Here is a 57,671-nt window from a genome sequence, read left to right as displayed (position 1 = left end):
CTGCAACTCACGGGGTCCTTGAAGGTGAACACGATCGGGTCATCGTGCATCTGGCCGCGGAACGCGAGCATCCAGATGCGGCTGACCCAATAGAGTGTGAGCGCGAACACGGCCCACATCAGTTGCGGATGGCGATACAGCAGCTTGAGTTCAGGCGAGTTCAGATAGAGCGCGAGCACGAGCACGGCGAGATACGCAGCCGCCGTGCCGAACGAGCGCAGGATCGACATGTCCTGGGTGATGTAGCCACGGCCTGCCGCTTCTGTCTTGCCTTGCTTGACGATCGCTTCCAGTTCGACATAGCGCTTGAGCATGGCGAGGCTGAGGAAGATCGGCACGCAGAACAGAATCAGCCAGTAAGACAGGGGAATATGGCTGCTCTCGCCGCCCGCGATGACGCGCACCGTGTAGAGGCAGGCGAGCGTGAATACGTCGATGAGCGTAAGGCGCTTGAGCACGAACGAATAAGCGACGGTCGCGACCATGTAGCCGCCTAGCACCACGCCGAACTGCCAGGGCAGCAAGGTGGCCAGTGCGCCCGCGCCGGCCAGCAGCAAGACCGTCAGCACAACGCCGAGCGAGAGCGGCAGATTGCCCGAGGCGAACGGGCGGCTGCGCTTGCGTGCGTGGCGGCGGTCGGCGTCCAGATCGAGCATGTCGTTGAGCAGATACACGGACGACGCGCACAGACTGAATGACGCAAACGCGAGACATGCCTGCAGCACGGCTTGAGGATCGGTGAAGCGGTGTGCGGTGAGCAGTGGTACGAAGATCAGCACGTTCTTGACCCACTGATGCACGCGCATTTCCTTGAGCACGAGCGGAATCAGGCTGCGCTTGTTCTCGAAGAAAACGATCTCGCCGTTGACTTTGCTTGCGGCCTTCGCGATGTGCGTGTTGCCGACCACGATCGCCTGACGCGCGCGGCGCCAGACCGGAACGTCGGCAAGCGCGTCCCCGCAGTAATCGAAGCCATGCTCGCCGAACTGTTCGACGAGGGCATCCGCCTTATGCTTGCCGCGCAGATTCATCTGCGCATTGCTTGCGAGCACGCCGCTGAAAAAGCCCAGATGATCGGCGACCTGGCTCGCGAAACGCTGGTTCGACGCCGTGCAAAGATAGAGCGAGCGGCCCGCTAAACGTGCGTTGCGCAGATATTCGACGAGCGCGGGATTGTAGGGCAGCACGCCCACGTCGATCGTCACGCGCCGCGCGATCTGCTCCTTGAGATAGGCCTTGCCGCGCAGCAGCCAGATCACACACATCAGGATAGCTAATGGATTCTGTTTGAGCAGAACCAGCAGACTTTCCAGCAGAAAATCCGTTTTCGTGAGCGTGCCGTCCAGATCGACGCACAGGGGAATGGCCGCATTCGACATGTCATGCCTCGTAGCCTTGAGCTTGCCGGGCAAGAACCGGTTAAGGACCGGGCGCGGCAGACGCGTTGGAGATTGCCGGGCGCACGCGTCGCGCGCGCCATGAGTGGCTTCGACGATCGTAGGTGAGGGCGCTGCGCCGCTCTGTACGGCAGCGCACGCGCTCTCACGCGAACACGAAACGCTTGTCGAGCTGATACTTCGCGAAGTAGCCGAGCGCGAGACCCAGCGCGCCGCCGGTGAGGCGCGCGGCTTCGGTATGAAAGAGCGCCTGTGCGCCGAACTCCATCGCCCAGAAGATGGCCGTGGTGGCGAGTCCCATCGCGACGTAGCGTGCAAAGGTCTGAATACCGTGCGCGACGCTGCGATGTTCGTAGCGGAAGATCCACGCCTTGTCGAGCACGTACTTCACGACCAGCCCGACGCCGGTGCCGATGCACACGGACAGCAGGATTCCGAACGAACCCTGATAAGTCCACCATGACAGTTTTTGCGCGCCCAGATTGGCCGCCATCGAAAGCAGCGCGAACAAGGTGTACCAGGTCACGAGCGAGGCGCGCCCGAGGCTCGCGGTTTGGGTCGTGCTCATAGCGAAACCCGCTTGAACACGAAGCGCGGCAAGGAGCAGATCACGAGCATGATGGCGCTCCAGAACCACGGGGTATAGAGCGTGTCCTTGCGCCGCGCAACGGCGTGCACGATGTCGCGCGCGACCCGCTCCGGCGAGGCCACGAGCGGACCGGGCAGCGCGAGACCGGCGGTCATCGGCGTATCGACGAAGCCGGGCTTGATCGTCAGCACATTGACGCCGGATTTGAACAGGCGCGCGCGCAGGCCTTCGCAGAACGCCGTGACGGCTGCCTTGGCCGCGCCGTAGACATAGTTCGAGGCGCGTCCGCGGTCGCCGGCCACCGACGAAATCACCGCGATCGTGCCACGGCCTTGTGCCTGAAGCGTGTTGGCCAGCAGCGTGAGCAGGGCGATGGTGGAGATGGCGTTGGTATTCATCTCGCGCAGCGTGGCGTCGACGTCGCGCTCGCACAGCGCCTGATCGGAAAGCGTGCCGTGGGCGATCAGCACGACGTCGATCGGGCCGAATGCGTCGCTGCACGCCGCGAGCAGGCCGGCATGTTGCTGGTGGTCGTTCACGTCGAGCACGTAGGTCAGCACGTCTGGCGCGCCGCGCACACGCAAGTCTTGCGCAACGGCGTCGAGCCGGACCGACTGACGGCCTGCCAGGAAAAGGCGCGCGCCTTCGGCGGCCCATTGCCGCGCGCACGCGGTGGCGATGGCGGACGAGCCGCCCACGATAAGGATGTTTTTCATGTCTGTGTGGTCCGTTTCCAGAAGCGCGACATCAGCGCCGGATCGCGCAGCCGTTCGAGCTCCTGCCAGGCGGGATAGGCGGCGCGAAAATCCTTGCCGCTCATGTGGGCGTCCTTGGCGGGATACTGGCGGCCGCCCGCTTCGGCGACGATCGCGTCGATGTGGGCAAAAAGGCGCGTGTTGCGCGCTTCGTTCTGTGGAAAGTCCAGCGCGAGCGAGACGCCTCGCATCGGAAAGGAGAGGAGTCCCGGCGATTCCAGCCCGCCGCAGCGTTTGAGCACCGCGAGGAACGAGCCGTTGCCGCCCGTGGAGATGGCCTTGAGGATGGCGTGCAGCGCGTCGCGCGCCTGCGCATCGGGAATCACACATTGGTGCTGCTGGAAGCCGCGCCGACCATAGATGCGATTCCAGTTGCGCAGGTTGTCGAGCGGATAGAAAAAGCTCGCCGCGTCCATGCGCGCGTGTTCGATGCCGGGCTTTTGACGGCGGAAGTAAAGCTCGTTGAAGGCGGCCACCGTGAAACGGTTCACCGGCGTGACCGGCAGCACGAAGGGTACGCCGCGCGCGCGTCTGGCGGGCGATGAGAAGTCGCCATCGAGCGCGTGATTGCCGCTCGTATAGATGCCGCGCCCAAGCGCCGCGCCGCGTGCGAGGCAATCCACCCACGCGACACCGTATTCGTTGCTCGCGTCGTGGCCGTGCGAAAGCGCGAGAAACTCGTCGAGATTGCCGTAGCGCAGGCGGGTGACGGCGATATGGCTGGAGCGCACAGGCATCAACTGAAGTTCCACCCACTCGATGATGCCGGTGAGTCCGAGGCCGCCCACCGTCGCGCGAAAGAGCGCGGTTTCCTCGTCGGGCGTGCATTCGAGCGGCGCGCGGTCGGAGCGCAGCAGCGACAGGCGCAGGACGTGGCGGCCGAAAGTGCCGCGCACGTGATGATTCTTGCCGTGCACGTCGTTCGCCACGGCGCCGCCCAGCGTCGCGTACTGCGTGCCGGGCGTCACGGGCAGCATCCAGCCGCGCGGCAGGGCGAGCGCGAGGATTTCGCCGAGCGTCACGCCCGCTTCCGCGCGCAGCACGCCGCGCGTCCAGTCGGCACTGATGAAGCGGGCAAGGCCGCGCGTCGTCAGCACGTGGTCCGTGGCGGCGAGGCAACTGTCGCCGTAACTACGGCCGTTGCCGAACGCGAGCGTCGAGCCCAGGCGCGCGTGCGCATCGGCGAGTTGCGTGCGCATAGCGTCGCGCCACGCGAGCGGCTCGGCGATTTGAGGGGCGTAGGGATAGCGCCCCCAGGATCGAAGCGTGGATGAACTCATCAATGGCTCGAACGGCATGGCGGTTGCACGATTACCGCCGATCTTGCCGGCGCGCGGGTGCGCGCACCGTGGGCGAGGCCACAAATGCGCGTCGAATGCGGTCGGACGCGGGCAATCTTCAGCGAGTGCCTGAAGTGCGTACGACAACCCACAGACCCCCGCACTGCACGAACCTAGACTGCGTCCTCGACGCGTTGGCCTTTTGCGTCCTTTGCGTATTTGCCGCTTTCGCCGCTTTCGCCTTCCCGCGCGCGTTGCGCGTGTGCGGTTTGCGCGCTACGCCTGCTCGCCAATCACGGATCTGGACTCTATGGACAACGCCATTGCTACGCGCTCGAACGGGATAGTGATCCTGCTGCCGATGGTGGCCGTGCTTCTGTTCGTCATGAACGCGACGCCTTACGTGCCGCTTCAGGACTACAACGAGTGGGTGTATCAAGGCTTCATCACGTCCCAACTGCTGCACGGGCATTTGTCCGATCGTTTCCTCGTCGCGCTGTTTCCTGTACCTAATAGCGCCGTGCAGGTTCTGCTCGCGCTGTTGTGCGCCGTCATGCCGGCGGCGATCGCCGCGCAGGTGCTTGCGAGTCTCTACGTCGTCGCGGCGGCGACACTCGCCTGGCTGCTTTCGATGAAGATCGCTCCAGCGCAGAATGGCGGCCTGTGCTTTCTTCTGCTGATCTGTGTGTATTTCAATTCGCCGTTCTGGAACGGCTATATGAACTACCAGCTCGGCATTCTGCTGTTTTCCGTCTGGCTTCTGCTCGATCCGGCGGCCCGCCGCAAACCGCTATGGGTGTTCGCGTTCACCATCGCGGCATTCTTCACACACGCGATGATCTGGGCCTCGCTGATGCTGCTCGTGGCCATCGATGCGTTGCGCCAGCGCCAGATTCCTCTTGTCTTGAGGCCGTTGGCCGCCTGGCCCGCATTGGCGTCGCTTGGCCTGTTCGGCTGGTACGCTGCCTGCAAGCACACGCCGATGATGCCCGACCCCCACGCGAACGCGGGGCTGTTGCACGCCGTCGGTTACAAGCTCTATACGCTGGCCAAGCTCGGTCCGTATCACAACTTCGCCTATGCCGGCGACGCGCGCGATGCCTTCCACATGGCGCTGTACTACCTGGGCTGCGCGGTGAATTTTGCGTTTGCCGCGGCGCTCGTCTATCTACTGTGGGGCGCATTCGCGCGCCCGCTGCTCTTGCGCGGCGGCTGGCGCACGGCCTCCCCCGAACAGCTTGGCGCGCTCGCGCTGATCGTCGTGAGTCTGTCGATGCCGGCGGTCATCGCCGATCTCGTGAATCCCGGCGAGCGTGTGATGTATCCCGCGCTCCTGCTCGCCCTTTCGAGCCTGCGCGGCGAGCGCGCCGCGCAGGCCGCACGCATGGCGCGCTGGCTGGCGCTTGCCATTGTCGTGCTGGTTGCCAGTGCGCTGGGACTCGCCGCCAACGGTGCGCGTCTGCTGCCCGATCCGTCGGCAGCCGATATGTGGTCGTCGCGCACGCCGCCGTTTTTCCTGAGCCGTCCCGGCGCCTACCACGACGTGCAGTCCATCCTCAACGGTGAGGCGTCCGTGCGCAAGGTCGCATTCGAAACAGGCTACCTGTTCAACCGGCAGCCAGCGACGCACGCCCCGACTCAAGTCCGTACCGAAGATCAGACGCAGTCTGCGGCGGACTAACCCTGCGCACGCCAACGATGATTGCGAATGCTTGGTGGGATTGCGCACGGAGTCGGCGTCCTGCACCTCGTACCTTATCGATGTGGATTCGAATATCGCGTTGCAGCCGTCGAAGCCGACATTGGGCTAAAGGTCGTGAGGCGATACCGGATGGCGATGTCGCCGCGGATAACAAAGCCCACACCAATATGGTTATCGAAGCAAATATCAAAGCGGGCCGCGCACCAACGGACCACGAAAATCATGAGGGGTGACGGGCCGACACAGTCGCTCGCAACTGGATCACGATGATTTTCGCGGCGCGCGCGACGGCCTTGCGCACAGTAGGGGGCTGACCAGCAACCATTGAACACGTGACGCTGCGGGGTAGGGATATGTCTGTGCTGTTCCATCGTGCGATCGATATCGCCCTAATCGTGCTAGGCGCCTTTGGCGCGCTGCACCTGAATCTGAGTCTGCCGGACGTAGGCGCCGCGCACCGTCTCGACCCCACGCTCGTCGCATTCGTCGCCGCGCTGGCGTTGTCGGTGTTCCCGGCTTGTGACACGTATCCCGCGCGCGGCAGCCGTTCGGTCATGAGCATCGCCAGCCGCACGGCGTTTGCGTGGATCGCCGTGCAGCTTTGCGCACTCGCGCTGCTTTACGCGATCCACCGCGACCACATGCTGTCCCTGCCGTGGTTCATCTGCTGGACGCTCACCTCGGGCATCTCGCTGCTGGCATCGCACACGCTGCTGTTTGGCCAGTTCGGCACGGCGCGTCACGCCGGCGCCTGGACGCACCGCGAGCTGGGCCTGCCGGTGGGCGCCGACATGGACGCGTGCCCGGACGTGTTTCCGCATGTCTTTCGCGACATGGTCAAGCGCGGCTTCGATGTCGTGGTCGGCTCGCTGCTCATCGTGCTCTTGCTGCCGCTCTTCGCGGTGCTCACGCTGATCGTCAAGCGGGACGGCGGCCCCGCGTTTTACGGCCACACCCGCGTGGGGCGCAATGGTCAGAAGTTTCGCTGTCTCAAGTTTCGCTCGATGGTGGTGAATTCCGATGAAGTGCTCAAAGATCTGCTCGCTCGCGATCCGGCGGCGCGTGCCGAATGGGAGCGCGAATTCAAGCTCAAACACGATGTCCGCGTGACGCCGATCGGTCATTTCCTGCGCCGCTCCAGCCTCGACGAGCTGCCGCAGCTCTGGAACGTGGTGCGCGGAGAAATGAGTCTTGTCGGCCCGCGTCCCATCATCGACAAGGAACTCGAACGTTATGGCTCGAACAGTAAGTACTACTTGATGGCAACGCCGGGCATCACTGGCCTGTGGCAAGTGAGCGGGCGTTGCGAAACCGACTACGCGACCCGCGTGCTGCTGGACGTCAACTACGTGACGAACTGGTCGCTGCATCGGGATATCGGCATTTTGTTCAAGACGTTCTTCGTGGTGATCCGCGGAAACGGCGCTTACTGAAAAGCGCGAAGGTACGAAACAGGCAGGGAGGAGGACGGGCTGCCCGGGCGTTGGCGAGTGCCGACGCCCGTGTTCGTCGCGGCAACGGGATGGGCAGTAACGATGGGCAGTAACAGTAGGGGCAGGATGTGCCGCGCAAGAGACGCGACGCAACGGCCGCATGCAAATTGGGGGTGTACAGATGCGACTCAACGATATGGACCGTGGAACGGTCGACGGGACGTGCCGCGCACTTCGTCATGCGTGGCGGCGTGGCGCGCGCGCGCGCAGGGCTATGCGCGGCTGGGCGGTTTCGGCGGCGCTAGGCGTGGCGCTCGGCGCGCTGGGTGGCTGCGCGTTCTCGCCCGGCATGACCTTTAACGGCATGCCGTCGTCAGGTGGGGCTGACCCGACGGGCAACGCGCGCACGGCGGGCACGCAGGCCGCGACGGACGTGAGCGGCGCGCCGTCGGGCACGCTGATCGAGATCACGCGCGAACTCGTGGACAAGGAGCGCGCGCAGCGGCCAACGGGTGTGCCGGCCGACGTTCGCCAGTTGTTCGCGAAGCCCACGCCGTATGAGGTTGGACCCGGCGACATTCTGGGCATCGTCGTGTGGGATCACCCCGAACTCAACATGCCGACCGGCGGTGGCGGCGGCCTGGACGCGTCCGGTTCGAATTCGGTGGCCGCCGGTTACACGGTGGATTCGAACGGTTTCATCCAGTACGCGTACATCGGGCCGATCAAGGTGGCGGGGCTCACGGAAATGGGCGTGCGCGATGCGCTGAGCGAAAAGCTCGCGAAGTACGTGCGTCAGCCGCAAGTCACGGTGCGCATCCAGGCCTATCGCAGCAAGCGCGTCTATGTCGACGGCGCCGTGCACACGCCGGGCGTGCAGGTGCTCAACGATATGCCGATGACGCTGCCCGAGGCGATCAACCGCGCAGGCGGCTTCAACGACACCTCGGATCGCTCGAAGGTGGCGGTCACGCGCGGCGACGAGACCGTGTACGTCGACATTCCGGACATGATCCGCCGCGCCGTCAACCCCGACCGCATCATCCTGCGCGACGGCGATCTCGTGCGCGTCTACGCGCAGACCGACAGCAAGGTCTTCGTGCTCGGCGAGGTATCGCGTCCAGGCGGTCTGCCATTCAACAACGGGCGCATGACGCTGAATCAGGCGCTGGGCGACGCGGGCGGCGTCAGCCAGGTGTCGGGCGACGCCTCGCAGGTGTACGTCGTGCGCGGGCGCGATCAGCCCAAGCCGGTCGTCTATCACCTCGATGCGACCTCCGCGCAGGCGATGGCCACGGCCGACGCCTTCGATCTGCAGCCCAACGATGTCGTTTTCGTCGACGCTTCGCCGCTCGTGAAGTGGAGCCGCGTCATCGGTCTGATCTTGCCTGCCACTCAGGCCGCAGCGACGACCCGCGCAATCGGCTACTGACAACCTGCATGTCCGCGCGCGCCACGAACGCGCACGCAGATGGAGAAAGCGAATGAACCAGCGTGATTATCTGCTTGAGGGCGCGGCCTACGAGACCGGGCTGCCGCCACCGCCGGAGGGCGGCCATTTCCGCTCGCTGCTCGATATCCTGTATCAGAGCCGCAAGTTGATCCTTATCCTCACCGCGCTCTTTACGATCATGGGCATCGCTTACGCAATGCTCGCGCAGTCGGTATATCAGGCCGACATGCTGATCCAGGTGGAGGACAAGGACGGCAGCTCGAAGAATGCGCTCGCCAGCATCTCATCGATGTTCGCGGTGAAGACGGAGGTGTCGTCGGAAATCGAGGTGCTCAGTTCGCGCATGGTCGTTTCGCGTGCCGTTCAGGCGATGCAGCTCTACGTTGACGCCACGCCGCACTATTTCCCGGTCGTCGGGCGCTGGATCTCGACGCATCTGGCCGTGTCGGGCTGGTCGGGCTGGGGCGGCTACGACTGGGGCAGCGAGGCCATCGGCGTGCAGCGCTTCGACGTGCCCGAGCGGCTGTATTTCGTGCCCTTTATCTTGACGCTCAAGGACGAGGGTCGCTATACGCTCACGCACAACGGCGTGGCGCTCGAAGGCCGTATCGGCGTGCCGCTGCATGCCAGCGTGCCGGGCGGCGCGATCGATCTGCTGGTCGGTTCGGTGGAGGGCCGTCCGGGCGCGACGTTCAAGCTCGTGCGCATGTCGGAGCTATCGGCGGTCAAGGCGCTGCAAAGCCGCCTGACGATCTCGGAAAAGGGCAAGGACTCCGGCGTGATTGGCGTCGTACTCGAAGGCAATGATCCGGTCATCACGAGCGCGACCCTGAACGCCGTCGGTAACGAATACGTGCGCCAGAACGTGCAGCGCACCCAGGAAGAAGCCGAGAAGTCGATTGCCTTCCTCGATCAGCAACTGCCCGAAATGAAGGCCCAGCTCGAAAAGGCCGAGAACGAGTTCAACACGTTCCGCTCGGAGCATGGCGCGGTGGATCTGGGCGCTGAGGCGACGGCGCTGCTGCAAAGCTCGTCGCAGGCGCAGATGCGCATCGCCGATCTGCGTCAGCAACGCGCGCAGTTGATGGCGCGCTTCACGCCGGACAACCCCGCCGTGATCGCCATCGACGGTCAACTGGACGAGGCGCGCAAGGCGCTGGCGCTGTACGGCGCGCAGACACGCGAGTTGCCGCCGCTCGAACAGAGCGTGTTGCGCCTGCAGCGCGAAGTGCAGGTCGATACGACGATCTACACGAATCTGCTCAACACGCGCGAGCAGGTTCGCCTCGCCAAGGCGGGCAAGGTGTCGAACGTGCGTCTGATCGATGGCGCTGTCGTGCCCGAAGGCCCGATCCGTCCCAAGCGTGCGTTCGTGGTGATTGCTGCGTTCCTGACGGGGCTTTTCGTGAGCATCTCGTTCGTGCTGCTCAAGCGCCGTCTGAATGCGGGCATTGCCCAGATCGACGAGATCGAGATGGGGGCGGGCCTGACGGTGTATGCCGCGGTGCCGCGCAGCCGCCTGCAGCACACGCTCACGCGCCGCCTGCCCACCGGCGGGGTGGGCGCGGGCGGGGTGCTCGCGCATACGTCGGCGTTCGATGCGGCCGTCGAAAGCCTGCGCAGCTTCTGCAGCGCGCTCGAATTCGCGCTGCAGGATGCGCAGAACCGCGTGGTCCTGCTTGCCGGTCCGACGCCCGTGGTGGGCAAGTCGTTCGTCTCGGTCAATCTCGCGGCGTTGCTCGGCGCGTCGGGCAAGCGGGTGTTGCTCGTCGATGCCGACTTGCGGCGCGGCTCGCTCAACACGCACGTGTCCGTGCCGTCGAGCCCCGGCATCACGGACATCGTGGAGGGCGCAGCCTACGAGAGTGTCGTGCATCGGCAGGTGTTGCCGGGCGTCGATTTCGTGGCCAACGGCGGCTACGTGACCAATGCGAGCGAGTTGCTGCGCGACGCGAGCTTTGCGCACTTCACGCAATGGGCCAACGATCACTACGACGTCGTGCTGATCGACGCACCGCCGATTCTGCCGGTCGCCGATTCGGGAATCGTGGCCAATCTCGCGGGCATGGTGTTCCTGGTCGCCCGTCATGGCGTCACGAGCGTGACGGATCTGCGCGAGTCGGTGCGCCGCTTCGAGCAGATCGGCGTGCCGATCCGCGGCGTGATTTTCAACGACATGACGGCGCGTCCGGGCAAGTACGGCAGCGAATACGCGGCCTACGGCTACGCCAGCTTCAGCGACACGCGCAGCGGTGCGGACGGCAGCGCGGCGAACTGGAGCTGACCGAATGAAGGCGCTTACCGTCGTGATTGGCAACTACAACTATGCGCGCTTCCTGCCCGAGGCGATCGAGTCGGCGCTTGCACAGACCCAGGCCGACTTGCTCGTGATCGACGACGGCTCGGTCGACGAATCGCGCGAGATCATCGAGCGCTACCACGATCGCTTCGGTGAGCGCGTCAGGCCGGTGTACAAGGCCAACGGCGGCCAGTGTTCCGTGTACAACCTCGGCCTCGCGCTCGTGCAGACCGAGTTCGTGCTGTTTCTCGATTCCGACGACGTGCTGTATCCAGGGGCGATCGACGAAGTGCTGCGCGCGTTTGCGAGCGGCGACTTCGTCAAGGTCCAGTTCAAACTGCGCGTCATCGATGAGGACGGTACCGACACCGGCGCGCTCGTGCCGGGCGCCACGCCGCCAAGCGACTGCGCGACGATCCTGCGGCGCGGCTGGCTCTATCCTTCGCCGCCGGCCTCGGGCAATGCCTACCGGGTGAGCGCGCTGCGTTCGGTCTTTCCCATTCCGCTGTCGGCCGAGCAACGCAAGGCGGCCGACTTCTTCGCGATCTATGGCGTGGCGCTAACGGGCCGCATCTGCGCACTCGACCAGCCGCTTGGCGGATATCGCGTGCATCGCAGCGTCGAGCGCAAGACGGCCGCGGGCGCGGTGAGCCTCGGCATCGGCAATTGCGAGAATGTGCGCGACGTCGAACAGTCGTTCCCGTGGCGCTGGGAGACACTGCGTCACATGACCAGCACGCGCCTTGGCGAGGAGTTGCCTGCGCGCTTCATCGATTATTCGTACGAGAAGAACCGTCTTTGCGCCCATCTTTACGAGGCGTCGACGGCGAAGCGCTGGCACTGGCTGCTGTTCAGGTCGAGAGATTATTTTCGCTCGCTGCTCGGCAATCCGTTCTGGGACGCTCGCAAGAAGATCGGCGTCATGGGCCTGACGCTGATGTGCCTCGTCCCGTCGGTGCGGCTTAACCGCTTCGCGCTTCGCTATATCGCCAATCCGTTGTTCCGCCGCCCGACTGTGGCGCGTTGATCGGGATAACGAAATTAATATCTTCGGGGCGGCACACGTCAATGAAATCCAGTCAGTCCGGTTCGCTCGTCATCAACGGACGCTTCATGGGCCGTCGCGCCACGGGCGTCGACCGCTTCGCGTTCGAGACGGTGCGCGCGCTCGACGCGCTCATCGACGCGGGCGAGCCTGCCGTGGCCGGGCTGCGTGCCGAGATCGTCGTGCCGGCGGCGCTGCATGCGCTGCCCAATCCGTTCAGGCATATCGCGCTGCGTGCGAGCGGCGCGGGTGCGGGCGTGCGCTGGGAGCAACTGGGGCTGCCGCGCGCGGCGGCGGGCAGTCTGCTGCTGAATCTGTGCAATTGCGCACCGCTCTTTTACGGCCGGCAGGTTACGGTGCTGCACGATGCGGCGCCCGCGCGCGTGCCGGAAAGTTATAGCCGCGAGTTCGTCGCGTGGTATCGGCTCATGGCGCCGCGCATCGGCCGCATCGCGCGGCGCGTGATCACGGTGTCGGAGTTTTCGCGGCGCGAACTCTGCGACGCCTATCGCATTCCGTTGAGCAAGATCGGCGTGGTGCCGGAAAGCGGCGAGCACATGCTGCGCGTGAGCGCAGAGGGCGCCGCCACACCGAAAAAAACCGCCAGATCCGGCGTCCACGAGATCCTGCACGGCGGCCGTCCCTTCGTGCTGGCGGTGGGCAGCCTGAACCGCCACAAGAACTTCCGGCTCGTGGCGGACGCGGCGCGGCTCATCCCCGACGCGCGCTTCGACATCGTGGTGGTGGGAGGCGGCGACGCACGCGTGTACGGCGCGGCGGACGGCGCGCTGCCCGACTTCGTGAAATATCTCGGCTATGTCAGCGACGAGGATCTGGTCGCGCTTTATCGCGATGCGGCGTGCTTTGTCTATCCTTCGCGCTACGAAGGATTCGGGCTGCCGCCAGTCGAGGCGCTCGCGCTGGACTGCCCCGTGATCGCCTCGTGCCTGCCCGCCGTGGTGGAGGCATGCGGCGACGCGGTGCTGTACACGTCGCCGGACGATCCCGCCCAACTCGCGGCGCTGCTCGAACGCGTCACGGCGGACAGCGCGTTGCGCGAAGCGCTGCGCGCGCGCGGGCGCGAACGCACCGCTGCGCTGACGTGGCGCACGACGGCAGTCAGGCTCATCGAGGAGATATCGCCATGGCTCATGTAACGCAGGTTGTGCCGGCCGCGCAGGGAGGCTTCCCGATGGGCGATATGCGGCGCTTCGGGCGCGTGGCCGTCATTCACGACTGGCTGGTCGCCTACGCGGGCTCCGAGAAGGTGCTCGAACAGATTCTCCAGATGTGGCCGAATGCCGATCTCTTCAGCGTGGTGGACTTCTTTCCCGAGCCATTGCGCGGCGCGCTCGGCGGCAAGCGCGCGAGCACCTCGTTCATCCAGCATCTGCCGCGCGCGAAGTCGTCGTTTCGCGCCTATCTGCCGCTCATGCCGCTCGCCGTCGAGCAGTTCGATCTGTCGGGTTACGACCTCGTGATTTCGTCGAGCCACGCGGTGGCCAAGGGCGTGCTGACCGGGCCCAATCAGGTGCATGTGAGCTACGTGCATTCGCCGATCCGCTATGCGTGGGACCTGCAGCACCAGTATCTCGCGGAGGCCGGCATTCAGCGCGGTCTGCGTAGCTGGCTCGCGCGCACGATGCTTCATTACATGCGCATCTGGGACCAGCGCACGGCGCATGGCGTGGACGCTTTCGTGTCGAACTCCGAGTTCGTCGCGCGGCGCATCCGCAAGGCTTACGGATGCGATGCGTCGGTGGTCTATCCGCCTGTCGATGTCGAGCGCTTCGGACTTGGCGCCGAGCATGACGACTACTACCTCGTGGCGTCGCGCATGGTGCCCTACAAGCGCATTCCGCTGCTCGTCGAGGCGTTCGCGTCGATGCCGGAGCGGCGCCTCGTCGTGATCGGCGACGGGCCGGACTTTGCGCGCGCCAAGGCGCTCGCGACGCCCAATATCACGTTGCTGGGCTATCAGCCGGACGGCGTGCTGGTCGAGCACATGCAGCGCGCGCGTGCTTTTGTGTTCGCCGCCGAAGAGGATTTCGGCATTTCGGTGGTCGAGGCGCAGGCCTGCGGCACGCCGGTGATCGCGTTCGGACGCGGCGGCGCGCGCGAGAGCGTGGTCGATTCGCAGGACCCGGAGCGCGCCACGGGACTCTTCTTCATGGAGCAGAGCGTGACGTCCATCGTTGCCGCGCTGGAGCGCTTCGAAGAACATGCGCCGTTTCGGCCCGAAGTCTGCCGGCGCAATGCGATGCGCTTTTCGGGCGAGCGCTTCAGACGCGAATTCATGGGCGTCGTCGAAAGTACGGTCGATTCGATACGCGGCGCGGACGAACTGCCGCTCATCAATTCCCGCCGGCGCCTTGCCTGAAGAGCGGCGCGCCCGCAAAAAAACGGATCAATTCGGGGGATTCATGAAGAAATACGTAGTCGTGGCGACGAAAGGGCGACCGTTGGAGACGCGCGTGCTGCTCGATATGCTGGCGGCCCAGGACGCGCGGCCCGACGTCGTGCATATCGTCGGCGCATCGGTTGGTGATCTGCCGGACGTCGCGGGCCATCCGCTGCTTGCGCTCGCGCGCGTGGAGATGCGGCTCGCGAGGGCGCCGGGGCTCACGATACAGCGCAACGCGGCCATCGAGGCGATCCTCAAGGACGCGCCCGACGAGGCTGGCGGCGAGCGCTGGTTCGCCTGCTTCTTCGATGACGACTTCCGCCCGCATCCGGGTTGGCTGCGCCACTGCCAGGCGCTGTTCGAAGGCCAGAGCGACGTGATCGGCATGACGGGCCAGGTGCTGGCCGATGGCGTGAAAAGCGGCGGCGTGAGCGAGGCCGACGCGCTGCGTTACCTGTCCGGCGAAAAGCCGCGCGAGTTGCACTGGGCATCCGGCTCCGACCGGCGCGACGCGGGCTGTGCGTACGGCTGCAACATGGCGTTCGTCGATCGCGTGTTCCGCGCGCACCGCTTCGACGAGGCCCTGCCGCTCTATGGCTGGCAGGAAGACTATGACTTCACCGCGCGCGCGCGCGAACTAGGCGCGGTCGTCTACGAGCCGTCTTGCCTGGGCGTGCACCTGGGCGTGCGCAGTGGCCGGACCTCGGGCGTGAAGTTCGGCTACTCGCAGGTGGCGAATCCGCTGTATCTCGCGCGCAAGCACACGATGCAGCGCTATCACGCCTGCCGCTACATTGCGCGGCATCTGCTGTCGAACCTTTATCACAGCCTGCGCGGCCATCCGCTCTTCGATTACCGGGGCCGGCTCAAAGGCAATCTTCTTGCCCTCGCGGACATCGTGAGGGGCGTCAATCACCCGCTGCGCATTCTCGATCTTTGAGCGTGCAGCGACCGGTCGACGGAGGCTAAATTGGGACTGACGGGCTTTGGTGTCATCGTATTCGTGTGCGGCCTGCTGGCGCTCAATGCGTCGTATCGCTGGTCGGTGTACGGGCTGGCTTCGCTTGCGATGTTCGCCTGCGCGTCGGCGCTGGTCTTGCCCGGCAACATCAGCATCCTGCCCGCCAACCTGTTTCTGGCCTTTTTCGCGATACGCGCGTTCAACCTCGGCGGGGGGGCGCAGTTCGGCCGCGTCGTCGAATTCGGCAAACCGGGTTTCTGGCTGCTCTGCACGGTGCTCTGGGCCGTGTTCGGCGCGATCGTTCTGCCACGCGCGCTGGCCGGTTCAACGCTCGTCTTCACGATCGACCGCAATGCCGTCGATCCGAACCAGGCCGGCATGTTGCAGCCGCTCGGGCCGGTATCGGGGAACCTGACGCAGTCGGTGTATTGCGTCGGCGATCTGATCGCTTACTGCTGCATGGGTGTGTTCATGAATTGCCGCGGCGCGTACCGCGTGCTCGCGAACGGCATCCTGCTGGTGGCGGGCCTGAACGTGGCAGCGGGCGTGATCGATATTGCCTCGCATGCGGCGGGCGTGGACGTGCTCTCCGTCGTCAAGACGGCGCAGTTCGCGGATCTGTCCGGCTGGACGCTGGGTGGGCTCGTGCGCATCAGCGGAACCTTCAGCGAGACGGCGGCGTTCGCCTATTTCACGATCGAGATGTTTGCGTTTTGCCTCGTGCTCTGGCTATTCGGCTATCGTCCGAAGACCTCCGGGACACTGGCAGCCGGCAGCGCGCTGCTGCTGCTGCTGTCGACCTCGGGCAGCGCCTATGTGGGGCTTGGCGGCTACCTGGCCGTGCTGGTCCTGAGCCGTCCCGGCCAGATCACACGCATCGCCGAGGCGCGCAAGCTGCGCGTGTTGATCCTCATGGTCAGCCTGGGCGTGCTGGCGGCGCTCTACATCGGGCTGTTCATGCCGTCGGTGGTGAAAGCGCTCAGCGATTTCGTCGAGATCACCGTGCTCAGCAAGGCCGATAGTGCGTCGGGCGTCGAGCGCGCGGGGCTCAACGCTCAAGCCATGACGAACTTCTTCGAGACCTACGGGATCGGCGTCGGCATCGGCAGCCAGCGAGTGTCCAGCTTCGCCGTGGTGGTGCTGGGGGGGCTTGGCGTCGTGGGTACGGTCTGCTACGCGCTCTTCATTGGCAAGACCGCATTCGCGCCGATCCAGCGGCACTATCCGCTCGAAGAGCGGGCGATCGCGTATGCGGCGCGCCACGGCGTCTTCGCCGCGCTGATTGTCGCTTCGGTGAGCGGCTCGACGTTCTATCTGGGCCCGTGCTTCTACATGCTTGCGGCTGCGGCGGGCGGTCTCTCGGTGCCGCTGCGCCGGCGCGCCGTCGCGCCGCCGCCGCGTGTGCTGGCGGTTCGGGACGTGCCGCCGGAAGTCGTCACGCGCGACGCACAGGCGACTCGCCTGCCGTTGCGGGCCGCGTCCGCGCGCCATCGTTCGCTCGTATCAGGGCGCGGCGCGTGAGGCCACGCGGGCGGGCGTGACGATCTTCGCGATCTCGCTGTGCCCAGCGATGCCGGCGAACCAGTCTATCCAGACGATCGCGGTCGAATCATCCCGCTTCGACGATTCGAGCGCGTTTGACGCTCAGCGTGCGGCCGGTTCGGGCATGCCATCGGCGGCGGCCTGTTGAGCACGTACGCGCGTGCGTGCGAGACGCGCGCGCGTCCAGTCGAGCGCGGGCTTTTCGATGCCGTGCCACGACAGCCACGCGAGCGCCACGACGAAGGGCGTGGCGATCAGCAATGCGACCAGATGCCCGAGTGCCGGCCAGAAATGCGCGACGGTCTGCTGAACCGGGAAACCGTAGATATAGATCCCAAACGAATAGTCGTTGCGCGGAGCGAAGCGATGCAACAGCGGTGTTGTGCCGATCCACAGCACGCCATACGCAAAGGCGGGATAAAAGAGCGCATGGGCGAGCGGCGTGCCGCGCATGCACAGATAAACGGCGCAGAGTGCCGTGGCGGTCCAGCCGTTGATATCGACGTGTTCGCGCAGCGCGTAAAGCAGCATGCCGCTCAGGAACACCAGTTCGGGATGGAAAGCATAGCCTCCCTGCGCGAGCGGGGCGAGGTGCCGCCAGGCCAGGTGAAAGTGCGGCGCGAAATAGGGGCGCACGAGCAGGGGAGCGAGGCCGATCAGCAGCGCGACGACCATTCCGCGCGGGCTTTTGAGCAGGCCGAGCATACCCGCGACGAGCACGACGACGTAGTAGCGGACTTCGACGGGCAGTGTCCATAGCGGCGCGAACATCGCGTCGGGCACCGGATTGTCGCTGAATACGCCCGGCAGCAGGATGCGGCGGCCGAGCGTGACCGTCGAAAAGCTGTCGAGATTCGCCCAGGTCGCGCTCGACGCGAAATATTGCCGCCACGGCAGATTCGTGAGCAACGGCCCCATGACGAAGATCGCGAACAGCGATGCCACCGCCACCGCGGGCCAGATGCGCGCCGCGCGCAGGATCAGATAACGCGCGGGCGAGCGTTGCCGCTCATAGCTCGCGGTCACGAGCAGACCGCTCAGTAGAAAGAACGCGAACACGCCCAGGCTTCCGGAATAGTCGAAGCCGAGCCACGCGGTGACGAAATCGATATGGCCATCCGGCTTCTGGACGATGATCGAATGGGCGTAGACCACCGCCGACGCCGCGACGAGGCGCACCAGATCGAAATTATTGCGTTTGCGGCTAAGGGAGTGCGACAGCAGGGACATGGGGCGGCTCCTCGGAGGTGACGCGGCGCGAAGGCTCAGGCGCGAACGACGCCTGCGTAGAAGGCGACTCCTGCATTGTGGCGGCGTCGCACGGGGGCGCCTGTGCGCGCCACCACAGTGCCGGGCAACGCGCGCCGCCCGGTGCGCGCTCGCATGCTGTGCCGGGGCGAACGTGCGGCGAGCGTGAGGTAGGCAACAGTGAGCCCATTGGGCGCCGCTAACATGGCTGCATTGGATCGCACCGCGCGCGATGGCCGCGCCGCGGGTGCGCGCGGCAGCCGGGAAACGGCAGCGCACGATCGACCCGCGATCGACCCACGACCGGCAAAACGAGTGGCGAACCCATGAGCATTTCGACAGACAAGGCGTCGGTGGCGTACCGATCGGATATCGACGGCCTGCGCGCGGTCGCGGTTGCATCCGTCGTGATCTTTCACGCGTTTCCTGACTGGCTGGCGGGCGGCTTCGTCGGCGTCGATATTTTCTTTGCGATTTCGGGCTATCTGATTTCCCGGCACATCATCGAGTCGCTCGCGAAGCAGCGCTTCAGTCTGGTGGACTTCTACACGCGGCGCGTCAAACGCATTTATCCCGCGTTGATCATCGTTCTGATCGCAAGCCTGCTCGCCGGGCTTGCCTTGATGGCGTCGGGCGAGCTGACCCGGCTGTCGGGCGATGCGCTGGCGAGCGTCCTGTTCCTCGCGAACATCCACTTCTACACGACAGCCGATTATTTCTCCCAGGGCGCGGCGGCGAGTCCGCTGCTGCATCTCTGGTCGCTGGGCGTCGAGGAGCAGTACTACATCGTCTGGCCCGTCGCCCTGTTCGTACTGTGGCGTTATACGAGCCGTCGCGTGGCCGTGGCGGCGATCGCGCTCGCGATGCTTCTGTCATTCGCGGCCAGCGTGCTGTTGAGCGCTTCGCATGCGAACGCGGCGTTCTATCTGCCCGTGACACGGGTTTGGGAACTGCTGTTCGGCTCGATGCTCGCGTGGTTCGAGGTCGCGGGCTTTGCGGGATTCGCGTCGGCGCGGCCGCTGATCGCGCTGCGCGGCCGCACTATGCTGCGCGTTCGCGATGCCGTGGCGTCGCTCGGGCTCGCGCTGATTGTTGCGAGTGCGCTGCTCTACGACCCGAAGATCGTCTTTCCCGGCTGGCGTGCGGCGCTGCCGGCGGGCGGCGCGACGCTGGTCATCGCCGCGGGGCGCGAGGCGTGGCTGTCGCGCCGTGTCCTTTCACTGCGGCCCTTCGTCTATTGCGGTCTGATCAGCTATCCGCTTTATCTCTGGCACTGGCCGATTCTCGCGTTCCTGCGCCTGCTGAGCAGTGGAGCGCCGTCCACGCTGCAACTCGTGCTGGCGATCGCGGCGGCGGTGGCGCTGTCCGCGCTCACGTTCAACTGTATCGAGGCCCCGGCGCGCTACAGCACGCCCGCGCGCAAATATCCGTTGCGTGTCGCGGGCGCCCTGTTCTGCGCGATGATGAGCATTGGCCTGTCGAGCTACGCGATTTCGCGCGACGACGGCTTGCCCGGCCGGTTCCCCGACGCCACGTTCGGCGCGGATCAGCAGCACTGGGCCTACAGTGGCGACTGCAAGAAGGTGTTTCCCGCTTCCGACTTCTGCATGATGCCTGGCGGAGACGGTCGTGCGCAGATCGCACTGCTGGGCGACAGTCACGCCAACCACTATTACGAAGGCTTGCGCACCGCGCTCGGGAGTGGCCATGCCGGACTGCTTGCGGTCGGCAGCGGCAACTGCCCGCCGTTTTTCGGCATCGATATCCACCTGGGGGGCTATGTCAAGCATTGCGCCGCCCTGTTCGACAACGTGCTCGACTACGTGATCAGGTCTCCGGATATCCATACGGTGATTCTGTCGAGCTATGCCATATCGTCGATCAAGGGCGGCTTCGATTACGACGAAGGCAGTTATATCAAGCTCGTGGCCCGGGACGACCCACGCACCGGCGAAGACAACCTGGCGGTTTATCTCGCAGGCCTGCGGCGCACGCTAGAGAGACTCACGGCGGCGGGCAAGAACGTCGTTTTCGTGCTCGATACGCCCGAACTCGACTTCGATCCGAACACTTGTGTGCGCCGCCCCGTACAGTTTTCGGTGCGCTCGCCGTGCGCGATCTCGCGTGTGAAAGTGGAGCAGCGGCTGACGGCGATCCAGCAGCGTATCGAAGCGACGCTGGCCGAATATCCGCAGGTGCGCGTATTCAATCCTGTGCCGCTACTGTGCGACGCACACAACTGCTACGCGCGTCACGGCGGAAAGTTCCTTTATGCCGATCGCGATCACCTCTCGTCGGATGGCTCGATGTTCATGGGCAAGTTGCTGCTCAAGGACGTGATGCCGGGCAGCGGCGTTTGACGGTCCTGAGCGAGCGGCGCGCGAACGAGGATTCGCCGCTTACGCTCTTTTCTTCCGGTTCACCCGGCGTTCCCTTGCCAACAGACAATGACGCTGGACGCCCGCCAGGCCGGGCGTCCAGGGTCATTGTTTGTGTACGTGCCGGAAGTTGTGGCCCGAAGTCGCGGCCCGAAGTTGTGGCCTGAAGCCGCAAAGTCCGGCTCCAGGTCGTGAACTGCCGCCTCAGGTGATGGGCAGCACGGTCGTTACGCGGTTTCGATCAGGCGGCGGCGGTTCAGGCGCGCATCGATCAGTTGTCGCCCGAGCTTCATGGTTGGCAGCTCGAACTTTCGGTACGAGATGACGGACAGCGCCATCGCTGCAGGCGGGAAGACGAGGAGGAACAGCACCGCCTGCAGCACGGCGCCGACCGGCAGGTGATAGACCAGCATCGAGCAGATGCGCATGACGAACAGGTGCGTCAGATAGAGGCTGTAGGACGCGTCGCCGATCAACGTGAAGCCCTTCGGCCACGCGATCTGGCTGCGGCCCATCACGAATCCGCAGAAGATGGCCGCAGCCGAGAGTCCCCAGACGATGCCGCGCAGATCGAAGTGGCCGGCGGCGGGAAGATCCAGAAGCAGCCAGCCGCCCATGCCCGCACTCACGAACACGCATTGCGCGAGCGCGCCGATACGCCATCCCGATAGTCTGAGCTGGGCGAGCAGGGCGCCGTAGAGGAATTCCAGAATGATCGAATGGGTCCAGCTTTTCACGATGATGTCGTCGGGCTGGAACCAGGCGCCGAACACCACGAGCGAGACGAACACCACCAGCAGCGCTGTGAATACGCGCCGAACGCCCAACAGCAGGATCAGCGCAATGATTGCGTAGAAGAACATCTCGTAGTTGAGCGTCCAGCCTAGCCCGAGCACCGGTTCCGGCGCGCCCGTCGCTGGATTGATCGATGGCGTGAACAGCAGCGATCGCAGCACATAGGGCGCCGAAAACGCGTGCTTGTGCTTGAGGGCCGGCGCGAGCACGCCGATCGCCACCGACAGGAGCGTCGTAAGCCAGTAAAGCGGCACGACACGCACGGCCCGCTCGCCGATGAAACGGGCAGCGCTCGCGCCGCCCGGAGGCTGGCCGGAAATGATGTGCATCATCACGAAGCCGCTGACGACAAAAAAGATATCGACGCCGAACAATCCCTTGTTGTTGATCGTATGCCAGACCGATGGCCAGAGTGCGGGGCTGTTCGTGCCGATTTCGGCCGCACCGTGGCAGAAGACCACGAGTAGCGCGGCGACGGCCCGAAGAATCTGAATGGAGTCGAGTTTTTTCATGGCGTGGAATTCGCGTCGGATGAACAGAACGAGGTTGTCCCCAGTCTGGAAATGTTGCCATTGCGTGGAAAAGAGACGAGCGGAATTTCGTCTGCAGTGAGGGGCAGGCCGCATAGGGCCGCCCGGCCGGTTGCAGTGCGTCCTGCGTTCCCGTGGCGTTTTGATCGCGCTTGGGTTGGAGAGCGCACAGAGGTGAGCGGCGTGCGCCCCTAGAGTGCGTGCATAGTCTTGCGCCGCGCTGGCGGCGCAGGTCCTGGTCCAAAGCAGATCGGGACGTGGCCTGGGTGTTGCCGCCGCATCACATCGGGCAAATCCGGATCGGCGTGCGAGGGGGGAACGTGACCAAACGAAGCGAATTGTTGCTAGTCATCCTTTGGATGACGGTGGCCGCCTGCGTGGTTTACGTGGCAACGGGCAAACCCAGCCTGGGTATCGACGATGCGCAGATTTTCTTTACCTATGCGCAGAACGTCGCCAGCGGAAAAGGCCTGCTTTACTCGCCCGGCGTGCCGCCGGCCGAAGGCTACACATCGACGCTCTGGACGGCGCTGTGCGCTCTGATGTTCTGGATTCACGCGAACGAAATCGGCGTGCTCGTCGTTTCCATGCTGCTCGTCGTGATCACGCAGATGCTCGCGTTGCGTCTCATCGACACGCTGCTGTCCGGGGCGCGCGCATGGCAGGCCAGGCTGATCTACGCGGTGTTGATCACGGTGTCGCCGGCCTATCTGTCGTGGACGACGATCACGCTGATGGACACGGGTATCTGGAGCACGCTGATCGTCTCGATGGTCTACGTGCTGCTTCTGCCGCCCGCCTCGCGTTCAGGCTGGGCGCTCGCGGGCGCGGTTTTCTGCCTCGCGCAACTCGCGCGGCCCGAGGCCACGGTGGTCGGTCCCGCGCTGCTCGCGCTGCTCTGGCTCAAGCTGCGCAGCCAGCGGCATTCAAGCGCGCCGGTGTGGTGGATACTCGGCGCGATGATCGCGACGACACTCGCGCTGACTGCCTTCAGGCTGGCGTACTTCGGCTATCCGCTGCCGAGCACCTATTACGCGAAAGTGTCCAGTTCGACCTGGTACAACCTGCAAATCGGCTTCGGCTATCTCGCGCGTTATGTGCTTGGCGGCAACGTCGCTTTCGTCGCGGCGCTCGTGTGCGTGCCGTTCGGGTGGCGATTGCTGACGCGGCTCATACGCGCCTTGCCTCGCGGGAAGGCGCTTGTCATATCCGACGGTCTGGACGACGCCTGCCAGTTGCTTGCGGCGGTAGGCCTGTTGCTGCTCGCGCTGCCGGTCAGCGTCGGCGGCGATCATTTCAGCCTGTCGCGCTTCTATCAACCGGCCTGGCCGGTGTTGTGCCTGCTGCTCGCTCTCGGCGCCGTGCGGCTGGTTGCGTCGGCGCGCCTGGCCGGCACGCGGATCGGCGCGGTCAACGCCGGGCACGTCTGGGCCACGCCCGCAGCCGTGGCTTGCCTGGCGGTCCTGCTGTCCTGCACGTCGCTCAAGGATTCCTGGCTTGGCATCGCGCGGCACGGCTCGCCGCTCGCGCCAGAATTCCGGGCTGGCCTGAACGGCGAGAAAATCGGCGAGGCGATCGATGCGGTGTTCGCGCGCGCGCGCGTCGCGCCGCCGACGATCGGCGTCGTGGCGGCCGGCGGCGTCGCGCGCACGTATCGCGGCCCGATCATCGACCTGATGGGCCTGAACAACGCCTTCATCGCGCATTTTCCGGGTGACCGCATGGGCGTGAAAGACCATGCGGCTTTCGAGAAAGCGGCGTTCTACCAGTTGCCGGTCGATATGGTGATCAGCTCTCCTGCTTATTCGTGGGACGACGTGGTGCTCAAGCGAATTTTCTACGATCCGCGCTTCACGTCCGCGTGGCGCTTTGGCGTCGTCTATCTCAAGGCCGATCCTGCGGTGCGCTACGAAAGCTTCTACAGCACGAAGTTTCTCAAGTCGCTCGATGCGGACGATCGCCTCGCCTATCGGGACAGCATGGTATTCAACCCGGCGAGCGGCATGTGGGAAAAAGCACCCTCCGCACCCGTAGTGGCTGCGAGGCCGCCCAGGACCAGCGTGCGCGTCGAACACGCGAGCGGACATGCATCCGGTTCGGCGGCATGAGCTACATGAGCTGCATGAGTCGTGCACGGGACGCGCTGGCGAAGGGCATGACAGGGGAGTGAACATGGCCACCATTCGAGCCGCTTTTCGATATCTGCACGACTTGCCTGCGCGCGTTGGGCGGCCCCTGTCGCGAAGCTATATTCCGGAGCTGGACGGGCTGCGATTTCTGGCGCTGTTCTTCGTGCTCGTGTGGCACGCGTCGATTCGCGCAATGCGCGACTATGCCAACGTGACCGGACCGCAAGGCGGCGATGGCTACTACTGGTTCTTTCCACATGGCGAAGTCGGCGTGATTCTGTTCTTCTTCATCAGCGGTTTTGTCGTCTCGCAGCCTTTCCTGAGCCGGCCCAGTCATGAATGGAAAGTCAAATCGTTCTACGCCCGCCGCTTCATCCGGATCTATCCGCCATACCTGATCGCGCTGAGTCTGTGCTTCGTCGCGCTGAAAATCGTCGGCTACGTGCCCGCCGACGCCAAGTCCTTCAACGCACCCGGCATGTCGCTGACGTCGAGCTATCTCGCGAGCGCGTTCTATCTGCACAGCGCGGTGTTCAACAGCGCCTCACGGCTCGATCCGCCGATGTGGTCGCTCGAACTGGAAGTGGCGTTCTATGCGCTCGCGCCGCTGTTGTTGCTCGTCTACACGCGGATTACGTCGAAAGCGGCACGACTGGGGTGCCTTGGTGCGGTGGTGGCCTGTCTTTTGCTGGCCACCGTGTTCGCTTCATCGCAATTCAGCGTCGACGGCCGCTATCGCTGGGGGCTGCTCTGTCATGGCTATCTTTTCCTGCTCGGCATCGGCGCGGCCGATATTGCGGGCGATCGCCTCTCGCGCGAGCGCAGGACCCACGCGCTTTTCGATCTGCTGTTCGTGGCGGGGCTGGCGAGCATCGTCGGCGTGGGCCTTTACCTGTCACGTATCGACGCGCGGCTGTCCGGCGCCGGCGCGACTTCGGCGCTGTTGTTCTCCACGGCCGCAGCGCTTGTGATGGTGTTCGCCGGCGCCTTTTACGGCACGCTGAGTTCGCGCTTTCTGCGTCTGCCGTGGATCCGTCTGATCGGCACCATGTGCTATTCGGTCTATCTCACACACATCGTAACCATGCAGGCCTGCGGCGAAGTGCTGGACCGGCTGCTTCGATTGCACGATGCAACGCTGGTCTGGGCGACTTATTTCGTCATCCTGATTCCTGCCGCGTTGACGGCGGGGCTGGTGTTTTATCTCTGCATCGAGCGCCCGTTCGCGACGCTCGCCGCCTATGGCGGGCGGCGGGCGCGGCCCGCGGCCGTGCCGGTATCCACGCCCGCAGCGGCGGTACCGCGTGCCTCGAATCTCCAGGGGAATTGAGCGCGGGGCACACGAACCGGGCGCGCCGATCGCGCCGCATCCCTCGACGGGACCGGCGCGATCGGCGCAGTGAAGCCACGAGCGGGCTCAGCCGCGCGCGCGGTAAAGCTCTGGAACCAGCGCGAGCAGAATGCGCTTGAACGTCAGCACGCGCATCGAGACCGAAGACGCCACGCGCCACGCCGCCACGATGTTCTTCGCGCGTAGTTCCAGGCCGGCTCCGATCTGCGCGCTCGTGTTATGCAGATCGCCCAGCAGGTTGCCGATGAGTTGCGAGCGGACCATCGTGCGCTGCGGCGCTTCGAGCGCGGCGAACGAGAGCGCGCACATTTGCGGCAGCAACTGGTAGAGGCTGTCGTAGTGGCGCATCGTGCGCCTCGACGTCATGGTCGAATTCGGCCGGTAGCGGCGGCGGAACAGCGGGCGGTTGAGCACCGAGACCATGATCTTCTTCTCGAGCAGCAGGGCCGCGACGAAGTGATTGTCTTCGAACACGATGCCGTCGATGAAGTGCAAGTCGCCAATGGCCGAGCGGCGCGAGACGAGACAGCAAGGCGAGACGATGTAGCGGTCCTGCCGCACGGATTCGATGACGAAGGCATCGGACGGCAGCGGCGACGCCACGTCCGGGCGCGGCGAATTCACTTTCGAGCCCTCAGGCGGCGGCCCGTCTTCCGTCAATGCGGTGGCGCCGAACAGCACGACGTCGACGCCGTGCTCGACGAACTCCGCATGGCACAGGCGCAGCGTATCGGGATCGATCACGTCGTCGCCGTCCATGTAGTAGAGGTAAGTGCCGCTCGCCAGCGCGGTGCCGGCGTTGCGCGCGACCGACTGGCCACGATTCTCTTGCCGCAGATAGCGAAAACGCGAGTCGCGCGCGCAGAACGATTGCGCGATCCAGGCGCTGCCGTCGGTCGAGCCATCGTCGACGACGATGACTTCGAAATCGCCGAACGACTGTTCCTCGACGCTTCTTAGTGCGGCATCGAGCCAGGCATCCACGTTGTAGACAGGCACAACAATCGAAAAAGTAGGCATCGCGCGTTCCTTGCGTGACGGACGCGACAAGGTCCGTCGTCGCGAACGACTATGCGCTTCGGGCGCGGCGCGGTCTGCGCCTGAGCGCACAGATCGCGACAGTCGTCAGGCAGCCGCGCTGCGCACGCTATTCTCAGTCGGCGCGTGCCGTCGATGTGCGTTCGGTCAGCAGGCTGGTATGGAACGTGAGCGGCCAGCGCGCCTCGCCTGCGTCGGCCGCGCGTGCCTGCAGCACGAACGCCGACGGGCGGCTCCAGAACAGATTCTCGACAAAGCCGCCCGGCGGCAGCCCCACCGAGACGTGCTGTTCCCAGACGGGCGGCGGCGTTAGCATCAGCCCGATCAAGCAGAACACGAGCACCACCGCGCCCACGGACAGCATGTCGATCAGTTTCGCGGCCGGGGTGCGGACGATGCACAGCAGTAGCGCCAGGCCGAGCGTGCGCTCGCCGGGGTTGAGGACGTCGGCCACAATCGGCGGCAGCGCGAGGAATGTGAGCAGCAGCGCCCCGACGGTCGCGACCGTCGTGTAGTCCGCGCGCCGCCACGCCTCCCGAAGCGCCCAGTAGATGACGCCGATCAGGCCGAGCGCACACAGCACGTTGAGCGCCGATCCGCCCAGATGGAAAAGACGCGCGATGCCCTCATGCGGCGCATCGGAGAACACGAAGTTATGGTACGGCCCGAACTTCGCCACGGTATAGAGCTTGTAGGTGAGCGTCCAGAGGAGGCTGGGATGCTCGACGGACGAGAAACCCTGCGGCGGTGCTTTGGCCGCGAGATACCAGCCGAACAGACCGACCGAAACGAGAGCGGGCAGGCGCGGCAGCGGTTTGCGGTCCTTGAACGCTTCGATTCCCATCATCAGGAGAATCGCTGCCCAGACGATGGCGTGGGTGAAGAACGCCAGCAGGGAAAAGGCGAGGACGACAATCGGCCGCGACCGGGTCCGTGGTTCGCAAAGCAGCCACGCCGAAAAGACAAGCAAGCCGAATTGGAAGTTGAGATAGCCGCTCCAGAACGATGCGTTGAAATAGATGCCGAAAAGCAGGACGAGAAAGCATGGCGCCGGACGCGCGGCCTGGAACCGGCGCGCGAGCGCCCACGCGGCGGCGAACGCCAACGCGGCGTACAGATTGGCGATCACGCGTGTGGACGTCGACGGCGCAAGCACGAGATCGAGTGCGCACAACGCCACCTGAATCAGCGCATTGGGAACGGGATAGGACACGAATGCAAACTGCGCGCTCAGGTGATGCTGGAGCAGTTGTGCGCCGATGAAACCTTCGTACCCCCATTCGTTGAAATCCTGTAATGGCAGCCAGGGCGTGATGTTGATCGCCAGTACGATGGCGAGCGCTACGGCGATCGCGAGCGCGGCGCGGGGGGAGACACTGGTTCGGGACGGGGGCGAGACGGCATCGGCACGCTTGAGCATGGTGTCTTTCCTTCTGAATGGCCCGGCGGGAATGCGGCGTGTCATTCGTGGCGGCGAGTGCCCGCTTGCGCGAAAGCATGCGGTTTTATGCGAAGGCGGCCCGATGCCAGGAACTGCGCAGGATCGGCCAATTGATGCGAGGCGTCTGCGCGCCGCGCCACATAGGTCGCATAGCTGCGGTGCGCCCGGTTGGGAATGGCGACGCTTTTTAACGGGCAGCGTTCGAGGATTCTTTTTGGTGATGTGAAAGCTGGATGAAAGATATTCGTGGCACGAGTTTCGGGAATTCCCTGGGTCGGCAATTTGACGCGCTGTTACAAGTTGCCCGTCCCAAACGGCTGTCGCCGCTTGCTTGTCGATGGCGCTGCAATGACAGCGGATTTCGTAGCTAATTCCTTGTTTTATAGGAAGGTTTTCCGATTGTGAATCACGGCCGCAAGCCCTTTTGGCGGGCTTGGCCGGCGGTTTTTACCCTGATCGGCACCCCAAAAAAACCCTTCCGGCCCGTTCTTGAATTTGTCACTACCCGTCCATATAATTAGCACTCACCGCATGAGAGTGCTAACAACGCTCGGTGCATACATACCTCTGGCTGGCGATTGTCGGCAGCCAGTTTTTCTTGAGTCTCTTCAAGTCCAAATCAAGAGAGGATCTATCCATGAACCTTCGTCCTTTGCATGATCGCGTGATCGTCAAGCGCCTGGATCAAGAAACCAAGACCGCTTCGGGCATCGTGATCCCGGACGCAGCGGCAGAAAAGCCGGATCAAGGTGAAGTCCTGGCCACGGGCCCGGGCAAGCGCGACGACAAGGGCGCCCTGATCGCACTCGACGTCAAGGTCGGCGATCGCGTCCTGTTCGGCAAGTACGCTGGCCAGACCGTCAAGGTCGATGGCAACGAACTGCTCGTGATGCGCGAAGAAGACATCATGGCCGTGGTGCAGAAGTAAGTTCGGCCCACCGCTCATTCATCAAGAATCCCAAGGAGTTAGAAGATGGCAGCTAAAGACGTCGTGTTCGGCGATTCCGCCCGTTCCAAGATGGTTGAAGGCGTGAACATTCTCGCCAACGCAGTGAAGGTCACGCTGGGTCCGAAGGGCCGCAATGTGGTCCTCGAGCGCTCGTTCGGCGGCCCGACGGTCACCAAGGACGGTGTCTCGGTCGCGAAGGAAATCGAGCTGAAGGACAAGCTCCAGAACATGGGCGCACAAATGGTCAAGGAAGTCGCTTCCAAGACCAGCGACAACGCCGGCGACGGCACGACGACGGCAACCGTCCTCGCGCAGTCGATCGTTCGCGAAGGCATGAAGTACGTCGCATCGGGCATGAACCCGATGGACCTGAAGCGCGGCATCGACAAGGCAGTGGCCGCCGCAATCGAAGAACTGCGCAAGATCAGCAAGCCCTGCACGACCAACAAGGAAATCGCGCAAGTCGGCTCGATCTCGGCGAACAGCGATTCGTCGATCGGCGACCGTATCGCTGAAGCGATGGACAAGGTCGGCAAGGAAGGCGTCATCACCGTCGAAGACGGCAAGTCGCTGCAAGACGAACTCGAAGTCGTCGAAGGTATGCAGTTCGACCGCGGCTACCTGTCGCCGTACTTCATCAACAACCCGGACAAGCAAGTCGCCGTTCTGGACAACCCGTTTGTCCTGCTGTTCGACAAGAAGATCTCGAACATCCGCGATCTGCTGCCGGTTCTGGAACAAGTCGCGAAGGCTGGCCGTCCGCTGCTGATCATCGCTGAAGACGTCGAAGGCGAAGCTCTGGCAACGCTGGTCGTCAACAACATCCGCGGCATCCTGAAGACCGTTGCTGTCAAGGCTCCGGGCTTCGGCGACCGTCGCAAGGCGATGCTGGAAGACATCGCGATCCTGACCGGCGGTCAGGTCATCGCTGAAGAAACCGGCCTGACGCTCGAAAAGGCAACGCTGAACGAACTCGGTCAAGCGAAGCGCATCGAAGTGGGCAAGGAAAACACGACGATCATCGACGGTGCAGGCGAAGCCGCAAGCATCGAAGCGCGCGTCAAGCAAATCCGCACGCAGATCGAAGAAGCGACGTCGGACTACGACCGTGAAAAGCTGCAAGAGCGCGTTGCCAAGCTGGCAGGCGGCGTTGCAGTGATCAAGGTCGGCGCTGCGACCGAAGTCGAAATGAAGGAAAAGAAGGCACGCGTGGAAGACGCGCTGCACGCAACCCGCGCTGCCGTTGAAGAAGGCATCGTCCCGGGCGGCGGCGTCGCGCTGATCCGTGCTCGCGTGGCTGTCACGGGCCTGAAGGGCATCAACGCCGACCAGGACGCAGGTATCAAGATCGTCCTGCGCGCGATGGAAGAGCCGCTGCGCCAGATCGTCACGAACGGCGGCGAAGAAGCATCGGTCGTGGTGGCAGCAGTTGCAGCAGGTCAGGGCAACTACGGCTACAACGCAGCGACGGGCGAGTACGTCGACATGGTCGAAGCCGGCGTGGTCGACCCGACGAAGGTCACGCGCACGGCACTGCAGAACGCAGCTTCGGTTGCTGGCCTGCTGCTGACGACGGACGCAGCGGTTGCTGAAGTCGCCAAGGAAGATGCACCGATGCCCGGCGGCATGCCCGGCGGCATGGGCGGCATGGGCATGGACATGTAATTGCGATCCGGAGTTGGCGCTTCAGCGCCTACTCCGGTCCCAGGGAGAGCCAAGGCTCAAGCCTGATTACATCGAAGTGCGGGAGAGCTCACCGAAAGGTGTGCTCTCCGCCCAAAAGAAAAAACCCGCAGCGATGCGGGTTTTTTTATGCACACGAGGAATACGCGTGGTTCACGGTTTTACGTCTATTTCCCGTAACGCCGGCGAATCACATAGAGCGGCCTGCGTTTCGATTCATGATAGATCCGGCCGATGTACTCGCCGATCACGCCGATCCCGATCATCTGCACGCCGCTGAAAAACAGCAGCGACACGAAGATCGATGCGTAACCCGGCACGTCGATGCCGCGCACGAGGGTGCGGATCACGAGATACGCGGCGTAGAGAAAAGCCGTCACGGCCACGAGCAGGCCGAAATACGTCCACATCCGCAAGGGCACGGTGCTGAAGCTTGTGATCCCCTCCAGCGCGAAATTCCACAGCTTCCAGCCGGAAAATTTGGTCTCGCCCGCGACGCGCGAATTGCGCACGTAGGTGACTTCGGCGGTGCGAAATCCGACCCACGCGAACAGGCCTTTCATGAAGCGGCGCGACTCCGGCAGCGCGTTGAGCGTATCCACGACTTCGCGCGTCATCAGGCGAAAGTCGCCGACGTTTTCCGGGATCTTCACATCGGCGAGCTTGTTGTGCAGGCGATAGAAGCTCACCGCCGACTGGCGCTTCAGGTAGGTGTCCGAGCTGCGGTCCGAACGTTTCGCGAGCACGACGTCGAAACCCTCGCGCCATTTGCTCACGAGTTGGGCAATGACTTCGGGTGGGTCCTGCAGATCGGCATCGAACGGCACGACGATGTCGCCGCGCGATTCGGTCAGTCCGGCGGACAGGGCGGCTTCCTTGCCGAAGTTGCGCGAGAGATCGATGACGCGCACGCGCGCGTCGGCGTCTGCCGCTTCGACGAGCAGCGCCAGCGTGCGGTCCTTGCTGCCGTCGTTGACGCAGACGATTTCAAAGTCGAGCTCGTCGACTTTATCTATCGCTTCGAGAGCCGGGACGACCTCTGCGAAGAAGGCCGGGATGGCGTCTTCTTCGTTATAGAAAGGTACGACCAGTGACAGGAGAGTGCGGGACATGGATCTGCCGTGGGTAGGGTGCGCCCGTGTCGGTCATGACGCTGTCTCGCGATTGACCGCGAGTTCTTTTGCGTCTGGGGCTGCGCCGGCGGCGTTATCTTTGTTGGAGGGCGGCAGTATACCCCCGGCAATTATCTGTAAATCCCATTTCGCGGCTCCGCGGCGCAAAACTCAGTGCTGCAGCGCGCGGGCTTGACACCCGCGCGCGATAGCCAATAAAGCGATCAGTGCCGCGCCTCGCCCGACGGCGGGGTCTTGCCAGGACTGTCGGCATCGTCAGCCGCATCCTCGTCATCATTGCTGCGTGCCCAGAAGAAGCGGTCGGGCACCCAGGCGCCCATGCCGGGGCGGAACGCGTTCTGCATGGCCTGATAGAGATATTCCTGCGCTTCGCGCACGGCTTCGGGCGGTTCCTGGCCGTTGGCGAGCAGCGCGGCGATGGCCGTGCCGAGCGTATCGGTGACGCCCATCATCGGCTGGTTCGTGCGGTCCCAGAGGTCCTGGCGGATCTGGCCTTCCTCGCTATAGAGCGTGTTGACCACGCGATGCGAGCCCGTTTCCATCGACAGGATGTACTCGCAGCCGCTCGACAGCAGTTGCGAGATCGCGGCGTCGATGGTCGGTGGCTCGGAGTCGCCGTCGGGTTGCGCGAGCGCGATCAGCACGGAGACATCGGCCACGAGCAGCGTCGTTTGCGGCACCAGCAGATCGGTGACGGTCTCGCGCAGTTCGTCGGCGGCGAGCACGTGTTCGTCGTCGAGCGTGAAGTCCGGCGCGAGTACGAGCGGGACTTCGTCGTAGTCGGCGACCACTTCGGCGATCGCGCTCACGACTTCCGCGCGGGCGCCGGCGCCGACCTTGAAGGCCGCCACCGGCATGTCTTCAAGCAGCATGCGCGCCTGGCTCGCGACGGTCTCGGGGTCGAGGCCGGTGACTTCGTCGCAGCCAGCCGAGTCGCGCACGGTGTAACCCGTGAGAACGCTGACGCCGTGACAGCCCATGCTCGCGAGCGTGAGCAGGTCGGCTTGCAGGCCGCTGCCGCCGGTCGGATCGGAAAGGCCGAAGGAAAGGACGATGGGAGGGGTGTCGCCGGGCATGGACGTTGACGGGAGGGAGTGAAGGGTTGGCTCGTTGCGGCTGCTTGTGTGTTGCCTTGCTGCGGTCCAATTATGCCGCCTCAGGCGCGCAGCGGGGGACGGATGAGTAGACCGATACGAGGTAATTTTCCGTCTTGACCTGGCCCGGGGAAGCGTCTTGCCCTTGTCACGGTTGCTAGGCATAAAAACGGCAACACGGTACCATCATGGCTCTCATTGTCAGGCCGCTCGCCTGGCAGATTTCCTGGCAGTTTTCCCGACCGTCCGCGTTTGCTCCGTCGAGGGCAGGGGCGCGCGGTATTTTGGACTTTTCGACGCGGCATAAGAATGGAATATAGAAGCTGGATGTGCCTGATCTGCGGCTGGATCTACGATGAAGAAGCCGGTTTGCCAGACGAAGGCATCGCGCCCGGCACGCGCTGGGAGGATGTGCCGATCAACTGGACGTGCCCCGAGTGCGGCGCGCGCAAGGAAGACTTCGAGATGGTCCAGATCTGAGGCCTGCCTTGAATCGCGCTGGAGCGGCGCGGGGCGTGCAAATTGCTAGCAGCGTCCTGCATCGCGTGCAGGCGAGGCGTCTGGTCAGCCAGACGCCTCGATGATGCGAAATCTGTCATTGTCGGGCGTCGAAGTCCCAGACTGCACAGGATCGTCCGCATCCGTCTGCATTAGCCTGTACCCGCCCGTAACCGTTTCCGGCGCTGCCTTTGTCTCATGACTCCTCATTCATCGTCGGCTCCCTTCGAAGCGCTGCCTAATCCGCGTGGCGGCCACGTGCCGTTCGCGCATGCCGCGCTGGCCCAGGCCGGCCAGGCGCTCGACGAGCAGCGCGATGTCGCGCGGCCGCTGCGCCAGGCGGCGCGCACGCTGCGCGACGCGGGCTGGCTGGCGGCGGCGCGTTTCGCCGATACCTTGCTGCTGGCTTCGCCGCTGGCGCTCGCGGCGAGCGTCCCCACGCCGCCGCCGCCCGGCATGCCGCCGCGGCCCGCGCTCGACCACGACGCTCCCGACGACAGCCGCATCCGCGAGGCCTTTCGCCACGCGCTGACCGATCTGGCCGCCGCGCTCGAACGTCACAATCTGCGCGAACTGGCCTGTTCGCCGACGCTCTACGCCCATCAGCGCACCCTTGTCGAAGCGCTCGCCGAGCACGCGCCCGGCGTATCGCTCGCCTACGAGGACGTCGCGCTGCATGGCCGGCCCATTGCCGTCGCGACGCTGCACGCGCAGCCCACCCAGCGCCTCGCGCAGGCGCGTGCACGCTTCGAGGCGGCGCTCCTGCCGGCGCTGAAGGCGCGCCAGAGCAGCGACAACGGCGCCGCGGACACGCTCGCCCAGGCGGCGTTCGGCGAGATGGACGCCTGTTTCGCCGATTTGGCGAGCGATGACCCCTACGACTTCTGGCGTCTTGCTGCCGCGTGTGCCCGTGTGTTGCGGCGCGGCATCCCATTCTGGGGCGACCAGGATTTGCGCCGTTTCTACGCGCGCTGCAACCTGCTGATCGGCGAGCACGCACACGGCTTGCGCGTCGCGCCGCAGTCGTTCGTGCGCACCTCGCTGGCGCTGTTGTGGCGCGATTACGCGCTTTTCGGCGCGGCGGCGGAAGATGCTGCCGACGTCGAACTGCTGCACGACTACGGCTTGACCGTCGATTGGCATGTCGCGGGCACGCAGGACTCCGAGGCGCTTTGGGAGGCCGAAAGCGCGAAGGCTGATGCGCTGGCCACGCGCGTGGCGCCGATGCGCGATCTGGGCGCGCTCGTCGTCAACGGCAACGCCTACGAGGATTTTTTGCAAACCGCCGACGCGGCGATGCTCGCGCTCGGCACTCAGGCGCGCGCACTGTCGCTGCGGCCCGCCGACGCGCCGCCCGACCCGGCTGAGGCGCTGGTAGCCGCGGAGGCGGCGTACCGGATCGGCGCTGCGGCCTGGGCGCTGGGTCTGGGCCATGTCGGGCTGCTGGCCGATGCGCTCGGCCTCGCGTGGCGCTGCACGGCGCATGCGGCGGTCGCGGGCGGCAAGCGCGTCGGCGCGACTCCGGCACATGGCGCAAAGCCGGCGATCGGGCCCGACGCCGACGCGATCGATCAGGCCAACGAGGCCTTGCGCGCGATGCTGCACAAGATCGCGGCGGGCGTTGCCCAGCCCGACGCGAGCGCCACGGTGCGCGCGCTCGGCGCGGCGATTGGCGGCGGGGCCGGCGGCCTTGGCACTCCGGCGGCGCCCCTCGCGGCGCGTTAGCCGAAAAAGCGGCGGCCGGCGCGGCGTGGAGGGGCCAAATCCGTGTTATAGGCGTGCCCCGTCAGCATGTTAGAGTGACTTATTCCCCGCGCTACGGTGAACCCCAGAGGCAGCCGGAGGCCCAGGCAGGCCACCGCCAATCCGTATCGTCTTTGCTAGAATTCAAACCATGTCCAAAAGTAACGATCGCATCAACCTGACCAACCAGTTCCTGATCGCCATGCCGAACATGGCGGATCCCACGTTTGCAGGAACGGTGGTCTACCTTTGCGATCATTCCGAACGCGGCGCGCTCGGCCTCGTGATCAATCGTCCCACCGACATCGATCTGGAAGCGTTGTTCTCGCGCATCGACCTCAAGCTCGAAATCGAACCGCTGCTGCACGTGCCCGTCTATTTCGGCGGCCCGGTGCAGACCGAGCGCGGCTTCGTGCTGCACGCGCCCATCACCGGCACGAACTACACGTCGTCGATGTCGGTGCCCGGCGGGCTTGAGATGACCACCTCGAAAGACGTGCTCGAAGCCGTCGCCAGCGGTACCGGCCCGGACCAGTTCCTGCTCACGCTCGGTCATGCCGGCTGGGGCGCGGGCCAGCTCGAGGACGAAATCTCGAAGAACGGCTGGCTGACTGTCGAAGCGGACCCGAAGATCGTCTTCGAAGTGCCCGCCGAAGAACGCTTCGAAGCGGCGCTCGCGCTGCTCGGTATTTCATCGACGATGCTCTCGGGCGAAGCGGGTCACGCATGAGCGTGGCGGGGCGCAACGCCGCCGAGGCGACCCTGCTGGCCTTCGATTACGGTGAAAAACGCATCGGCGTGGCGCTTGGCAATGCGCTTACGCGCAGCGCCCGCGCACTCACCGTGATCCAGAACCGCAACATCGACTCCCGTTTCGAAGCCGTGGCCGCACTGCTGCGGGAATGGCAACCGGATCGTCTGGTGGTCGGCCTGCCGAGCCATCCCGACGGCACGCCGCACGTCATGACGAAGCTGGCGAAGCGCTTCGGCAACCAGCTCAATGGCCGCTTCAATCTGCCCGTGGTGTGGGTGGACGAGCGCTATTCGTCGGTCGACGCCGAGTCGCGTCTGCGCGAGCGCCGCGAACGCGCCGAGCACATCGATGCCGAAGCCGCCTGCGTGATCCTGCAGCAATACCTCGACGAACTTCCTGCCGCCTGAGCGCCGCGAGTGCGATGTGCGCCATCCAGACGGACTCGTCACGCCGCACACTTATCCCATTTGATCCAGCAAGCCATTCGCGCAGGACTCCAGCGATGAACACTCAGCCCACGCCCGCATCGGCCTCAGTGGCCAATGCCACTGAAGCCGCAGACAAGCGTTTCCGCTACGGCTTCCTGAAAGGCAATCCGCAGCTCACGAAGAACGGCGAACTCAAGCACCTGCTCTCGATCGAGGGCTTGCCGCGCGCGATCCTCAATCAGGTGCTCGATACCGCCACGCAATTCGTGAGCGGCGACAACCACGACGTAAAGAAAGTACCGCTGCTGCAAGGCAAGTCGGTGTTCAACCTGTTCTTCGAGAACTCGACGCGCACGCGCACCACCTTCGAAATCGCCGCCAAGCGCCTTTCGGCTGACGTATTGAATCTGAACATCAATGCGTCGTCGACGAGCAAGGGCGAGTCGCTGCTCGACACCATCGGCAATCTGTCGGCGATGCACGCCGACATGTTCGTCGTGCGCCACGCGTCGAGCGGCGCGCCGTACCTGATCGCCGAGCATTGCGCGCCGCACGTGCACGTGATCAACGCCGGCGACGGCCGCCACGCGCACCCGACGCAGGGTCTGCTCGACATGTACACGATCCGCCACTACAAGCGCGATTTCACGAATCTGCGCGTGGCGATCGTTGGTGACATCCTGCATTCGCGCGTCGCGCGCTCGGACATTCACGCGCTGACCACGCTCGGCGTGCCGGAAGTGCGGGCGATCGGCCCGCGCACGCTGCTGCCGGGCGGGCTCGAACAGATGGGCGTGCGCGTGTTCCACAACCTCGACGAAGGTCTGAAGGATGTGGACGTCATCATCATGCTGCGCCTGCAGAACGAGCGCATGAGCGGCGCGCTGCTGCCATCGGCGCAGGAGTATTTCAAGAGCTGGGGCCTCACGCCCGAGCGCCTCGCGCTCGCCGCGCCCGATGCGATCGTGATGCATCCGGGGCCGATGAACCGTGGCGTCGAGATCGACTCGCAGGTCGCGGACGGCCCGCAGGCGGTGATTCTCGATCAGGTGAGCTTCGGGATCGCGGTGCGTATGGCGGTGATGGGCATCGTCGCGGGCAACCGCGCAGATAGCAATAAATAACGCGGGGCAGCATGAAGATTCATATTCAAGGCGGCACGCTGATCGACCCGGTCGCGGGCACCGAACAGCAGCAGGACGTTTTCATCGAAGCGGGCAAGATCGCCGCGCTGGGCACCGCGCCCGGGGGCTTCACGGCGGACAGGACGATCGACGCGCGCGGCCTGATGGTCGCGCCCGGTTTCGTCGATCTGAGCGCGCGACTGCGCGAGCCGGGCTACGAGCACAAGGCCACGCTCGATTCGGAAATGCATGCGGCGCTCGCGGGCGGCGTGACGACCCTCGTGTGCCCGCCCGACACCGATCCGGTACTCGACGAAGCGGGTCTCGTCGAAATGCTCAAATACCGCGCAAGCAAGCTCGAACGCGCGCAGGTGCACCCGCTCGGCGCGCTGACGGTGGGCCTCAAGGGCGCGGTCATCACCGAAATGGTGTCGCTGACCGAGGCGGGCTGCATCGGCTTCACGCAGGCCGATTCACCTATCGCCGACACCCAGGTGCTGCTGCGCGCGCTCCAGTACGCCAGCACCTACGGCTATCCCGTTTGGCTGCGTGCGCAGGATGCGTTTCTGTCGAAGGGCGGCGTGGCCGCGAGCGGCGCGCTGGCCTCGCGCCTGGGGCTGTCGGGCGTGCCGGTGAGCGCGGAAACCATCGCGCTCTTCACGCTTTTCGAACTGATGCGCGTGACGGGCGCGCGCGTGCACGTGCAGCATCTGTCGTCGGCGGCGGGCGTGGAACTGGTGCGCGCGGCCAAGGCCGAAGGGCTGCCTCTGACGTGCGACGTCACGGCGAACCATCTGCATCTGACCGATACGGACATCGGCTACTTCGACGCGCAATTCCGGCTCGATCCGCCGCTGCGCCAGCAGCGCGACCGCGAGGCGCTGCGCGCGGGCGTGCTTGACGGCACGATCGACGTGATCTGTTCGCAGCACACACCCGTGGACGACGACGAAAAGCTGCTGCCGTTCGCCGAGGCGACGCCGGGCGCGACGGGCCTCGAATTGCTGCTCTCGCTTACAGTGAAGTGGGCACAAGAGGCGAATTTGCCGCTGGCGAAGGCGCTGGCGAGCATCACGTCGGCGCCGGCCACGGTGATCGGCAAGGACGTTGGGCGTTTGAGCGTGGGCGCGAGCGCCGACCTCTGCGTGTTCGACGCGCACGCGCACTGGCAGGTCGATCCGCGTGCGCTGAAGAGCCAGGGGCACAATACGCCGTTCCTCGGCTACGAACTGCCCGCCGTGGTGCGCGCGACGCTGGTGGCGGGGCGCATCGGCTTTGAGCGCCACTGAACGCGAGTTGCGACCGACCTCGATATCGACCCAGCCATGAGTCTCTTCTTTCGCAAAGCCCGTCTGCTAGGCCATCTGCTGCGCGGTGCGTGGACCGTTGGCGTGCGTTTTCCGCGCGCAACGCCCGAGCAGCGCCACGCCCTGAACCGCGCCTGGTCGCTCAAGATGCTCGCCCTGTGCGGCATGAAGCTCGTCGTGCATAACGATTCGGCGCGTGTGGACGCGGGCGCGCTCGTTGTCAGCAACCATATTTCGTGGATCGATATCTACGTGATCAACGCGTGGCGGCCGACGCCGTTCGTCTCGAAGGCCGAGGTGCGTCACTGGCCGCTGATCGGCTGGTTCGCGGCGAATCTCGATACCGTGTTCATCGAACGCGAAAAGCGCAGCGAGGCGCGCCGCATCATGCACGAACTGGCTTCGCGCCTGGAGCGTGGCGAGCTGATGTGCGTGTTCCCCGAAGGCACGACGACCGACGGGCTCGCGCTCAAGCCGTTTCACTCGAATATGTTCCAGGCGCCGGTGTCGGCGGCGCGGCCGGTGCAGCCGATCTGCATCATGTACGAGGACGCGCAGGGCCGGCAGTCGACGGCGCCCGCTTATATCGACGATCTGTCGCTCAAGGATTCGCTCGACGCGATGCTCAAGGGTGGCCCGATTACCGCGCATGTTTATGTGGGCGAGGCGCTGGAGCCGGGCGACGATCGGCGCAAGCTGGCGGCAAAGGCGCAGGAGTCGGTTGGGGCGGCGTTGGAGGCGATGCGGGGGGCGGTTGACGCCGTGTGAGGCGGTGGCGCAGCGGTCTTGGGGTAGCCGTAAATGTTGTTGGCGCGTGTGTTTTCCGGAGCGCGCCCCGTTTGCATCGTCCGACAGATTGCCGGACATTTTGCAGTCAAGAGTACGTTAGGAGAGTTGAGTATGACATCGCGATCTGGTCAGTCCGTCCAAACCCTGGTGACAGGCCGGCGGGGCTTCACGGGCGCCTATCTGTCCGATGTGCTACACGCCGCTGGTCATACGGTGGTGTCCGGTTCGTACAAGGATGCGTCTTCGGCTGATTCGCGCGACACCGACTTCGATATCACGTCGATCGAGCAATGCCGGCGCGTGATCGATGAACTCCGGCCCGATTACATTGTGCATCTCGCGGCCATCAGCTTCGTGGGCCATGCCAACGATCTCGAGTTCTATCATGTGAACGTGCTAGGCACGCTCAACCTGCTGCAGGCGTGCGAAGACGTGGGGCACACGCCGCGCAAGATCCTGATCGCCAGCAGTGCAAATGTCTACGGCAACGTGGAGTCGGCCGCGATCGACGAGCAGTTTCCGCTTGCCCCCGTCAATCACTACGCAGCTAGCAAAATGGCGATGGAGGCAATGGTCAGGACATGGTCCGAGCGTCTGCCGATCGTCATCACGCGGCCGTTCAACTACACGGGCGTGGGCCAGTCGGAACGCTTCCTCGTGCCCAAGATCGTGTCTCACTTCCTGAAGCGCGAGCCGGTTATTTCGCTGGGCAATATCGACGTGGCGCGCGACTTCTCCGATGTGCGCTTCGTTGCTCAGGTCTACGGTGCGTTGCTCGAATCAGATGTGGCGGGGGAAACCTTTAATGTTTGCACGGGGCAGCCGTATTCGCTGGCGCAGATTCTGGAACTGTGCGGCGAACTCACGGGCCATAAGATTCGCGTCGAAGTGAATCCGGCCTTCGTTCGCAAGACCGATGTAAAAACGCTGGTCGGTTCGCCAGCGCGACTTCTGGCGCAGGTTCCAACAGCGAAGCCTATTCCGTTCGATGAAACGCTGCGCTGGATGCTAGGGGTGGGGCCGAGTCTGGATGCGGCTGAGCGAAACTGAAACCCGCCGTGTGCAGGGCACAGCGGCCGATTTACGTGCTGACCCTGCAGGTCGTGCAATCGACCTGGGTGAGGGTGCGATCGGCGGGCGATGGCATCAGCCGCACGGCAGACAATCGCTCGCCCCAGACGCAGCCCGAATCCAGTCCGATGAGGTTTTCCCGCAGCGTCAGGCCCAGCGACGCCCAGTGGCCGAACACCACGGTGACATCGCGCGTTTTGCGATCGGGCACATCGAACCATGGCATCTGACCCGCAGGCGCCGAGCCGAGACCGCCGCTCGACGAGAAGTCCATTTCTCCCTGGGCGTTGCAAAAGCGGATGCGCGTGAGCGCGCTGCATGTGACGCGTAGCCGCTCGATGCCTTTCAGGCGGGGTGTCCAGCGGTTGGGCTGGTTGCCGTATAGTCCGGCGAGCGTTTCCTTCCAGTTCGGTGCGCGCAAAGCGCGCTGGAGTTCGTCGGCGAGTTCCAGTACCAGGTCGACGTCCCACTGCGGAAGGACGCCCGCATGTACCATCAACATGCCGTTTTCGAAGTGCGCGAGCGGTTGGTGTCGAACCCAGTGCAGTAGGTCTTCTGCATCGGGTGCGTCGAGAATCTGATCGATCGTGTCGCCCTTCTTGGCGTTGCGGATGCCGGCGGACACCGCGAGCAGATGCAGATCATGGTTGCCGAGTACGGGCACTGCGCGTTCTCCCATCGACATGACGTCGCGCAAGGTGGCGAGCGAATCCGCACCGCGATTGACGAGGTCGCCGGCGAACCAGAGCGGCGTGCCGTCGGGCGGGGCCGCCTTGATCAGGAGTTCACGGAACTGGGTATGGCAGCCCTGAAGGTCGCCGAAAGCGAGCGGGGCGGGCTGTGTTGAGACGTTGTCTTTCATTGCGATTCGGCGCGGCCGCAACGGCTCGCATGGGAGAGGCTGCACTCGGATAAGCCAGACATGTTACCTGCTTTTGCGAGATCGCCTGGCGCCGCGAGTGCAAGAGATTGGCGTGCAACAGGACGCCGGGCCGATTTCGACATGTTCTTCGTTGCAGCAGACGACGAATATGCGTGGCGAATCGGCGCTATCGCGTCTTGCGATCGGTATGAGGATTGGCGAAGGCGGGCGAGGCGGAACAGGCACGGCGCGGCTCTATAATCGAGGGATCGGGCAGACCGTCTCGCGTAAATGGAGCAGCGACTACGCGGCAATAGCGGGGCGCACAGACGGATCACCTCTGCAGCAATACCTGAAAAAGGGAACCTCATGATTCTGGTAACGGGCGGTGCTGGTTTTATCGGCGCCAATTTCGTGCTCGATTGGACGAGACAGTCCGACGAAGCAGTGCTGAATATCGACAAGCTGACCTACGCAGGCAATCTTGGGACGCTGAAGCCACTGCAAGACAACCCGGCGCACGTTTTTGCCCGCGTGGACATCTGCGACCGCGCGGCGCTCGATGCGCTATTCACACAGTACAAGCCGCGCGCCGTGCTGCATTTCGCGGCGGAAAGCCACGTCGATCGCTCGATTCACGGGCCGGGCGATTTTATCCAGACGAATATGGTTGGCACCTTCACGCTGCTCGAGGCCGCGCGCCACCACTGGAGCACATTGCCGCAGGCGCAGAAGGATGCCTTCCGCTTTTTGCATGTTTCTACCGACGAAGTATTCGGTTCACTCGCGCCGGCCGATCCTGCGTTCTCGGAAATCACGCCCTATGCGCCCAACAGCCCTTATTCGGCGAGCAAGGCCGGCTCCGATCATCTCGTCCGTGCGTGGCATCACACGTACGGCCTGCCCGTGCTCACGACGAATTGCTCGAACAACTACGGCCCGTACCAGTTCCCCGAAAAACTTATTCCGCTGATGATTGCGAGCGCGCTTGGCGGCAAGCAGCTACCCATTTATGGCGACGGTCAGAATGTGCGCGACTGGCTGTATGTGGGCGATCATTGCAGCGCGATCCGCGAAGTGCTGGCTCGCGGCACGCCGGGAGAGACGTATAACGTCGGAGGCTGGAACGAGAAGAAGAATCTCGACGTCGTCCATACGCTCTGTGATCTGCTCGATGAGATGCGTCCGAAAGCGGCCGGCTCCTACCGCGATCAGATCACCTACGTGAAAGATCGTCCGGGCCACGATCGCCGCTACGCCATCGACGCACGCAAGCTCGAACGCGATCTCGGCTGGAAGCCTGCAGAGACGTTCGAAACCGGTCTGGCGAAGACCGTGCGCTGGTATCTCGAGAACCAGACGTGGGTCGATGAAGTCGCGTCGGGCGACTATCGAAAATGGGTTGAAATCAACTACATGCAACGCGTTTAAAGGGGCAGCAGACATGGCGCGCAAGGGCATTATTCTGGCTGGCGGCTCCGGCACGCGGCTTTATCCGATCACGCTTGGGGTTTCGAAGCAACTGCTGCCTGTCTACGACAAGCCGATGATCTACTACCCGCTTTCGACGCTGATGATCGCGGGCATACGCGACGTGCTGGTGATTTCGACACCGCAGGAAACGCCTCGATTTCAGGAAATGCTTGGCGACGGCAGTCGCTGGGGCATGAATATCCAGTACGCGGTGCAGCCGTCACCGGACGGGCTTGCCCAGGCGTTCGTGATTGGCAAAGATTTTGTGGGCAATGATCCGTCGGCGCTTATTCTTGGCGACAACATTTTCTATGGTCACAATCTCGTCAAGCAACTCGAGCGCGCGAACGCACAGGAGGGCGGCGCGACGGTTTTCGCCTATCACGTGCAAGATCCGGAGCGGTACGGCGTGGTTGAATTTGATAACGATTTCCGTGCGCTGTCGATTGAGGAAAAACCCGTTTCTCCGCGCTCGAATTACGCGGTGACGGGGCTTTACTTTTACGATAATCGGGTTTGCGATATTGCGGCCGACATCAAGCCGTCCGCGCGCGGCGAATTCGAGATCACTGACGTGAATTCCTGTTATCTGCAAGAGGGCGCGCTCAACGTCGAAATCCTCGGGCGCGGATTTGCGTGGCTCGACACCGGCACGCACGACTCGCTGATCGATGCGGCGCTTTTCATCGCGACGCTACAGAAGCGGCAGGGGCTTGTGGTCGCCTGTCCCGAGGAAATCGCCTATCGCCGAGGCTGGATCACGCCGGAGCAGGTGAGCAAGCTTGCCGAGCCCCTGTTGAAGAGCGGGTACGGCAAATATTTGAAAAATCTGCTTGAGGACCGTGTTTAATGCCGATCAAAGTAATTCCAACTGCGCTGCCCGACGTCAAGATAATCGAGCCAAAAGTGTTCGAAGATGCGCGTGGTTACTTTTTCGAGAGTTTCAACGCGCGCGATTTCGCGGCGCAGACCGGTGTATGCAGCGAATTCGTGCAGGACAACCAATCGCGCTCCGCGAAGGGCGTAGTGCGAGGTCTGCACTATCAGATCGAACATGCGCAGGGCAAGCTTATGCGCGTGGTGCAGGGCGAAGTGTTCGACGTGGCGGTGGATTTGCGGCGCAACTCGCCCACGTTCGGCAAGTGGGTGGGCGTGTTGCTGTCGGCGGCCAATCACCGCCAGCTTTGGATTCCGCCGGGCTTTGCGCACGGGTTCGTGACTGTGTCCGCGTCCGCGGAAATGCTTTACAAAACGACCGACTACTGGTTCCCGGAGCACGAACGCACGCTGCTCTGGAATGACCCCGCCATCGGCATCGAGTGGCCGGATGCGGGTGAGCCGATCCTCGCGCCGAAGGACGCCGCCGGCAAACTGCTTGCCGAGGCGCAGACGTATGAGTGAAGCACGTGTGGACGCGTGGCGTCCCATTCTTGTGACGGGCGCGCGAGGGCAAGTCGGTTCAGAACTGACGCGCACGCTGCAGGGGCTTGGGCCGATTGTCGCGGTCGATCGTGCGCGCCTCGATCTCGCCGATCACGCTCGCGTGCGCGCATTTGTGCGCGAACTCAAGCCTGCGATGATCGTCAATGCGGCCGCTTACACGGCGGTGGATCAGGCAGAAAGCGACGTGGATAGCGCGCGCCTGATCAACGCCGGGTTGCCGCGCATACTGGCCGAAGAAGCCTGCGATCTCAACGCGCTGCTGATTCATTACTCGACCGATTACGTGTTCGATGGGCGACTCGACCGTCCGTATCTCGAAACGGATACGCCGAATCCACTCAATGTCTATGGGCAGACCAAACTCGCGGGCGAGCGCGCGATCGAAGCAGTGGGCGGCAAATATTTGATCTTTCGCACGAGTTGGGTGTACGGAGCGACGGGCCGCAACTTTATGTTGACGATGCTGCGTCTCGCGAAAGAAGGCCGAACGTCACTCAATGTTGTCGCAGATCAACTCGGTGCGCCGACATGGAGTTCTTCGATTGCGGCGCTCACCGCGCATATCGCGTCGCGCTACTACCTGGGCGGGGATGGCGCCGCCTGGTGGCGCGAGCGAGCGGGCATCTTTCATTTGACGTCTCGCGGCGAAACTTCATGGCACGGTTTTGCCACCGCAATCTTTAATGCAACAAATTGTAATTCCGTCTGCGTTCGAGCCATAGCAACCGAAGACTACCCGACTCCCGCGCAACGCCCCGCTAACTCACGGCTTTCGTGCGAAAAACTTGCGCGCCTGTTCGGGCTTGCTGTCCCCGACTGGAACGTTGCATTGATGCAATGCCTGGAGGAATACGGCCGTTGTGCGTCTTTGCACTGCAAATAAGGGACAGTTTCATGAGGGTCGTCCCCTGGAGCTCCACAGTGCGCAAATGCTGGCATCGTACTCGCAGGCGAGGCCGTTACATTTGCTCGCGTACTTGCAGGAATCCCGCTATTCAAGGCATCGGCGAGACGCTATTATTTGCCGAACTTGCGGGTTGCGCCTCCGGGCACGTATTCTGCTTGCATGGGCACGCCAGGAATCGGACGGGCAGGTTGTTTGCGTTTTCCCGCCATGGCGTAGATTGTCCCTTTTCTCCTTGATGTCGATGACTGCCTGGGCTGGTAAGACAGTCATCGGGACCCGATGCGTGGCGCTCGTTGGCGTGCCTGCTCATCCAACTGGCCCATCAACTGCAAGGCGCACAGCCAGCACGACATGAAGAAGATCTGAAGGAGGCCGGGGCCGGCCGACATGCACCAGTAATCCGGTCTGAAAGGTTAACTGGAATGTGGCCGAGAACATCATCTCGCGTTTCACGTAGCTGGACGTGTTAGCGAATGATGGGGTTTCTTTCGTGACGTTTGAGGACACTATTACATGCCGATGATCTTGAGGGCGCTATGGGTTTACCGCGGCTTTGTCGCGAGTAGCGTCAAGCGGGAGTTCCAGTCGAAATACCGGAATTCCCTGCTGGGAGCGACGTGGACCGTACTTAACCCCCTGGCGATGATCGTCGTCTACACGGTCATTTTTGCGAACGTCATGCACAGCCGTCTGCCGGGTGTGAGCAGTACATTCGGCTACAGCATCCACCTGTGCGCGGGCGTCCTGACGTGGGGGCTCTTCGCTGAGATTACGGCCCGTGCCCAGAATACGTTTCTTGAGAACGCGAACATGCTCAAGAAGCTCAACTTCCCCCGTCTGTGCTTGCCAGTGACGGTTGTTGCAAACGCGCTCGTGAACTTTGCCATTATTTTCGGGCTGTTCACGGTGTTTCTTATCGTCACGGGAAACTTTCCCGGTATGGCTTTTGTCGCGCTCGTGCCGGTATTGGCAGTTATGGTGGCGTTCGCAATTGGCCTCGGTATCACGGTGGGCGTGCTGAACGTTTTCTTTCGCGACGTCGGCCAATTCTTCAGCATTCTGCTTACCTTCTGGTTCTGGCTGACGCCCATTGTCTACCCCGCGAATATCCTGCCTGAACGCGTTCAATCCATCATGCGCTTCAATCCGATGGCGAGCCTCACGAGTGCCTGCCAACTGATTCTCGTACAAAATCAGTGGCCGGATTGGTCGAGCCTCGGGTTTCCGGTAATTCTGGCGGTCGTTTTCTGCGTCATCGGGCTTGCGCTCTTTCGCAAGCATGCCGGCGAAATGGTCGACGAACTCTAAGGCGGAACAAAACTGATGGGCAGCATTACCGTAACAGGCCTCGGAAAGGCCTATAAACAATACTTCAGCCAGTGGTCGCGTCTTGCCGAATGGGTCGATCCGCGCAAGCGCCCGCGCCATCGCCTGCGCTGGGTGCTCAGTGACATAAACTTCTCGGTTGAACCCGGTGAGGCGGTTGGTATCGTTGGCATCAACGGCGCCGGTAAGAGCACGCTGCTAAAAATCATCACCGGTACGACGCAGCCGACGAAAGGCTCCGTCAGTATTCATGGCCGTGTAGCGGCATTGCTCGAACTGGGCATGGGCTTCCATCCTGACTTCACCGGGCGGCAGAACGCTTTCATGGCTGGTCAGTTGCTCGGGCATAGCATTGCCGAGATCGAGCGACTGATGCCGTCGATCGAAGCGTTCGCCGAAATCGGTGAGTACATCGATCAGCCGGTTCGCGTCTATTCGAGCGGCATGCAGGTGCGCCTGGCGTTCAGCGTGGCGACTGCGGTGCGTCCTGATGTGTTGATCGTCGACGAAGCACTTTCGGTCGGCGACCGTTACTTTTCGCAAAAATCTTTCGACCGCATCCAGAGCTTCCTCGATAGTGGCACGACTTTGCTGTTCGTCTCCCACGACTCGACGGCCATCAAGACGTTATGCGATCGCGCAGTGCTGATGGAGGGCGGACGCATTACCATGATGGCCGATCCCGAATCGGTCATCGACCGCTACAACGGTTTGCTGCTGGAACGCGCGAACAAGTTATCTGACAAGCCGGCAGCGCTGGCTCAGCCCAAAACGGCGCAAGAGTCGACTCAGCCAGCGCTCCAGGAGGACGCCGGCCGGCACGCTGGCGGTCGGCATGTGGATGGCTTTCGCGAAATGCATGCCCAGGTCGATAGCGGCGAAGTCGCGCTCACCTCGTTTCGCGTGTTCGACAAGGACAACCGCGAGGTAGTGGCTGTTAATTCCGGTGAAGAGATCACGATTCGCTATTCGATCAAAGCGCTCAAAGATCTCGACGATTTGTACATGGGTTTCTCGATCCGGAACAATCTCGCGGTCTCCATCTTCAACACGAATACCCACGCGTTGCATCGTGATCCTGTCGCGCTGAATCAGGGGGAGTCATGCGAAGTCGTTTTTCGCATGAAGTTGCCGCTGCAGGCCGGTCAATATGGTCTGTGTATGGGCATTGCGTCAGGCGCGCTCGGGCCGGCTGGTTTCAGCCGCTATCTGATCAACGTCGTCAATGCGGAAGTCATCGAGGTCATGGGTAATGGCGTGGACCGCTTCGGCGGTATCGTCAATCTGGCGCCCATCTGCGAGCTTGCACCATGATCATGCGTTTTATTACGATCACCACGGCCAACTACGCGCGCAATACGATTCGCCTCGTGCGAAGCCTCAAACGCGTGCATCCCGATGCGGACATTACCGTCTTTGCCGATGAGGCTGCTCTGGCCCCGCGTTTCGCAGCCTACGGGGCGAAGTTGCACGTGCTTCCACAGATCGGAGCCCTGAGCGTCAAACGTGCGAAATTTTTTGCCTATGCGATCGCTGCGAAGGCGGGCGATTTCGTTTATCTCGACGGCGACATTGTTGTGCTCAAGTCGCTTGAGGCGCTGTGGGCTGTCGACGCATTCACCTCGACGCGCGACGATCTGCGTGGCTGCGATTTCATCCCGGACCGCAGTCGCCCGTGGGCGAGCCGTCCGGAATTGAGCGGCGCCGGTTACTTCAACAGCGGTGTGTTCTACGCGCCCGCCGGGATGACGCAATTCTTCGAGCGCGTGTGCGACGATGTGCTTGATGATCGCGACTGGAACGATCTGATCATCCCGGGCAAACTGCACGATAACCACTATCTGTGCGCAAAGATCGTGCAGTACGGTATTGAAACGCGGTTCGTTTCCGAATACGCGTACAACTGGCAAGGCTTCCTTCAGGGCAGCGACCTGCGCTGCCACATCGGCGAGGCGGGCGACCTGCTGTCGGATGCGACCCACGAACCGCTCCATCTCGTCCATTTCGCGGGGGTTTCGTCGATCGAGACGTTCATTGCCAGCTTGCCGGCCGATGTGCTTGGCGTGCTGGCAAGGGCGCTTGGCGCGGATGATACGGGCATGCTTGAAGCACTTGCCGCACTTGTCCCCGAACAGGCATCGCAAGCGCGCCCACTCGTGCCGTTGCTCAAGGCGATGGGGGCCGCAACCCAAGCGAATCCATACAGGCCGGGGGCAGACACTTCACTGTTGCGGGACGATGCGTTGTCGGTTGCCTCAATCGCGCTCTCGATTATTGGCGACGACACACGATGGAACGGTTTGCGCTGCGGCAATGCCTATTTGAGTGCGCCCGAATATCGTCAGCTGCGTGATTTCATCAAGGCGGCACGAATCGACAGCATCCTCGAGTTTGGTGCCGGCTATACGACCGTGTTGTTCCATCGTCTCGTGAAGCGTCAGATGGCGCTCGAAGGCTGGGATGGCCCGTGGTTTCAGTTCGCGCGCGAGCAGGGCGCTGCAGCGCAGCTCGTGCCGTTTTCGCACGAGTCGGGATTCGTCGAAGCTCCGCTTAAGGCTGCGACGGGTGACGTCCTGAAGGCGGCGGCCAAGTCGATGGTCTTCCTCGATTCTCCGCAGGGCACCGACAGCCGCGCTCGGGTCGCCGAACAGATCATCGAACATGCCGCGTTTGTCGACTTTGTCGTGGTGCACGACTCGGTGCGCGATGCGCGCAACGTCTTCCGTCTTGCCGCCGCACTCAATATGCGCGTGCTCGGTCACTTTCCTTCGTTGCGGGGGCTGACTTTCCTTGGGCGCGAAGCTGTCGACATGCCGCAAGCGGCGCCAGCGCTCGACGCCCAGGCGGCGCAAAGGGTGAGTTTTTCGGTTCAGCGCGAGCAGTTCGTGCAGCAGGAGGGCCATGCGTGGCGTGCGTATATCGAGTTGCGTAATGACGGCGACGCGATCATCCCGGCCACTGGCGAACACGCCTGGCATTTCGCACTCCATTTCGAGTGCGAAGATAACCGCATCGTGTGGGATACGCCACGCTACACGCTACCAGCCGATCTCGCACCGGGTGACACGCTAGCGTTCTGGGTTGCCTACGACGGCCAGAGCGGCCCGTTAAAGTCAGCGCAGTGCGATTTCGTGAAGGAAGGGGAGTACTGGTGGTCTCAGGTTCGTGGCAAACCATGCCCGGCTTTTAGTACCTCATCCTCAGAAACCTGAGCGCGCTGCGGGTGCGGCTGCGGATCCAGACTGATTAATCCGATTTCCGGTTGTTATGGTTGACAATTTTTATCGAGCGTTCGAAGACCGCTATCGCGGTTCGCGAGACCTCATCAAATCACGACTGCAGGCATACCGGCCTTTCATCGGGGCATTGCATGAGGCGTTGCCCGATGGGAACGCGCTCGACCTCGGTTGCGGGCGCGGCGAATGGCTGGAGGTCATTTCATCGGCGGGCTTTCGCGCGCGCGGCGTTGATCTCGATGACGGTATGCTCGAAGCGTGCCGTGAACTCGGACTCGATGCCACACATGACGATGCCCTTTCGGCGTTGCGTGCGCTGCCGGATGCGGGCGTTGGTGTCGTGTCGGCTTTCCATGTGGTCGAGCACATCAGCTTTGAGGACGTGCGTACGCTGGTGAGCGAAGCGCTGCGCGTGCTTGTGCCGGGCGGTCTGTTAATCCTTGAGACGCCGAATCCGGAAAACGTTGTCGTGGCCGGCGAACGCTTCTATATGGACCCGAGTCACGTGAAGCCGCTGCCGCCGCCGCTATTGGGCTTCGCCGTGGAATATGCAGGCTTCGAACGCGTCAAGATCGTTCGCCTTCAGGAGCCTGAGTCGCTGCACCATCCAGAGGCGGAGATTACGCTCCTGAACGTGCTGGAGGGCGTGAGTCCGGACTATGCGGTGGTTGCGCAGAAGCTGGGCGACGAAGCGACGATGGCCGCAACGGCGGCAGCGTTTGAAGCGGAATACGGCCTCACGCTGCCTGGTCTCGCGACGCGCCACAACCAACACCTTGAATCACGGTTGCATGGCATCGAGACGCGACTGCAGGCTACGCAGGAGCTGACGAGGTTGGCGGAGGCCAAAGCGATGGAAGCTCAACGGGAAGCGCAGGAATTGCAGTCCACGGTAAAGCAGGCCCTCGACAGCGCGATCCGGGAAGTTGGAGATGCGCGTCTGGCCAATGAGCGCGTGGCGCAACTTGAGGCCCGCGTGCAGACGGCCGAGGCCAAAGCCCATCAGCTTCATCTGCAGCTCGAAGCCGTCCACGCGAGCACTTCGTGGCGAATCACGGCGCCGTTGCGACGTGTGGGTTTGATTGCCCAGGCGGTACGCCGCGATCCGGTCAAGATCAGCGCCAAGCAGGCGTTGCGTCACGCCGCGCGCTATGTGAACCGGCGCCCGTGGCTCGCGAAACCCGCGCTGCGAGTGCTGGGCCGCTTTCCCCACTTGAAGCTGCGCCTCGCGCGTGCCGTGAGCGGGCTCGAATTGCATTCAACGCAAAGCACGATCGCCATCCCGAGCGACGCCGCGCATCTTACGCCCCACGCGCGTCAGATCTACGCCAACCTGCGTTCGGCCGTCGGGCGCCGCGAGAAAGGGGATCTTTGATGCGCATCGTCATCGACATGCAGGGTGCGCAGAGCGCCAGCCGCTTTCGCGGAATCGGGCGCTACACGCTAGGTTTCGTTCAGCGTGTAGTGGCGAACCGTGGCGAGCATGAGGTGATTCTTGCGTTGAGCGGGATGCTGCCCGACGCGATCGAATCCATTCGTTCCGCCTTTCGCGGCCTGCTCCCTCAGGAAAACATTCGCGTCTGGTATGCGCCCGGTCATACCGCCGAGTTTGGCGGCAACGACTCGGGCCGCGAAGTCGCGGAGCTGATTCGCGAGGCCTTCCTCGCGAGCCTCAAGCCCGATGTGATCCACGTCACGAGCATGTTCGAAGGCTATGTCGACGATGCGATCACAAGCATCGGTCGGCTGGATCGCACGACGCCCGTGAGCGTCTGCCTCTACGATCTGATCCCTCTGCTCAATCCCGCGGAATACCTCGCGCCTAACCCGCGCTATGAGGAGTACTACCGGCGTAAGGTGCAGTACACGGAACATGCAAAGTGCCTGCTCGCGATTTCGGAGTCGTCGCAACGCGAGGCACAGCAATGCTTGAATGTGCCGCCTGAGCGCATTTGCAACATTTCCAGCGCAATCGAGCCGACGTTTCGACCGCTTGAAATCGATGCGCGGACATCGTCGCAATTGCGCGCGAAGTTTGGACTGACGCGGCCGTTCCTGCTTTATACCGGCGGCGCCGACGAGCGCAAGAATCTGCGGCGTCTGATTCAGGCCTATGGCGCGTTGCCGCGCTCGACTCGTTCGAAGTATCAGTTACTGCTCGCCGGGCAAATGACGCAAGGCCGCATGGACGAACTGCGTGCCGATGCGACCAACGCGGGACTAGCGCAGGACGAACTGCAGTTCACCGGTTACGTCAGCGACGAGGAGCTCATCCAGCTCTACAACCTGTGCTGGCTTTTCGTGTTTCCGTCCTGGCACGAGGGCTTCGGTCTGCCGGCGCTCGAAGCGATGGCGTGTGGCGCACCGGTGATCGGTGCGAACACAAGCAGCCTTCCCGAAGTGATCGGGCTTGAAAGCGCGATGTTCGATCCGCTAAGTGTAGAGGCGATCACCGCGAAGATGGCGCAGGCGCTCGAGGACGAGCCGTTTCGTGCGATGTTGCGAGAGCATGGTCTTCAGCGAGCGCATTTGTTCTCGTGGGACGAGACGGCGCGGCGCGCCATCACCGCGTGGGAAGCGCTTCAGGCTGAGCCTGAGCACAACACGCCGCCGTTGGGCGCGACGCCAGGGCGCAAGCCGCGACTGGCGTTCGTCTCGCCGCTGCCGCCCGAGCGCACCGGTATCGCCGACTACAGCGCTGAATTGCTGCCTGCGCTGTCCGCGCATTACGATATCGAAATCGTGTCGGCGCAGGAGCGCATCGATTTGCCTTGGGCGCGCGACCACGCCAAAGTGCGCGACGTCGAATGGTTACGCGCCAACGCTGGCCGGGTCGACCGCGTGCTTTACCACATGGGTAACTCGCCGTTCCATCAGCATATGCTCGGGCTGATGCGCGAAGTGCCGGGCACGGTCGTGATGCACGATTTCTTCATCAGCTCGTTGCTCGCCTGGCTTGAAACGCACGCCGGCGCTGGGAGCATCTGGAGCGAGGCGCTGCACGAGGGGCACGGCTATGCAGCCGTGCGCGAGCGCTTTCTCGATCTTGACCGCGCGCGGCGGGAATATCCCGCGTCCCTTGGCATTCTGCAGGCGGCGCAGGGTGTCATTTTTCATTCGAATTATTCGCGCCACCTCGCACGCACCTGGTATGGTGAGGCCTCGGCGCAGAACACCGCTGTTATCCCGCTGCTGCGCGAATCGGCGAAGCGTACGGATCGTTCGGCCGCGCGCGCCGAACTCGGACTTGCCGACGACGCTTTTGTCATCTGCAGCTTTGGTTTTCTCGATCAGACGAAGCAGAACGACCGTCTGCTGAACAGCTTTCTGCACAGTGCACTTGCGGCTGACAAGCGTTGCGAACTGGTATTCGTCGGCGAAAACCATGGCGGCGACTATGGCGCAGCACTGCTCAAAACGATTGAGGCAAGCGGCATTAAAAGCCGTGTGCGGATCACAGGCTTTGCTTCGCGGGAGATGTTTCATCACTATCTCGCCGCGGCCGATCTCGCGGTACAACTGCGCATGCATTCGCGCGGTGAAACATCGGCGGCAGTGCTCGATTGCATGAATTATGGGCTGCCGCTGATCGTCAACGCGAACGGTTCGCTGGCCGAACTGGATCGCGACGCGGTGTGGCTGCTCGACGATGTGTTCACTGATGCGGACCTCACCAATGCGCTTGAAGCGCTCTGGCGTGACGCCGACCATCGCCGCACGCTGGGTTCGCGTGCGCAGCACATCATCGCAAGCGAGCATTCACCCGAGGCATGCGCGCAGCGTTATACCGAAGCCATCGAGCAGTTCTATGCGCGAAGCAGGACATCGCTGTCCGCGCTTGTGAACGAGATCGCGCGTCAGCCGCATTTTTCACCGGACAATGAGCGTCTGTGTCAGGTGTCGGGCTCGCTGGCTGCCACGTTTGCGCCTTTGCGTCCCGCACGTCGTCTGCTGCTCGACGTCACGGCTACCTGTGGCAACGATCTAAAGACGGGCATTGAACGAGTTGTCCGTGCGCTCACGATCGCGTTGCTGCAGGCGCCGCCGGCGGGGCTTTCCGTCGAACCGGTTTATCTGAGCAATGAGTCTGGTCGCTGGCATTACCGGGCGGCGTCCGCGTATGCGATGGAGTTGCTCGGTTGTCCGGCCGATGCGCTGCCCGACGAAGTGATCAATCCCGAGCAGGGAGATATCATTCTCGGACTGGATCTCGCGGGCGACACGCTTGTTCAGGCGGCAAGGGAAGGACTCTTTCGGGAATACCGCGACCGGGGAGTCGGGGTGTATTTTGCGGTGCATGATTTGCTGCCGGTCCGCATTCCGGATGTCTTTCCGCCGGGCGCCGACGAGAATTTTTCGCGCTGGCTCAACGAGATCGCACGTTTTGACGGCGCTGTCTGCGTGTCGAAGGCCGTCGCCGATGATCTCGTCCAGTGGCGTACCGAGCAGGGCCTGGCGGCCGAGGGGGAGCGGCCGTTCAAGGTGTCGTGGTCGCATCATGGCGCCGATGTCGGCAATTCAGCACCTAGTCGCGGCCTCACGCCGGACGCGGGGGCAACCCTGCGCGCGATCAGGTCGCGGCCGAGTTTTCTGCTCGTTGGAACGATCGAGCCCCGGAAGGGCTACATGCAGGTGCTGGAAGCGTTCGAGCAGCTCTGGCGTAATGGCGTGGATGCCAATCTGGTCATCGTTGGGCGCGAGGGCTGGAAGGGTTTGCCCGACGCCATGCGTCGCGATATCCCTGAGACCGTGCGCTGCCTGACGACGCATGCCGAGAAGGGAAAGCGCCTGTTCTGGCTCGACGGCATCAGCGACGAGTATCTCGAAGAGGTCTACGGCGCGTGTGCGTGCCTCGTTTCGGCGTCGTTCGGCGAAGGCTTCGGTCTGCCGTTGATCGAAGCTGCACGGCATCAAATGCCACTGTTTGTTAGAGATATTCCTGTGTTCCGGGAAGTCGCGGGCGATCACGCGTATTACTTTACCGCCCAGAATGGAACCGAGCTGGCTACCGCCATCGAGGCGTGGCTCGCTCTGCATGCAAAAGGGCAAGTACCCGAATCCGCTGGGATTGCATTCCTTACGTGGGAACAAAGCGCCAGGAATCTGGGCAATTTCATCGCAACCCAAGCCACTTTGTTGGTTGACCTATGAAGACATCGATCATTACCGGCATTACCGGCCAAGACGGCGCTTATCTCGCGCAACTTCTGCTTGAGAAGGGCTATACCGTTTACGGCACGTACCGACGCACCAGCTCGGTCAACTTCTGGCGAATGGAGGAGCTCGGGATCCAGTCACACCCGAATCTACACCTCGTCGAACACGACCTGACCGATCTGGCTTCGAGCATCCGTCTCGTGCAGAAGGCGCAGCCTGACGAAATCTATAACCTCGCGGCGCAAAGCTTCGTGGGCGTGTCGTTCGATCAGCCCGCCACGACGGCGGAGATTACCGGCATCGGCTGCCTGAACCTGCTCGAAGCGATCCGCATCGTCAATCCGAAAATCCGTTTCTACCAGGCCAGCACGTCGGAAATGTTCGGCAAGGTGCAGGCCATTCCGCAGGACGAAAGCACGCCGTTCTGGCCACGCAGCCCGTACGGCGTCGCCAAGCTCTACGCGCACTGGATCACGGTGAACTATCGCGAAAGCTACGACATCTTTGGTTGCAGCGGGATCCTGTTCAATCACGAATCGCCGTTGCGCGGCCGTGAGTTCGTCACGCGCAAGATCACGGATTCGGTCGCCAAGATTTCGCTGGGCCAACTCGATGTGCTCGAACTCGGCAATATGGACGCCAAGCGCGACTGGGGCTTCGCGAAGGAATACGTGGAAGGCATGTGGCGCATGCTGCAGGTCGAAACGCCGGACACCTACGTACTTGCGACAAACCGGACGGAAACGGTGCGCGATTTCGTGCGTATGGCGTTCAAGGCGACGGGCGTGACGCTCGACTTCAAGGGCAAGGACGAGAACGAAGTGGGCGTCGATACGGCCACGGGCAAGACGCTCGTGCGCGTGAATCCGAAGTTCCACCGTCCGGCAGAAGTCGATCTGCTGATCGGCGATCCGGCCAAGGCACGCGAAGTACTGGGCTGGGAGCCGAAGACCAACCTCGAATCGCTCTGCGAAATGATGGTCGCAGCCGATCTGCGTCGCAACAAGGCGGGCTTCTCGTTTTGATGTGCGGCGGCCGGTCGTCTACCCCTGGTGGCCAACGACGGGCACGCACAATCCGCGGGTGGCTTTCCTGGCCGCTAGCAGGCATTCGGGGCACGTGACGGCAAAGCCACACAGTCCACGGATTGGAAACCATGCGCGAATTGAGTTTGCGGCGAATCAACTATCTGGATGGCGGTCGCGTCGATCCTTCTTTGGCGGAGTGCCGCAATCTTGTCTGACGAAAACAATCTACGCGTCCTGCATGTCTATCGCACGTATTTTCCCGATCCGCAGGGCGGCATGCAGGAAGCCATCCGGCAGATCTGTCTGGCGACCCAGACGTACGGCGTAAGCAACACCATCTACACCCTGTCGCCCGACCCCGAACCTGCCGTGCTCGCGCGCCCGGAAGCCCGTGTGGTGCGCTCGCTGTCGTGGGCCGCGCCGGCGTCGTGCGATCTTGGCACACCCGCATCGCTCAAGCGCTACCGCGAACTGGCGGAGGAAGCCGACGTCGTGCATTTCCTGTTTCCGTGGCCCTACGGCGATCTGATGCACGCGCTGATGCGCCCAAGGACGCCGTCGGTGGTGACTTATGTGTCCGACGTCGTGCGACAGCGATGGCTCGGCAAGCTCTATGAGCCACTGATGTGGCGATCGCTTCGGAACGCGAAGGCCGTGGTCGCGAACTGCCCAGGCTATATCACGTCGAGTCCGGTGCTCAGTACGCCGGAGATCAACGCGAAGGTCAGCATGATTCCACTTGGCATTGTCGAGGATTCGTACGCGAAGACTGCGGACGAGGGCATCTTTGGGAAACTCGGTCTGGAACCCGATGAGCCGTTCTTTCTATTCGTGGGCGTGTTGCGCTACTACAAGGGCGTCCAGACGCTCGTACACGCGGCGAAATCGGTGAACGCGAAGATCATCGTCGCCGGCACCGGCCCAGAAGGAGCGGCATTGCGCGACCTGAGCGCATCGCTGAGCGCCGACAATGTGCAGTTTGCCGGCCAGATCAGTGATGAAGAGAAGATCGCGCTGCTCAAGGCGTGCCGTGCGCTCGTGCTGCCTTCGCATCTGCGCTCCGAAGCCTTCGGCATGGTGCTCGCGGAAGCGGCGTTGTTCGGCAGGCCTTCTATTTCCTGCGAGATCGGCACGGGCACGTCGTTTGTCAACATGCATAACGAGTCGGGACTGGTTGTGGCGCCAGAGAACGTAAAGGAGCTGGCCGACGCCATGAATGAGCTGCTTGGCGACGATGAGCGGGCCAGGACGCTCGGCCTCGGCGCGCGTGCTCGCTATGAACGGCTTTTCTCGGGGCCGGCTTTGGGGCAGGCCTATGCGAAGTTGTTCCGGGAGGTGGCGAAAGCCTGACATTCGCCGTCGCGCAAGTTAGCGGCAAGTTGGTTACCGGTCTCTTGTACTCTCAAAAAAGCGAGCCCGACTTGAGTGTCGTGGGCTCGCTTCTTTGTGCTCGGGGATGTCTAGTTCGCCTGAGATGCCACTACACCCTGCTCCTGCTTCGTCGTCACGAACTGTTCGAAGGACGGCGCGACAAGACGATTGCCGAACCCGCTCAAATGGTCTCCGTCAAAAAACAACGGTTTGCCATCACGATACGCGCTGCATCGGTTCGCTCCTGCTGGGCATAAGATCGGGAAGGGATCCCAGACCGATACGGCGGGGACAGCCGACGCCATTTCCTTGAGACCATCGAGCGCCGGCTTTCGCAGGGCTTCGATCTCTGTGCGGTCGATGTCTGAACCGTCCTTACAAATCGGATTCGTGCGGTTATAACTTTCGGCACAACGATACGTGGGGGACCGGAAGATGGGCTTCGGCGCTTCGAGCACGACACGCGCGCCTTTGGCCGTAAACTCGCGCAACACCGATTCACCGTCGATGATGGCCTGGTTGCGG

46 protein-coding genes (2 of these 46 cut by a window edge) are annotated in these 57,671 nt (G+C 63.3%); 33 read left to right on the top strand and 13 right to left on the bottom strand.

The features are described from left to right. From B0G62_RS01770 to B0G62_RS01755, 4 genes are all read right to left on the bottom strand, one after another. Nucleotides 1-1,379: the 5' portion of a UbiA family prenyltransferase gene (locus tag B0G62_RS01770; RefSeq protein ID WP_103701928.1), read on the bottom strand. Its footprint begins 43 nt before the window's first position; 1,379 of the gene's 1,422 nt are visible here — the first part of the coding sequence; the start codon lies at nt 1,377-1,379; the stop codon falls past the left edge of the window. Nucleotides 1,380-1,542: 163 nt separating this feature from the next. Next, nucleotides 1,543-1,965, bottom strand: a complete 423-nt coding sequence (locus tag B0G62_RS01765) for a GtrA family protein (protein ID WP_103701926.1) — start codon at nt 1,963-1,965, stop codon at nt 1,543-1,545. Further along, a complete protein-coding gene (locus B0G62_RS01760; protein ID WP_103701924.1) occupies nt 1,962-2,702 on the bottom strand; it encodes an SDR family oxidoreductase in 741 nt (246 codons plus the stop codon). Before B0G62_RS01760 ends, B0G62_RS01765 begins: the two co-directional genes overlap by 4 nt. Further along, entirely contained in the window at nt 2,699-4,021 is a 1,323-nt protein-coding gene (locus B0G62_RS01755; protein WP_103701922.1) for an FAD-binding oxidoreductase, read from the bottom strand. The genes B0G62_RS01760 and B0G62_RS01755 overlap by 4 nt, the downstream gene beginning before the upstream one ends. Nucleotides 4,022-4,331: 310 nt before the next feature. Here B0G62_RS01755 and B0G62_RS01750 point away from each other — a divergent pair, with 310 nt between their 5' ends. From B0G62_RS01750 to B0G62_RS01710, 9 genes are all read left to right on the top strand, one after another. Then, nucleotides 4,332-5,702, top strand: coding sequence for a hypothetical protein (locus B0G62_RS01750; protein WP_103701920.1), 1,371 nt, complete (start codon nt 4,332-4,334; stop codon nt 5,700-5,702). A 374-nt stretch (nt 5,703-6,076) separates the two neighbouring features. Next, nucleotides 6,077-7,156 (top strand): sugar transferase, encoded by a 1,080-nt coding sequence (locus B0G62_RS01745; protein ID WP_103701919.1) that lies wholly within the window; start codon nt 6,077-6,079, stop codon nt 7,154-7,156. Between the two features lie 274 nt (nt 7,157-7,430). After that, a complete protein-coding gene (locus B0G62_RS01740) occupies nt 7,431-8,588 on the top strand; it encodes a polysaccharide biosynthesis/export family protein (protein ID WP_227473061.1) in 1,158 nt (385 codons plus the stop codon). Between the two features lie 52 nt (nt 8,589-8,640). Continuing rightward, nucleotides 8,641-10,893 (top strand): GNVR domain-containing protein, encoded by a 2,253-nt coding sequence (locus B0G62_RS01735; RefSeq protein WP_103701917.1) that lies wholly within the window; start codon nt 8,641-8,643, stop codon nt 10,891-10,893. Nucleotides 10,894-10,897: 4 nt separating this feature from the next. Next, a complete protein-coding gene (locus B0G62_RS01730) occupies nt 10,898-11,935 on the top strand; it encodes a glycosyltransferase family 2 protein (RefSeq protein ID WP_103701915.1) in 1,038 nt (345 codons plus the stop codon). Nucleotides 11,936-11,976: 41 nt separating this feature from the next. Next, nucleotides 11,977-13,110 (top strand): glycosyltransferase family 4 protein, encoded by a 1,134-nt coding sequence (locus tag B0G62_RS01725; protein ID WP_103701913.1) that lies wholly within the window; start codon nt 11,977-11,979, stop codon nt 13,108-13,110. Next, nucleotides 13,098-14,333: a glycosyltransferase family 4 protein gene (locus B0G62_RS01720; protein ID WP_103701911.1), complete on the top strand. Its 1,236-nt coding sequence runs from the start codon at nt 13,098-13,100 to the stop codon at nt 14,331-14,333. Before B0G62_RS01725 ends, B0G62_RS01720 begins: the two co-directional genes overlap by 13 nt. Before the next feature lie 43 nt (nt 14,334-14,376). Further along, entirely contained in the window at nt 14,377-15,297 is a 921-nt protein-coding gene (locus B0G62_RS01715; protein ID WP_146055190.1) for a glycosyltransferase family 2 protein, read from the top strand. Between the two features lie 30 nt (nt 15,298-15,327). After that, nucleotides 15,328-16,839: a hypothetical protein gene (locus B0G62_RS01710; protein WP_103701907.1), complete on the top strand. Its 1,512-nt coding sequence runs from the start codon at nt 15,328-15,330 to the stop codon at nt 16,837-16,839. Between the two features lie 123 nt (nt 16,840-16,962). On the opposite strand, the gene B0G62_RS01705 is transcribed toward B0G62_RS01710, so the two are convergent. Then, the gene (locus tag B0G62_RS01705) at nt 16,963-18,090 is read right to left on the bottom strand and encodes an acyltransferase family protein (RefSeq protein ID WP_103701905.1); all 1,128 of its coding nucleotides are present in this window, start codon (nt 18,088-18,090) and stop codon (nt 16,963-16,965) included. A gap of 344 nt (nt 18,091-18,434) precedes the next feature. Between B0G62_RS01705 and B0G62_RS01700 the strand changes: the two genes are divergently transcribed. After that, a complete protein-coding gene (locus B0G62_RS01700) occupies nt 18,435-20,468 on the top strand; it encodes an acyltransferase family protein (protein ID WP_103701903.1) in 2,034 nt (677 codons plus the stop codon). A 245-nt stretch (nt 20,469-20,713) separates the two neighbouring features. Here B0G62_RS01700 and B0G62_RS01695 read toward each other — a convergent pair whose 3' ends face one another. Continuing rightward, nucleotides 20,714-21,793 carry an acyltransferase family protein gene (locus tag B0G62_RS01695; protein ID WP_103701901.1) on the bottom strand — a complete coding sequence of 360 codons (1,080 nt, stop codon included), beginning with the start codon at nt 21,791-21,793 and terminating at the stop codon, nt 20,714-20,716. A 359-nt stretch (nt 21,794-22,152) separates the two neighbouring features. Here B0G62_RS01695 and B0G62_RS01690 point away from each other — a divergent pair, with 359 nt between their 5' ends. Together B0G62_RS01690 and B0G62_RS01685 are read left to right on the top strand one after the other, a co-directional pair. Next, nucleotides 22,153-23,919 (top strand): glycosyltransferase family 39 protein, encoded by a 1,767-nt coding sequence (locus B0G62_RS01690; RefSeq protein WP_146055189.1) that lies wholly within the window; start codon nt 22,153-22,155, stop codon nt 23,917-23,919. A gap of 64 nt (nt 23,920-23,983) precedes the next feature. Then, nucleotides 23,984-25,270 (top strand): acyltransferase family protein, encoded by a 1,287-nt coding sequence (locus tag B0G62_RS01685; protein ID WP_167401165.1) that lies wholly within the window; start codon nt 23,984-23,986, stop codon nt 25,268-25,270. An 87-nt stretch (nt 25,271-25,357) separates the two neighbouring features. Here B0G62_RS01685 and B0G62_RS01680 read toward each other — a convergent pair whose 3' ends face one another. Next, nucleotides 25,358-26,311: a glycosyltransferase family 2 protein gene (locus B0G62_RS01680; protein WP_103701895.1), complete on the bottom strand. Its 954-nt coding sequence runs from the start codon at nt 26,309-26,311 to the stop codon at nt 25,358-25,360. Nucleotides 26,312-26,444: 133 nt separating this feature from the next. After that, the gene (locus B0G62_RS01675; protein WP_103701893.1) at nt 26,445-27,749 is read right to left on the bottom strand and encodes a hypothetical protein; all 1,305 of its coding nucleotides are present in this window, start codon (nt 27,747-27,749) and stop codon (nt 26,445-26,447) included. A 658-nt stretch (nt 27,750-28,407) separates the two neighbouring features. Here B0G62_RS01675 and B0G62_RS01670 point away from each other — a divergent pair. Next, nucleotides 28,408-28,698, top strand: coding sequence for a co-chaperone GroES (locus tag B0G62_RS01670; protein WP_103701891.1), 291 nt, complete (start codon nt 28,408-28,410; stop codon nt 28,696-28,698). A gap of 45 nt (nt 28,699-28,743) precedes the next feature. Then, nucleotides 28,744-30,384 carry a chaperonin GroEL gene (groL, locus tag B0G62_RS01665; RefSeq protein WP_103701889.1) on the top strand — a complete coding sequence of 547 codons (1,641 nt, stop codon included), beginning with the start codon at nt 28,744-28,746 and terminating at the stop codon, nt 30,382-30,384. 185 nt (nt 30,385-30,569) lie between these two features. Here groL and B0G62_RS01660 read toward each other — a convergent pair whose 3' ends face one another. Together B0G62_RS01660 and thiD are read right to left on the bottom strand one after the other, a co-directional pair. Beyond that, complete coding sequence (locus B0G62_RS01660; protein ID WP_103701887.1) at nt 30,570-31,514, bottom strand: glycosyltransferase family 2 protein; 945 nt, start codon at nt 31,512-31,514, stop codon at nt 30,570-30,572. Between the two features lie 224 nt (nt 31,515-31,738). After that, nucleotides 31,739-32,611, bottom strand: a complete 873-nt coding sequence (gene thiD / locus B0G62_RS01655) for a bifunctional hydroxymethylpyrimidine kinase/phosphomethylpyrimidine kinase (protein WP_103701886.1) — start codon at nt 32,609-32,611, stop codon at nt 31,739-31,741. Nucleotides 32,612-32,938: 327 nt separating this feature from the next. Here thiD and B0G62_RS01650 point away from each other — a divergent pair, with 327 nt between their 5' ends. The 8 genes from B0G62_RS01650 (at nt 32,939) to B0G62_RS01615 (ending at nt 40,322) form a co-directional block, all read left to right on the top strand. Continuing rightward, entirely contained in the window at nt 32,939-33,109 is a 171-nt protein-coding gene (locus tag B0G62_RS01650; RefSeq protein ID WP_008342674.1) for a rubredoxin, read from the top strand. 216 nt (nt 33,110-33,325) lie between these two features. Next, nucleotides 33,326-34,852, top strand: a complete 1,527-nt coding sequence (locus B0G62_RS01645) for a hypothetical protein (protein WP_103701884.1) — start codon at nt 33,326-33,328, stop codon at nt 34,850-34,852. Nucleotides 34,853-35,021: 169 nt separating this feature from the next. Then, nucleotides 35,022-35,600: a YqgE/AlgH family protein gene (locus B0G62_RS01640; RefSeq protein ID WP_103701882.1), complete on the top strand. Its 579-nt coding sequence runs from the start codon at nt 35,022-35,024 to the stop codon at nt 35,598-35,600. After that, on the top strand, nt 35,597-36,031 hold the full coding sequence (gene ruvX / locus B0G62_RS01635) for a Holliday junction resolvase RuvX (RefSeq protein ID WP_407671090.1): 435 nt from the start codon (nt 35,597-35,599) through the stop codon (nt 36,029-36,031). The genes B0G62_RS01640 and ruvX overlap by 4 nt, the downstream gene beginning before the upstream one ends. Nucleotides 36,032-36,126: 95 nt before the next feature. Continuing rightward, entirely contained in the window at nt 36,127-37,176 is a 1,050-nt protein-coding gene (locus B0G62_RS01630) for an aspartate carbamoyltransferase catalytic subunit (protein ID WP_103701880.1), read from the top strand. 11 nt (nt 37,177-37,187) lie between these two features. Further along, nucleotides 37,188-38,465 carry a dihydroorotase gene (locus tag B0G62_RS01625; RefSeq protein ID WP_103701878.1) on the top strand — a complete coding sequence of 426 codons (1,278 nt, stop codon included), beginning with the start codon at nt 37,188-37,190 and terminating at the stop codon, nt 38,463-38,465. Between the two features lie 36 nt (nt 38,466-38,501). Beyond that, the gene (locus B0G62_RS01620) at nt 38,502-39,251 is read left to right on the top strand and encodes a lysophospholipid acyltransferase family protein (RefSeq protein WP_103701876.1); all 750 of its coding nucleotides are present in this window, start codon (nt 38,502-38,504) and stop codon (nt 39,249-39,251) included. Between the two features lie 132 nt (nt 39,252-39,383). Continuing rightward, nucleotides 39,384-40,322: a GDP-mannose 4,6-dehydratase gene (locus tag B0G62_RS01615; RefSeq protein ID WP_103701874.1), complete on the top strand. Its 939-nt coding sequence runs from the start codon at nt 39,384-39,386 to the stop codon at nt 40,320-40,322. 31 nt (nt 40,323-40,353) lie between these two features. Here B0G62_RS01615 and B0G62_RS01610 read toward each other — a convergent pair whose 3' ends face one another. Continuing rightward, nucleotides 40,354-41,205, bottom strand: coding sequence for a symmetrical bis(5'-nucleosyl)-tetraphosphatase (locus B0G62_RS01610; RefSeq protein ID WP_103701872.1), 852 nt, complete (start codon nt 41,203-41,205; stop codon nt 40,354-40,356). A gap of 369 nt (nt 41,206-41,574) precedes the next feature. Between B0G62_RS01610 and rfbB the strand changes: the two genes are divergently transcribed. The 8 genes from rfbB to B0G62_RS01570 all read left to right on the top strand — a co-directional run bounded on the left by rfbB (nt 41,575) and on the right by B0G62_RS01570 (nt 50,965). Further along, nucleotides 41,575-42,636, top strand: a complete 1,062-nt coding sequence (gene rfbB / locus B0G62_RS01605; protein WP_103701870.1) for a dTDP-glucose 4,6-dehydratase — start codon at nt 41,575-41,577, stop codon at nt 42,634-42,636. A 13-nt stretch (nt 42,637-42,649) separates the two neighbouring features. Next, nucleotides 42,650-43,528 carry a glucose-1-phosphate thymidylyltransferase RfbA gene (gene rfbA / locus B0G62_RS01600; protein WP_103701868.1) on the top strand — a complete coding sequence of 293 codons (879 nt, stop codon included), beginning with the start codon at nt 42,650-42,652 and terminating at the stop codon, nt 43,526-43,528. Next, nucleotides 43,528-44,079 carry a dTDP-4-dehydrorhamnose 3,5-epimerase gene (gene rfbC / locus B0G62_RS01595; RefSeq protein ID WP_103701866.1) on the top strand — a complete coding sequence of 184 codons (552 nt, stop codon included), beginning with the start codon at nt 43,528-43,530 and terminating at the stop codon, nt 44,077-44,079. The genes rfbA and rfbC overlap by 1 nt, the downstream gene beginning before the upstream one ends. Further along, nucleotides 44,072-45,004 (top strand): dTDP-4-dehydrorhamnose reductase, encoded by a 933-nt coding sequence (rfbD, locus tag B0G62_RS01590; RefSeq protein WP_103701864.1) that lies wholly within the window; start codon nt 44,072-44,074, stop codon nt 45,002-45,004. Before rfbC ends, rfbD begins: the two co-directional genes overlap by 8 nt. Nucleotides 45,005-45,541: 537 nt before the next feature. Further along, nucleotides 45,542-46,336, top strand: a complete 795-nt coding sequence (locus tag B0G62_RS01585; protein WP_103701862.1) for an ABC transporter permease — start codon at nt 45,542-45,544, stop codon at nt 46,334-46,336. 15 nt (nt 46,337-46,351) lie between these two features. Beyond that, entirely contained in the window at nt 46,352-47,668 is a 1,317-nt protein-coding gene (locus B0G62_RS32420) for an ABC transporter ATP-binding protein (RefSeq protein WP_103701860.1), read from the top strand. Continuing rightward, nucleotides 47,665-49,566: a glycosyltransferase gene (locus B0G62_RS01575; protein WP_103701858.1), complete on the top strand. Its 1,902-nt coding sequence runs from the start codon at nt 47,665-47,667 to the stop codon at nt 49,564-49,566. Before B0G62_RS32420 ends, B0G62_RS01575 begins: the two co-directional genes overlap by 4 nt. Before the next feature lie 55 nt (nt 49,567-49,621). Beyond that, a complete protein-coding gene (locus B0G62_RS01570) occupies nt 49,622-50,965 on the top strand; it encodes a class I SAM-dependent methyltransferase (RefSeq protein ID WP_103701856.1) in 1,344 nt (447 codons plus the stop codon). 68 nt (nt 50,966-51,033) lie between these two features. Here B0G62_RS01570 and B0G62_RS32025 read toward each other — a convergent pair whose 3' ends face one another. Then, complete coding sequence (locus B0G62_RS32025) at nt 51,034-51,465, bottom strand: hypothetical protein (RefSeq protein ID WP_244193115.1); 432 nt, start codon at nt 51,463-51,465, stop codon at nt 51,034-51,036. Here B0G62_RS32025 and B0G62_RS01565 point away from each other — a divergent pair. The 3 genes from B0G62_RS01565 (at nt 51,355) to B0G62_RS01555 (ending at nt 57,125) form a co-directional block, all read left to right on the top strand. Then, on the top strand, nt 51,355-54,741 hold the full coding sequence (locus tag B0G62_RS01565; protein ID WP_244193103.1) for a glycosyltransferase: 3,387 nt from the start codon (nt 51,355-51,357) through the stop codon (nt 54,739-54,741). The two genes, B0G62_RS32025 and B0G62_RS01565, sit on opposite strands and share 111 nt — an antisense overlap. After that, the gene (gene gmd / locus B0G62_RS01560; RefSeq protein WP_103701852.1) at nt 54,738-55,772 is read left to right on the top strand and encodes a GDP-mannose 4,6-dehydratase; all 1,035 of its coding nucleotides are present in this window, start codon (nt 54,738-54,740) and stop codon (nt 55,770-55,772) included. Before B0G62_RS01565 ends, gmd begins: the two co-directional genes overlap by 4 nt. 168 nt (nt 55,773-55,940) lie before the next feature. Next, on the top strand, nt 55,941-57,125 hold the full coding sequence (locus B0G62_RS01555) for a glycosyltransferase (RefSeq protein WP_103701850.1): 1,185 nt from the start codon (nt 55,941-55,943) through the stop codon (nt 57,123-57,125). A 110-nt stretch (nt 57,126-57,235) separates the two neighbouring features. Here the strand turns inward: B0G62_RS01555 and B0G62_RS01550 are convergent, their stop codons facing one another. Then, nucleotides 57,236-57,671: the final stretch of an acyltransferase family protein gene (locus B0G62_RS01550; protein WP_103701848.1), read on the bottom strand. The gene runs 1,631 nt beyond the window's last position; the window shows 436 of its 2,067 coding nt (coding positions 1,632-2,067); the start codon falls outside the window, past its right edge; its stop codon occupies nt 57,236-57,238.

The sequence above is a fragment of the Paraburkholderia eburnea genome (assembly GCF_002917095.1).
GTDB classification, from domain to species: domain Bacteria; phylum Pseudomonadota; class Gammaproteobacteria; order Burkholderiales; family Burkholderiaceae; genus Paraburkholderia; species Paraburkholderia eburnea.
Note: the sequence above shows the minus strand (reverse complement) of the source record. Positions and strands in the feature narration are given on the sequence as shown.

What these genes read in the sequence shown, in the direction of transcription:
- B0G62_RS01765 (WP_103701926.1), bottom strand. Translation starts at nt 1,965, where the DNA reads ATGAGCACGACCCAAACCGCGAGCCTCGGGCGCGCCTCGCTCGTGACC.
- B0G62_RS01760 (WP_103701924.1), bottom strand. Translation starts at nt 2,702, where the DNA reads ATGAAAAACATCCTTATCGTGGGCGGCTCGTCCGCCATCGCCACCGCG.
- B0G62_RS01755 (WP_103701922.1), bottom strand. Translation starts at nt 4,021, where the DNA reads ATGAGTTCATCCACGCTTCGATCCTGGGGGCGCTATCCCTACGCCCCT.
- B0G62_RS01750 (WP_103701920.1), top strand. Translation starts at nt 4,332, where the DNA reads ATGGACAACGCCATTGCTACGCGCTCGAACGGGATAGTGATCCTGCTG.
- B0G62_RS01745 (WP_103701919.1), top strand. Translation starts at nt 6,077, where the DNA reads ATGTCTGTGCTGTTCCATCGTGCGATCGATATCGCCCTAATCGTGCTA.
- B0G62_RS01740 (WP_227473061.1), top strand. Translation starts at nt 7,431, where the DNA reads ATGCGCGGCTGGGCGGTTTCGGCGGCGCTAGGCGTGGCGCTCGGCGCG.
- B0G62_RS01735 (WP_103701917.1), top strand. Translation starts at nt 8,641, where the DNA reads ATGAACCAGCGTGATTATCTGCTTGAGGGCGCGGCCTACGAGACCGGG.
- B0G62_RS01730 (WP_103701915.1), top strand. Translation starts at nt 10,898, where the DNA reads ATGAAGGCGCTTACCGTCGTGATTGGCAACTACAACTATGCGCGCTTC.
- B0G62_RS01725 (WP_103701913.1), top strand. Translation starts at nt 11,977, where the DNA reads ATGAAATCCAGTCAGTCCGGTTCGCTCGTCATCAACGGACGCTTCATG.
- B0G62_RS01720 (WP_103701911.1), top strand. Translation starts at nt 13,098, where the DNA reads ATGGCTCATGTAACGCAGGTTGTGCCGGCCGCGCAGGGAGGCTTCCCG.
- B0G62_RS01715 (WP_146055190.1), top strand. Translation starts at nt 14,377, where the DNA reads ATGAAGAAATACGTAGTCGTGGCGACGAAAGGGCGACCGTTGGAGACG.
- B0G62_RS01705 (WP_103701905.1), bottom strand. Translation starts at nt 18,090, where the DNA reads ATGTCCCTGCTGTCGCACTCCCTTAGCCGCAAACGCAATAATTTCGAT.
- B0G62_RS01700 (WP_103701903.1), top strand. Translation starts at nt 18,435, where the DNA reads ATGAGCATTTCGACAGACAAGGCGTCGGTGGCGTACCGATCGGATATC.
- B0G62_RS01695 (WP_103701901.1), bottom strand. Translation starts at nt 21,793, where the DNA reads ATGAAAAAACTCGACTCCATTCAGATTCTTCGGGCCGTCGCCGCGCTA.
- B0G62_RS01685 (WP_167401165.1), top strand. Translation starts at nt 23,984, where the DNA reads ATGGCCACCATTCGAGCCGCTTTTCGATATCTGCACGACTTGCCTGCG.
- B0G62_RS01680 (WP_103701895.1), bottom strand. Translation starts at nt 26,311, where the DNA reads ATGCCTACTTTTTCGATTGTTGTGCCTGTCTACAACGTGGATGCCTGG.
- B0G62_RS01675 (WP_103701893.1), bottom strand. Translation starts at nt 27,749, where the DNA reads ATGCTCAAGCGTGCCGATGCCGTCTCGCCCCCGTCCCGAACCAGTGTC.
- B0G62_RS01670 (WP_103701891.1), top strand. Translation starts at nt 28,408, where the DNA reads ATGAACCTTCGTCCTTTGCATGATCGCGTGATCGTCAAGCGCCTGGAT.
- groL (WP_103701889.1), top strand. Translation starts at nt 28,744, where the DNA reads ATGGCAGCTAAAGACGTCGTGTTCGGCGATTCCGCCCGTTCCAAGATG.
- B0G62_RS01660 (WP_103701887.1), bottom strand. Translation starts at nt 31,514, where the DNA reads ATGTCCCGCACTCTCCTGTCACTGGTCGTACCTTTCTATAACGAAGAA.
- thiD (WP_103701886.1), bottom strand. Translation starts at nt 32,611, where the DNA reads ATGCCCGGCGACACCCCTCCCATCGTCCTTTCCTTCGGCCTTTCCGAT.
- B0G62_RS01650 (WP_008342674.1), top strand. Translation starts at nt 32,939, where the DNA reads ATGGAATATAGAAGCTGGATGTGCCTGATCTGCGGCTGGATCTACGAT.
- B0G62_RS01645 (WP_103701884.1), top strand. Translation starts at nt 33,326, where the DNA reads ATGACTCCTCATTCATCGTCGGCTCCCTTCGAAGCGCTGCCTAATCCG.
- B0G62_RS01640 (WP_103701882.1), top strand. Translation starts at nt 35,022, where the DNA reads ATGTCCAAAAGTAACGATCGCATCAACCTGACCAACCAGTTCCTGATC.
- ruvX (WP_407671090.1), top strand. Translation starts at nt 35,597, where the DNA reads ATGAGCGTGGCGGGGCGCAACGCCGCCGAGGCGACCCTGCTGGCCTTC.
- B0G62_RS01630 (WP_103701880.1), top strand. Translation starts at nt 36,127, where the DNA reads ATGAACACTCAGCCCACGCCCGCATCGGCCTCAGTGGCCAATGCCACT.
- B0G62_RS01625 (WP_103701878.1), top strand. Translation starts at nt 37,188, where the DNA reads ATGAAGATTCATATTCAAGGCGGCACGCTGATCGACCCGGTCGCGGGC.
- B0G62_RS01620 (WP_103701876.1), top strand. Translation starts at nt 38,502, where the DNA reads ATGAGTCTCTTCTTTCGCAAAGCCCGTCTGCTAGGCCATCTGCTGCGC.
- B0G62_RS01615 (WP_103701874.1), top strand. Translation starts at nt 39,384, where the DNA reads ATGACATCGCGATCTGGTCAGTCCGTCCAAACCCTGGTGACAGGCCGG.
- B0G62_RS01610 (WP_103701872.1), bottom strand. Translation starts at nt 41,205, where the DNA reads ATGAAAGACAACGTCTCAACACAGCCCGCCCCGCTCGCTTTCGGCGAC.
- rfbB (WP_103701870.1), top strand. Translation starts at nt 41,575, where the DNA reads ATGATTCTGGTAACGGGCGGTGCTGGTTTTATCGGCGCCAATTTCGTG.
- rfbA (WP_103701868.1), top strand. Translation starts at nt 42,650, where the DNA reads ATGGCGCGCAAGGGCATTATTCTGGCTGGCGGCTCCGGCACGCGGCTT.
- rfbC (WP_103701866.1), top strand. Translation starts at nt 43,528, where the DNA reads ATGCCGATCAAAGTAATTCCAACTGCGCTGCCCGACGTCAAGATAATC.
- rfbD (WP_103701864.1), top strand. Translation starts at nt 44,072, where the DNA reads ATGAGTGAAGCACGTGTGGACGCGTGGCGTCCCATTCTTGTGACGGGC.
- B0G62_RS01585 (WP_103701862.1), top strand. Translation starts at nt 45,542, where the DNA reads ATGCCGATGATCTTGAGGGCGCTATGGGTTTACCGCGGCTTTGTCGCG.
- B0G62_RS32420 (WP_103701860.1), top strand. Translation starts at nt 46,352, where the DNA reads ATGGGCAGCATTACCGTAACAGGCCTCGGAAAGGCCTATAAACAATAC.
- B0G62_RS01575 (WP_103701858.1), top strand. Translation starts at nt 47,665, where the DNA reads ATGATCATGCGTTTTATTACGATCACCACGGCCAACTACGCGCGCAAT.
- B0G62_RS01570 (WP_103701856.1), top strand. Translation starts at nt 49,622, where the DNA reads ATGGTTGACAATTTTTATCGAGCGTTCGAAGACCGCTATCGCGGTTCG.
- B0G62_RS32025 (WP_244193115.1), bottom strand. Translation starts at nt 51,465, where the DNA reads ATGTTCCGTGTACTGCACCTTACGCCGGTAGTACTCCTCATAGCGCGG.
- gmd (WP_103701852.1), top strand. Translation starts at nt 54,738, where the DNA reads ATGAAGACATCGATCATTACCGGCATTACCGGCCAAGACGGCGCTTAT.
- B0G62_RS01555 (WP_103701850.1), top strand. Translation starts at nt 55,941, where the DNA reads ATGGCGGTCGCGTCGATCCTTCTTTGGCGGAGTGCCGCAATCTTGTCT.